This is a genomic window from Variovorax ginsengisoli, from assembly GCF_030486595.1.
Classification (GTDB): domain Bacteria; phylum Pseudomonadota; class Gammaproteobacteria; order Burkholderiales; family Burkholderiaceae_C; genus Variovorax; species Variovorax ginsengisoli_B.
Genome location: NZ_JAUJZH010000036.1, coordinates 1 through 56,347, shown reverse-complemented (window position 1 = coordinate 56,347; position 56,347 = coordinate 1). Strand labels below are relative to the sequence as shown.

General features: G+C 63.9%; 55 protein-coding genes, 1 pseudogene and 1 other annotated feature (1 of these 57 cut by a window edge). Of the genes and pseudogenes, 25 read left to right on the top strand and 31 right to left on the bottom strand.

Annotated elements, in window-relative coordinates; all coding sequences use genetic code 11:
- Positions 1-6,345: the start of an Ig-like domain repeat protein gene (locus tag QZH52_RS33515; RefSeq protein ID WP_301815488.1), read on the bottom strand. The gene continues 12,528 nt to the left of window position 1, outside the view; 6,345 of the gene's 18,873 nt are visible here — the first part of the coding sequence; the start codon lies at positions 6,343-6,345; its stop codon lies off the left edge, out of view.
- A 397-nt stretch (positions 6,346-6,742) separates the two neighbouring features.
- On the opposite strand from QZH52_RS33515, the gene QZH52_RS33510 reads away from it, so the two are divergent.
- On the top strand, positions 6,743-7,294 hold the full coding sequence (locus QZH52_RS33510) for a tetratricopeptide repeat protein (protein WP_301815486.1): 552 nt from the start codon (positions 6,743-6,745) through the stop codon (positions 7,292-7,294).
- Positions 7,295-7,333: 39 nt separating this feature from the next.
- Positions 7,334-7,747: a hypothetical protein gene (locus QZH52_RS33505; protein WP_301815485.1), complete on the top strand. Its 414-nt coding sequence runs from the start codon at positions 7,334-7,336 to the stop codon at positions 7,745-7,747.
- 31 nt (positions 7,748-7,778) lie between these two features.
- On the opposite strand, the gene QZH52_RS33500 is transcribed toward QZH52_RS33505, so the two are convergent.
- The 26 genes from QZH52_RS33500 to QZH52_RS33375 form a co-directional block, all read right to left on the bottom strand.
- Positions 7,779-9,002: a tetratricopeptide repeat protein gene (locus QZH52_RS33500; protein ID WP_301815484.1), complete on the bottom strand. Its 1,224-nt coding sequence runs from the start codon at positions 9,000-9,002 to the stop codon at positions 7,779-7,781.
- A gap of 36 nt (positions 9,003-9,038) precedes the next feature.
- Positions 9,039-9,887: a sigma-70 family RNA polymerase sigma factor gene (locus tag QZH52_RS33495; RefSeq protein ID WP_301815483.1), complete on the bottom strand. Its 849-nt coding sequence runs from the start codon at positions 9,885-9,887 to the stop codon at positions 9,039-9,041.
- A 55-nt stretch (positions 9,888-9,942) separates the two neighbouring features.
- Positions 9,943-10,854 (bottom strand): flagellar type III secretion system pore protein FliP, encoded by a 912-nt coding sequence (gene fliP, locus QZH52_RS33490; protein WP_301815481.1) that lies wholly within the window; start codon positions 10,852-10,854, stop codon positions 9,943-9,945.
- On the bottom strand, positions 10,755-11,270 hold the full coding sequence (locus QZH52_RS33485) for a flagellar biosynthetic protein FliO (RefSeq protein WP_301815480.1): 516 nt from the start codon (positions 11,268-11,270) through the stop codon (positions 10,755-10,757). Before QZH52_RS33485 ends, fliP begins: the two co-directional genes overlap by 100 nt.
- A 9-nt stretch (positions 11,271-11,279) precedes the next feature.
- Positions 11,280-11,714, bottom strand: coding sequence for a FliM/FliN family flagellar motor switch protein (locus QZH52_RS33480; RefSeq protein ID WP_301815479.1), 435 nt, complete (start codon positions 11,712-11,714; stop codon positions 11,280-11,282).
- Entirely contained in the window at positions 11,711-12,631 is a 921-nt protein-coding gene (locus QZH52_RS33475; RefSeq protein WP_301815478.1) for a FliM/FliN family flagellar motor C-terminal domain-containing protein, read from the bottom strand. Before QZH52_RS33475 ends, QZH52_RS33480 begins: the two co-directional genes overlap by 4 nt.
- Positions 12,628-13,818, bottom strand: a complete 1,191-nt coding sequence (gene flgF / locus QZH52_RS33470; protein WP_301815477.1) for a flagellar basal-body rod protein FlgF — start codon at positions 13,816-13,818, stop codon at positions 12,628-12,630. The genes QZH52_RS33475 and flgF overlap by 4 nt, the downstream gene beginning before the upstream one ends.
- A 36-nt stretch (positions 13,819-13,854) precedes the next feature.
- A complete protein-coding gene (locus QZH52_RS33465; protein ID WP_301815475.1) occupies positions 13,855-14,259 on the bottom strand; it encodes a flagellar hook capping FlgD N-terminal domain-containing protein in 405 nt (134 codons plus the stop codon).
- On the bottom strand, positions 14,259-15,065 hold the full coding sequence (locus QZH52_RS33460; RefSeq protein WP_301815473.1) for a hypothetical protein: 807 nt from the start codon (positions 15,063-15,065) through the stop codon (positions 14,259-14,261). Before QZH52_RS33460 ends, QZH52_RS33465 begins: the two co-directional genes overlap by 1 nt.
- Positions 15,062-15,571, bottom strand: coding sequence for a hypothetical protein (locus QZH52_RS33455; RefSeq protein ID WP_301815471.1), 510 nt, complete (start codon positions 15,569-15,571; stop codon positions 15,062-15,064). The genes QZH52_RS33460 and QZH52_RS33455 overlap by 4 nt, the downstream gene beginning before the upstream one ends.
- Entirely contained in the window at positions 15,568-16,926 is a 1,359-nt protein-coding gene (locus QZH52_RS33450) for a FliI/YscN family ATPase (protein WP_301815469.1), read from the bottom strand. Before QZH52_RS33450 ends, QZH52_RS33455 begins: the two co-directional genes overlap by 4 nt.
- The gene (locus tag QZH52_RS33445) at positions 16,923-17,630 is read right to left on the bottom strand and encodes a FliH/SctL family protein (protein ID WP_301815468.1); all 708 of its coding nucleotides are present in this window, start codon (positions 17,628-17,630) and stop codon (positions 16,923-16,925) included. Before QZH52_RS33445 ends, QZH52_RS33450 begins: the two co-directional genes overlap by 4 nt.
- Before the next feature lie 122 nt (positions 17,631-17,752).
- On the bottom strand, positions 17,753-18,319 hold the full coding sequence (locus tag QZH52_RS33440; protein ID WP_301815466.1) for a hypothetical protein: 567 nt from the start codon (positions 18,317-18,319) through the stop codon (positions 17,753-17,755).
- Between the two features lie 50 nt (positions 18,320-18,369).
- Entirely contained in the window at positions 18,370-19,875 is a 1,506-nt protein-coding gene (gene fliF, locus QZH52_RS33435; RefSeq protein ID WP_301815464.1) for a flagellar basal-body MS-ring/collar protein FliF, read from the bottom strand.
- On the bottom strand, positions 19,872-20,186 hold the full coding sequence (gene fliE / locus QZH52_RS33430; protein WP_301815462.1) for a flagellar hook-basal body complex protein FliE: 315 nt from the start codon (positions 20,184-20,186) through the stop codon (positions 19,872-19,874). Before fliE ends, fliF begins: the two co-directional genes overlap by 4 nt.
- Before the next feature lie 32 nt (positions 20,187-20,218).
- Complete coding sequence (gene flgC, locus QZH52_RS33425) at positions 20,219-20,686, bottom strand: flagellar basal body rod protein FlgC (RefSeq protein ID WP_301815461.1); 468 nt, start codon at positions 20,684-20,686, stop codon at positions 20,219-20,221.
- 2 nt (positions 20,687-20,688) lie between these two features.
- Positions 20,689-21,072 carry a flagellar basal body rod protein FlgB gene (locus QZH52_RS33420; protein ID WP_301815460.1) on the bottom strand — a complete coding sequence of 128 codons (384 nt, stop codon included), beginning with the start codon at positions 21,070-21,072 and terminating at the stop codon, positions 20,689-20,691.
- A 56-nt stretch (positions 21,073-21,128) separates the two neighbouring features.
- Positions 21,129-22,280 (bottom strand): flagellar basal body P-ring protein FlgI, encoded by a 1,152-nt coding sequence (locus QZH52_RS33415; protein WP_301815459.1) that lies wholly within the window; start codon positions 22,278-22,280, stop codon positions 21,129-21,131.
- A gap of 8 nt (positions 22,281-22,288) precedes the next feature.
- A complete protein-coding gene (locus QZH52_RS33410) occupies positions 22,289-22,918 on the bottom strand; it encodes a flagellar basal body L-ring protein FlgH (RefSeq protein ID WP_301815457.1) in 630 nt (209 codons plus the stop codon).
- Positions 22,915-23,874 (bottom strand): flagellar basal body P-ring formation chaperone FlgA, encoded by a 960-nt coding sequence (gene flgA, locus QZH52_RS33405; protein ID WP_301815456.1) that lies wholly within the window; start codon positions 23,872-23,874, stop codon positions 22,915-22,917. Before flgA ends, QZH52_RS33410 begins: the two co-directional genes overlap by 4 nt.
- A gap of 70 nt (positions 23,875-23,944) precedes the next feature.
- Complete coding sequence (gene flgG, locus QZH52_RS33400) at positions 23,945-24,733, bottom strand: flagellar basal-body rod protein FlgG (protein WP_301815455.1); 789 nt, start codon at positions 24,731-24,733, stop codon at positions 23,945-23,947.
- Between the two features lie 73 nt (positions 24,734-24,806).
- On the bottom strand, positions 24,807-25,604 hold the full coding sequence (locus QZH52_RS33395) for a flagellar hook-basal body protein (RefSeq protein ID WP_301815453.1): 798 nt from the start codon (positions 25,602-25,604) through the stop codon (positions 24,807-24,809).
- A 19-nt stretch (positions 25,605-25,623) separates the two neighbouring features.
- Positions 25,624-27,729: a flagellar biosynthesis protein FlhA gene (gene flhA / locus QZH52_RS33390; RefSeq protein ID WP_301815451.1), complete on the bottom strand. Its 2,106-nt coding sequence runs from the start codon at positions 27,727-27,729 to the stop codon at positions 25,624-25,626.
- Complete coding sequence (locus tag QZH52_RS33385) at positions 27,726-28,826, bottom strand: EscU/YscU/HrcU family type III secretion system export apparatus switch protein (RefSeq protein ID WP_301815450.1); 1,101 nt, start codon at positions 28,824-28,826, stop codon at positions 27,726-27,728. Before QZH52_RS33385 ends, flhA begins: the two co-directional genes overlap by 4 nt.
- Entirely contained in the window at positions 28,826-29,644 is an 819-nt protein-coding gene (locus QZH52_RS33380) for a flagellar biosynthetic protein FliR (protein ID WP_301815449.1), read from the bottom strand. Before QZH52_RS33380 ends, QZH52_RS33385 begins: the two co-directional genes overlap by 1 nt.
- 12 nt (positions 29,645-29,656) lie before the next feature.
- On the bottom strand, positions 29,657-29,923 hold the full coding sequence (locus QZH52_RS33375) for a flagellar biosynthetic protein FliQ (RefSeq protein ID WP_301815448.1): 267 nt from the start codon (positions 29,921-29,923) through the stop codon (positions 29,657-29,659).
- Positions 29,924-30,314: 391 nt separating this feature from the next.
- On the opposite strand from QZH52_RS33375, the gene QZH52_RS33370 reads away from it, so the two are divergent.
- The 8 genes from QZH52_RS33370 to QZH52_RS33335 all read left to right on the top strand — a co-directional run bounded on the left by QZH52_RS33370 (position 30,315) and on the right by QZH52_RS33335 (position 35,381).
- Positions 30,315-30,521, top strand: a complete 207-nt coding sequence (locus QZH52_RS33370) for a type II toxin-antitoxin system VapB family antitoxin (protein WP_301815446.1) — start codon at positions 30,315-30,317, stop codon at positions 30,519-30,521.
- Positions 30,518-30,892, top strand: a complete 375-nt coding sequence (locus tag QZH52_RS33365) for a type II toxin-antitoxin system VapC family toxin (RefSeq protein WP_301815445.1) — start codon at positions 30,518-30,520, stop codon at positions 30,890-30,892. Before QZH52_RS33370 ends, QZH52_RS33365 begins: the two co-directional genes overlap by 4 nt.
- Before the next feature lie 10 nt (positions 30,893-30,902).
- Positions 30,903-31,142 carry a hypothetical protein gene (locus tag QZH52_RS33360; RefSeq protein WP_301815444.1) on the top strand — a complete coding sequence of 80 codons (240 nt, stop codon included), beginning with the start codon at positions 30,903-30,905 and terminating at the stop codon, positions 31,140-31,142.
- Between the two features lie 23 nt (positions 31,143-31,165).
- On the top strand, positions 31,166-32,305 hold the full coding sequence (locus QZH52_RS33355) for a site-specific integrase (RefSeq protein WP_301815443.1): 1,140 nt from the start codon (positions 31,166-31,168) through the stop codon (positions 32,303-32,305).
- A 211-nt stretch (positions 32,306-32,516) separates the two neighbouring features.
- Positions 32,517-33,131 (top strand): peptide arginase family protein, encoded by a 615-nt coding sequence (locus QZH52_RS33350; protein WP_301815440.1) that lies wholly within the window; start codon positions 32,517-32,519, stop codon positions 33,129-33,131.
- A 152-nt stretch (positions 33,132-33,283) separates the two neighbouring features.
- Positions 33,284-33,949, top strand: coding sequence for a hypothetical protein (locus QZH52_RS33345; RefSeq protein WP_301815438.1), 666 nt, complete (start codon positions 33,284-33,286; stop codon positions 33,947-33,949).
- Between the two features lie 316 nt (positions 33,950-34,265).
- Positions 34,266-34,727, top strand: a complete 462-nt coding sequence (locus QZH52_RS33340; RefSeq protein ID WP_301815437.1) for a hypothetical protein — start codon at positions 34,266-34,268, stop codon at positions 34,725-34,727.
- Between the two features lie 507 nt (positions 34,728-35,234).
- A complete protein-coding gene (locus QZH52_RS33335; RefSeq protein WP_301815436.1) occupies positions 35,235-35,381 on the top strand; it encodes a hypothetical protein in 147 nt (48 codons plus the stop codon).
- Positions 35,382-35,419: 38 nt separating this feature from the next.
- Here QZH52_RS33335 and QZH52_RS33330 read toward each other — a convergent pair whose 3' ends face one another.
- Positions 35,420-35,734, bottom strand: a complete 315-nt coding sequence (locus QZH52_RS33330) for a hypothetical protein (protein WP_301815435.1) — start codon at positions 35,732-35,734, stop codon at positions 35,420-35,422.
- 265 nt (positions 35,735-35,999) lie between these two features.
- On the opposite strand from QZH52_RS33330, the gene QZH52_RS33325 reads away from it, so the two are divergent.
- On the top strand, positions 36,000-37,553 hold the full coding sequence (locus QZH52_RS33325) for a methyl-accepting chemotaxis protein (RefSeq protein ID WP_301815434.1): 1,554 nt from the start codon (positions 36,000-36,002) through the stop codon (positions 37,551-37,553).
- A gap of 762 nt (positions 37,554-38,315) precedes the next feature.
- Here the strand turns inward: QZH52_RS33325 and QZH52_RS33320 are convergent.
- Both QZH52_RS33320 and QZH52_RS33315 read right to left on the bottom strand, forming a co-directional pair.
- Positions 38,316-38,972, bottom strand: coding sequence for a nucleotidyl transferase AbiEii/AbiGii toxin family protein (locus tag QZH52_RS33320; protein ID WP_436411659.1), 657 nt, complete (start codon positions 38,970-38,972; stop codon positions 38,316-38,318).
- Positions 38,969-39,460, bottom strand: a complete 492-nt coding sequence (locus QZH52_RS33315; RefSeq protein ID WP_301815432.1) for a helix-turn-helix domain-containing protein — start codon at positions 39,458-39,460, stop codon at positions 38,969-38,971. The genes QZH52_RS33320 and QZH52_RS33315 overlap by 4 nt, the downstream gene beginning before the upstream one ends.
- A gap of 185 nt (positions 39,461-39,645) precedes the next feature.
- Between QZH52_RS33315 and QZH52_RS33310 the strand changes: the two genes are divergently transcribed.
- From QZH52_RS33310 to QZH52_RS33300, 3 genes are all read left to right on the top strand, one after another.
- Positions 39,646-40,779 (top strand): site-specific integrase, encoded by a 1,134-nt coding sequence (locus QZH52_RS33310; RefSeq protein WP_436411658.1) that lies wholly within the window; start codon positions 39,646-39,648, stop codon positions 40,777-40,779.
- Between the two features lie 159 nt (positions 40,780-40,938).
- Positions 40,939-41,262 carry a hypothetical protein gene (locus QZH52_RS33305; protein WP_301815431.1) on the top strand — a complete coding sequence of 108 codons (324 nt, stop codon included), beginning with the start codon at positions 40,939-40,941 and terminating at the stop codon, positions 41,260-41,262.
- A gap of 116 nt (positions 41,263-41,378) precedes the next feature.
- Positions 41,379-41,729 (top strand): hypothetical protein, encoded by a 351-nt coding sequence (locus QZH52_RS33300; RefSeq protein WP_301815430.1) that lies wholly within the window; start codon positions 41,379-41,381, stop codon positions 41,727-41,729.
- A gap of 312 nt (positions 41,730-42,041) precedes the next feature.
- Here QZH52_RS33300 and QZH52_RS33295 read toward each other — a convergent pair whose 3' ends face one another.
- Positions 42,042-42,527 carry a hypothetical protein gene (locus QZH52_RS33295; protein WP_301815429.1) on the bottom strand — a complete coding sequence of 162 codons (486 nt, stop codon included), beginning with the start codon at positions 42,525-42,527 and terminating at the stop codon, positions 42,042-42,044.
- A 505-nt stretch (positions 42,528-43,032) separates the two neighbouring features.
- Between QZH52_RS33295 and QZH52_RS33290 the strand changes: the two genes are divergently transcribed.
- The 11 genes and pseudogenes from QZH52_RS33290 to QZH52_RS33235 all read left to right on the top strand — a co-directional run.
- Complete coding sequence (locus tag QZH52_RS33290; protein WP_301815428.1) at positions 43,033-44,187, top strand: AAA family ATPase; 1,155 nt, start codon at positions 43,033-43,035, stop codon at positions 44,185-44,187.
- Positions 44,184-46,406 (top strand): S8 family peptidase, encoded by a 2,223-nt coding sequence (locus tag QZH52_RS33285; RefSeq protein ID WP_301815427.1) that lies wholly within the window; start codon positions 44,184-44,186, stop codon positions 46,404-46,406. The genes QZH52_RS33290 and QZH52_RS33285 overlap by 4 nt, the downstream gene beginning before the upstream one ends.
- A 396-nt stretch (positions 46,407-46,802) precedes the next feature.
- A complete protein-coding gene (locus tag QZH52_RS33280; RefSeq protein ID WP_301815426.1) occupies positions 46,803-47,534 on the top strand; it encodes an RNA polymerase sigma factor in 732 nt (243 codons plus the stop codon).
- The gene (locus QZH52_RS33275) at positions 47,531-48,169 is read left to right on the top strand and encodes a hypothetical protein (RefSeq protein ID WP_301815425.1); all 639 of its coding nucleotides are present in this window, start codon (positions 47,531-47,533) and stop codon (positions 48,167-48,169) included. The genes QZH52_RS33280 and QZH52_RS33275 overlap by 4 nt, the downstream gene beginning before the upstream one ends.
- Complete coding sequence (locus tag QZH52_RS33270; protein ID WP_301815424.1) at positions 48,166-51,489, top strand: UvrD-helicase domain-containing protein; 3,324 nt, start codon at positions 48,166-48,168, stop codon at positions 51,487-51,489. Before QZH52_RS33275 ends, QZH52_RS33270 begins: the two co-directional genes overlap by 4 nt.
- A gap of 101 nt (positions 51,490-51,590) precedes the next feature.
- Entirely contained in the window at positions 51,591-52,094 is a 504-nt protein-coding gene (locus QZH52_RS33265; RefSeq protein WP_301815422.1) for a hypothetical protein, read from the top strand.
- A gap of 10 nt (positions 52,095-52,104) precedes the next feature.
- Entirely contained in the window at positions 52,105-52,563 is a 459-nt protein-coding gene (locus tag QZH52_RS33260) for a DUF7665 family protein (protein WP_301815421.1), read from the top strand.
- Positions 52,520-53,035 carry a M67 family metallopeptidase gene (locus QZH52_RS33255; protein WP_301815420.1) on the top strand — a complete coding sequence of 172 codons (516 nt, stop codon included), beginning with the start codon at positions 52,520-52,522 and terminating at the stop codon, positions 53,033-53,035. The genes QZH52_RS33260 and QZH52_RS33255 overlap by 44 nt, the downstream gene beginning before the upstream one ends.
- Positions 53,032-54,489: a ubiquitin-activating E1 family protein gene (locus tag QZH52_RS33250; RefSeq protein ID WP_301815419.1), complete on the top strand. Its 1,458-nt coding sequence runs from the start codon at positions 53,032-53,034 to the stop codon at positions 54,487-54,489. Before QZH52_RS33255 ends, QZH52_RS33250 begins: the two co-directional genes overlap by 4 nt.
- Positions 54,490-54,818: 329 nt before the next feature.
- Positions 54,819-55,235 (top strand): type II toxin-antitoxin system HicB family antitoxin, encoded by a 417-nt coding sequence (locus QZH52_RS33240; RefSeq protein WP_301815417.1) that lies wholly within the window; start codon positions 54,819-54,821, stop codon positions 55,233-55,235.
- A gap of 72 nt (positions 55,236-55,307) precedes the next feature.
- Positions 55,308-56,236, top strand: a pseudogene (locus QZH52_RS33235) (IS3 family transposase); the annotation flags it as partial.
- Positions 55,586-55,702: a sequence feature (AL1L pseudoknot), on the top strand. Its footprint overlaps the pseudogene before it by 117 nt.
- Positions 56,237-56,347 lie beyond the last annotated feature (111 nt).

Sequence of the window (56,347 nt, the reverse complement as noted above, 5' to 3'; positions counted from 1 at the left end):
CTGCGACTCAGAATTCAACGGTCGCAGGCTCTCCACAGTCGCATTCCGGGGATCGGCGTTGACCGGCTTGGCGTACCGCGTAGTCTGGGTGACGTTTCCACGAAGGTCATAGACGGTCTCGGTAAGGTAGCCTTCCCCATCGACCTGACCGACGAGTCGTCCTCGCGCGTCATAGATGTTGAATGTGTGAACGTCCTCGCCCCACCGGAGAGGCCGGATGCTGGCCAAGTCGTAGTTGGATCGTGCAGCGTTGATAGCAACTGTGCGCAGGACCTCACTATCGAAGTTCACTCGGTCCGAGTACTGGATCGTTTCGACCACTTCCCCTGCAGCATTGCGAACAATCTCCGTCAGATAGCCCTCGGCATCCAAGATGCCTTGCACGTTCCCATTTCGGTCATAGAGCGTGGTCGCTTCCCTGTCATGTTCAGCATCTAGCGAAGCGAGCACGGTCGTCTTTGGTGCGCCTGCGACCTCAAGTTCGAACTCGAGAGTCGAGCTCCCATTGTTCTCGTCACCCGTGTAGGCCACAGAAATCGTTCTGTGGCCTGCCGGCAATCGAATACCCGATAGCGTCGCCATGCCATCGACGACGGCGACAGTACCGAGGATTCGAGTGCCATCGTAGAAGGTGACCATACCCTCGCCGCCCATCACTTGGACTGTGAGACTGTCATCTCGAGTGATGAGTCCCGGCGTCCTGTTTAGGATGACGGAGCCCTTCCTGTCAACATAAAGGTATAGAACGCCCTCAGAGGGCGCATTGTCGGAATCGCCTGGGTACACCGCTCGGATGTTCCAGTGCATGCCCGGTGTCAGGCCCGTTAGACTAAGCCGCGCCTTCCCATTGATGATCGGTGCCTCTGCAAGAAAGACCTGATCGTCGTAGAACTGGACGCTTCCGCTGACAGGTCCCCACGTAGCGACGCTTGCGAGCAACTCCAAGTTCTCCCCGAAAGCGGCGTCGCCGGAGGAGCTTACTTGCGTGGTGGTGTAGAAGGGCTCGGAATCGACATCCTGCTGCACCTCGTAGGAGAATGAGGCACTGTTGAAATCGTCGCCATCGTAGACGGCGTAGATTCTGGAAGAGCCGGCTGGCAGCGATATGGAAAGCACGGCCTTCCCATCCACGATCGGCGCCGTTCCGATCACCAGGTCATCGCTGTAGAAGGTGACCAGGCCGGTTGGCGCAGGTGTCAGTGCCGCCACGTTCGAGTCGTCGTGAGGCGGGCTTCTCAGGACGTTCGCCGTCAAAGTCGTAGGGGAACCGCCCTCGTAGCTGCGTCCCGACGACTCGAGGACCACCTTGGTCGTGGCGGCGCCCACGTTGACGTCCGACCGCTCAAGAACTTGCCCCGCGAAGTTGGCGTCCCCCGAATAGACGACCGTCAAATGTCTCGATCCCAGCGAGTCGAATCGCATGCTCAACCAGATCTCGGCGTCGAGATCTGTCTTCCAGTAGCTTCCAATGAGCCGGTCGCCGTCAAAAAACAAGAATGATCCCGTCAGGCTGGAAGCATTGCCGGCGGAACTGAGCCCGTAGTAGGTTTGTGTTCCGACCGTGGCGAAATAGCTCCACCCCCATGACAGCGCCGGATTCTGGCTTCCCGTGCTGTAGAGAGGCGCCACCGCCGCGCCGGGTGTGACGGTGATGGTCGCGGCCAGCGTTGTGGCGCTGGTGGCATTGGTGGCGTTTCCGGAATAGGTCGCCTGGATGGAATGGACCCCGACTTGCAGGTTGTTGACATCCAACGTCGCTACGCCGTTGATCACGGGCGCCATCCCAAGCACCGTCTTGCCGCTGGCGAACGTGACCATGCCATTGGCATCCACGTCCGCTCCACTGACCGCGGCGGTGAGCGTCACTGTGTCAGAGGTGCTGGCGGTGGATGCCGACGCCGTGAGCACGGTGGTCGATTCGCTCTTTGCAACGAACAGTGGCTCGGCAAGCACTTCCTGCATCGGCGTGAAACGACCTGCCCCGCTGTACACAGCGCTCACGGTCGTATCGCCTGGCGGGAGATCGGAGACCTCGATGGTCGCGGTACCGTCGACCATATCCGCAGCGCCAAGCAGCGCTCCGGTGTTGTAGGAATAGAACTTGACGGTCCCGCCTGTGACGCCTTCTGCGATCGTGGCGGTCAGCCGTATCGGCACGCCATAGTTCGAGAACGTGGCCGACGACTTGCTCACGCTCAGGAAGGTGGTGATGTCCTGTGAGTGTTCGCGCACGAGCGCGAACGCCCTTGCTTCGCTCGACTGGGCGTATGCATCTCCAGAGTAGACCGCCGTGATCATCTCTGCCCCGTTCGGCATCTCGTCGATCGACAGCGTCGCGACGCCGTCGATCACTTGCGAGGTTCCGACAATGGTGTCGCCCAGGTAGAACGTGACAACGCCGGTAGGAAGGGGACGGTCGGGCCATCCGTAGCCAGGATCGAAGCTCGCGGAAGGGTTGACGAACGCGGTCAGCTTGTACGGGGGCGCGTACGCGACGTAGGGGTAGGCTTGATCGACCCGGAGCTCCAGCGACGTGCGCGCCGGCGCGACCTCGAGGTCGACGATCGGACTTTCAACGCTCTGGAAATTGGCGTCGCCCGAGTAGACAACCTGGATGGTGTGCTGCCCCGGCGCAAGACCGGGCACGTACCCATAGGAATCCGACCACCATTCAACCGGCTTGCTGCCAATCAGCACACCGTCCACAAAATAGCTGAAGGTGCCTGTCAGATCGGCGTCCCACCCGATTCGAGGGTCGAATGGCTCTCCGGCCGTGGCGACCTGGCGGGAGATCCAGACGTTGGATGTCCCCGTACCGGTCGTATGAAGGGGCGCTGCGGTCCCCGATCCGGCCGCGACTGAGACGCCAATCGTCTGCGGCGTCGCGCTGCTGAGATTCTCGTCATCTCCCGCGTAGCTCGCCTGCAGGGCAGTAAGCCCCTGCGGAAGGTTGTTGACGGCAAGGGTTGCGTAGCCATCGACCACGGTGGCCGTGCCCAGAACGGTCGTGCCGTTCAGGAATGTCACGACGCCGTCCGGCATGCTACCGGCCACCTGGGCCACCAGCACGAAGGTGTCGTCTTGGGTTCCGGACGCCGGGGAGACACTCAAAGAAGTCGCGCTCGTCCACCGCGGCCTCATCCAGATGTAACCCGTGTCGCTTGCGCGGTTGTCAGTCTCGCCCAAATACTGAACACTCAGCAGCCCATCCAAGCTTCCGAACGGAACTTGAAGGACCGCATTGCCGCCACTCAGCTGGACGCTTCCGATGAGCGTATCCCCACTGTAGAACTCCACGGTCCCATTCGGCGGCGTCGAGGTGGTTCCCATCCGGGTGCGTACGTTGGCGGAAATGACAACGTCCGAACCTGAGTAGCTAACTTTCGCGGTGGTGTCGGTCCCATTGGGGGTGACCTGGATCGAGCCCCAGGCGCCCAACACCGGGCTGTACAGCTCATCGCCCACGTAGTCCACGAAGACCATGTTGAAGCCGAGAGGGAAGTCGATCCCCCTCAACACCGCGGCGCCATCGACAAGCGTTGCCTCGCCCAGGAAGGTGTCTCCGTTGTAAAACTTGACCTGTCCGGTGGGCCTCGGATAGCCGTCGCGTCCTTCGAACCGGACCCCGACAATTCCTTCCTCCCAAAGTTCCTTGTATCCGTTACCCTCAGTGACCGTGACTTCGGGCTGGACCTTGTGCACGATCTGCACCGACGAGGAGATACTGGCGGGTCGCACTCCATCACCTGAGTACGCCGCTCGCACCTGGTGCGTTCCCAAGGGCATGGCGGGCGCGACGAGTTCGGCCCTGCCATTCACCACGACAGCGCTTCCAATCGGGACGTCGCCCTCGAAGAAAGTGACCACACCACTGGCCCCTTCGCCATCGGCGAGCTCGGCGATCAGCGTGTCGGAACCGTCCTGGCTCGGCAGCATCGTGATGCCCCCGACCGACTCGGGGTCGATCAGCAGTTCGATGTTCGCGCCATTGCCCAGGGCCTCGACGTCCACGGGCCGGGCCTGCTGCTTGATCGAGAGGATGCGCGAGGCGCCGTCATACGTGGTCTTTGTGACGTAGCCCGCGCCGTCCACCTGCCAGGTAAGCCGGTTGGCGGTGTCATAGAAGCGCCAGACTTTCTGATCGTCCGGGCCGGACTCGGGGCGAAGCAACTCAAGCCCGACTCCCTGCCCGGAAGCCTTCCAGGCGGTCGTCGGCTGGCCCGAGCCATCGATCAGAAGGCTCGTGTCGATTCGAGCGGTATAGGCCACCGTCTGACGCAACTGGTCATTGGCGTTGTAGACGTACTCGGTCAATGCGCCGGTGGCATCGATGTCGGCCACTTTACGGCCGGCTTCGTCGTACAACTGCCAGGCGCGTGCTCCTGTGGGATCCTGGGTCATCAGCAGGTTGCCGTCGGCGTCGTAGAAGTACGACGTCGTCCCGAGGACGCCGGTACCGACACTGGTCTGAGTGACGCTGACCAGCCGCCCCGCATGATCGAACGCAGAGACTGTGCTCAGTCCGTTCGCCAGGGTGACCGTGGTGCGACCATTGACATCGTCGTAGGCGGTGATCGTGACACTGGCCGTGGTGCCGTCCAGTGATGGCCCGCTGGTCGATGTGAGGCGACCCAAACCATCGTAGACATACTGGGTCGTTCCGCCGTCCACGCCGGCTTCGATTCTCTGGACCAAGCGACCATGGGAATCGTAAACGTACTGCGTGACTGCCGCGCCCGCAGTGTTGCCAATGCCATTGCTGGCAACGGATGCATAGGAGGTGCTCGTGGCCAGTTCGCCGCGCCCATCGTAGGTGTAGTCGATGCGCTGGGTGAGCTTGAGGTCCTGCGCCGCGCTCCACGTCAGCATGTCCGAGACCGTCGGAACGGCCGACTGGGCGAGCGCCGTTGTATCGAACAGGGAGCCTTGGTACTCGATCGCGCTCGTGCGCAGCCCGTAGCTGTCGTAGCGATACTCCGTTACGTTGCCTTGCGCACCGACGGCGAAGCGCAGTTGTCGTGGGTTGGAGGCCGAATAGACGTATCTTGCGGTCTCGGGAAGTGCCGCGTCCTTGCTGAAAATGCCCGCGCTGACGGCGGCGTTGGCATAGATAGTGTCCGTCAGCAACTGATTCTGGAAGCCGTATGTCCGGACACGGGTGTTCCCGAAAGCATCGACTTCCGTCAAGAGGTTGCCCGAAGCGTCGTATTCGAACCGGACCTTGTTGTCCTCGCCGTCGACTATTTGAACAACATTGCCATCGCTGTCATAGGTGTAGTTGACCAGGGAAACGCCCAGCGCGTTCGTGTCGGTCACGCCGACGCGCATCTGCCCCAATCGGCCTTCTGCGTCGGAGTAGTAGACTGATTTCGCACCCAGCGCGTCCGTCACCGTCGTGATCGGGTTCCCATTTCTAGACTTGGTGTAGCCGAACCTCGTGACGGCTCCGAGCGCGTCCGTGACGCTTTGCACCTTGTAGACACCGTTGACCTGGACATACTCAAAACTCAGGTTCGTGCCGTCGGTCTGCGTCACACTGGCGACGCGCTTGCTTGCGCCGTCATAGGTGTAGGTTGTGACATAGGTCTTGCCGTCAGCAACGCTGTTGTCGGCCGGTGTCAGGTCGACCACCACGCTGGAGAGTCTGTTGCTCCCGTCGTAGGTATAGTGCACGGCCGTGAGCGTGTTGCCGCCCGCATCGACCGTACGGATCTTCGCAAGGTTGGTGCCGGTGTAGTCATACCACGTGACTTCGCCGTTGGCGCTGGTTGCGCTCTGGACAGTGCCATTCGCGTTGTACGCGTAGGTGACCGTGTTGCCGTTGGGGTCGCTCACGTTCAGCAGTCGACCTTGCCCGGTGGCCTGATAGCGCTCGACCAGTCCCGTGTCGCCGTCGGTCCAGACGAACTGAGAAGCGCCTTCGTCGTAGGCGATGGTGTCCATGGCACCGGCGCCTGCCAGGCTGGTATAGCGACTGGTGGCCGTGTCCCAGATGTACACGGCCTGGGCACCATCGCGATCGGTACGCGTCAGCGTGCTGCCAGGGGTGGCAGCCGTGCCACTCAGCTGCAGGCGCTGGCCGAAGGCGCCGACGGCCCAGTTGTCTCCGTTGTCGTCCGTCATCAGCCCTTGGCTGTTGTACGTCCGCACGTTCGCGATGTCCGGGCCCCGACCCTGGAGGCTGTCGTCAAAGTCCTGCAGCACGAGATTGCCGGTCGCGATGTTGACGAAGGACTGCTCGCCGCTGCGCCCCTGGCCGGCCGTTCCGATGACGCCGCGTTGACCCAGGGTGGTCAGGGAGGTCAAGCTCAGACCCAGGCTGTTGCCGCTGACGATTGCTACCATTTCGTGTCCGCCTCTTCGGTTGGTGCGAACCGCCAACGTTGGCTTTGCCCGGTATCCCCCCGCTCTCAGGGGACGTTCAGGACCCAGGGACGTCCCTGGAGTTCGCCGATCCGACTTCAATCGGGTACCGGCGCACGGTTCTGGTCAACATATCCAGCGATCTCCGAAAGTGTTTAGCCAATCCCTTCGACTCATGTGGGTATTTGCTAAACAATTCCCTCCCAGAGCGGATATGTTGGTCTGCCTTCGAGGCAATGCGTTCGCGCGACGCTGGGACAACGGCCCCGCCGCTCGGGCCTCGCGTTGTCCGCCTCCTGGGGCTTCAGCGCCCATCGAGGCCGGCACCTTCTGCGTTACCCTTCATCGCGAGGACAATGTGACAATTTCCGAAACGACCATGTTCGACAGCCTGATTTCCGAAGGGTTGGCAGCCAGCCAGGCCGACAACAGCCCCCGCGCGGTCGAGTGCTTTGAGCGTGCGATCGCGGTGGCGCCGAGTGCGGGGCTTCCTCGCTATCTGCTTGCGGCCGAATTCGCAGCCCTTGGGGACATGGACAAGGCCGAGTCCGCGTTTGCCAGTGCCGTGCGGCTGGCTCCGGAGTTCGCGATGGCACGCTTTCAGCTCGGCCTGCTGCAGTTCAGTTCCGGCCGAGCGGAACTCGCGCTGCTCACCTGGCAGCCTCTGCGCGCTCTGCCCGAGACGGATCCATTGCCCCATTTCGTGGCCGGGTTCGAGGTGCTCGCCATCGATCAGTTCGACGAGGCGCTGCGCCATTTTCAGCGCGGCCTTGCACTCAACCATGGCAATGACGCCCTTTCGGGCGACATCGAGAAGGTGATCGCCGGCATCCGAGCCCTGGCGCCTGCCGCGGGCGCCGATGCCGATGAGGGGCGCCCCGAAGCGCATGTATTGCTTGCAAACTACCAACAGCAGGGACGCCCGCATTGATCGAATCGCGAATGCGGTGTCCCGCCTTCAAAGACTGCCATGATTGACCCCACCGCCCAGCTTGCCGCGATGATCCGCGCGCAGTTCGGCGCTCAGTTTCGAGCTCAAGCGAAACGTCGCCCGAACGTGGGCAAGCCAGGCCCGCGCGAGCAGTTCGGATCCGCCCCCCTGGAGAGCTCAAGCCCCGTCGAAGGGGGCGCTGTCGATGTCCAGCAGTTGGTGGCCTTGCGCGTGGGTGCGCTCTCTGCCGACGATCCGCAGCGCCACCGCAAGGCCTTCCGGATCTTTCTCGAATCGGTACTGATGCAGACGTTTGGACCCGAGAGGATCGATGCGCTCGGTTTCAACCAATTGGTCGACACCGTGATGCAGCGCATGGAGGGGGAGCCAAGCCTCCAGGGAGCCATGCGCGAAGCCGCCGACCATCTGCTGGCGGAGTCAGCCCCGAAGTAGCCGGGGACTCGGCCCACGCGGGGCTGCCGGCCTACTCCCTCGGCGTCTCGTTGCCGACCCCCAGCGAGGCGATGTCGCCCATGTCCCCACCCAATGGTGCGGCCCGGCCCCGAAGCAGTCGCCGGGCCAGGCGCTGGAGATCGTCGGCGCTGCGCGCGCCCCCTTCCAACAAGGCACTCGCGTAGCGGCCCGACACATTTTGCGGATCCAGCTTGAGTGCCAAGGCAATGTGCGCCTCTGCGTCCGTTCGCTGCTCCTGCATCGCAAGGACCACCGCGAGCCCGCCGTGACTTTCCGCGAAGTTGCGGTCCAACGCCAGTGCCGTCTCGAAGCTTTGACGTGCGCCGGGAAGCTCGCCGCCCAGGATCTGCGCCCAGCCGAGGCCATGCCAGGTCCCGATGTGCTTCGGCATCGCAGACACCGCGCGCAAGAACGCCGCCCGCGCTGGCCCGAGTTCACCCGCCAGGAGTGCCGCGAATCCGCGTGTCGACCAGGCCCTGCCGTCGCCGGGGCTCAAAGCGAGCGCTGCTTCGGTGAACTGGGTCGCCCGCGCTGCATCCTGGCCGGCGAGCGCCAACGACGCTTGCGTCACGAAGGATTCGACGGGGATCTCGCGCGGGGCGCGCCCCTCCAAGCTCACCGCGCACCATCTCTGCGCCGCACCGAACTCGGAGGCGTCGATGGCGATCAGGCTTGCGACACCGGCGGCGCGCCAGTCCAATCGGCCCTCCCGCTCGGCGCCCTGGGCCCAGCGGATCGCACGGGTGAGCTCCCCTTCCTGATGCAGGGCACGCAACCACAGCTGCTGGAGCGCCCCGGTCGTTGTCAGTGGCGGTTCGTCTCCCCCCGGAGCTGGAGGCGAAGAGAGTTCCATCGAGCCGGCCAGCCTTGCGATGCATTCCCGGAAACGGCCGCGCCTCAAATCGACAAAGGCCAAGTTGTGAAGCAGAACCTCGCGAAGGCCCGCTGGCGGATGGGGGGTCTGACCCAAGGCCTCGAGCACGGCCACCGCCTCGTCGTAGCGCTGCTGCGCGAGCCACAGATCCGCTTCGCGCAGGTTCCACGCAAGTCTTTCCGCCTCAAGCGCCTGGCCTTGGGCCAGATAGATGCCCGCACGTCCCCAATCGCCGCAGGCCAGCGCAGTCTCGAACGCGTCGATCAGCAGCGCATTGTTTCCCGGATCGGCGCGCAGATAGCCATCAAGTCTCTCGAGGCGCTGGACGACAGCAGAGTTGGGAGCGTTGAGTTCGGTCATCGGAAGAATGGATCAGGGGTAATGGTTGTTGAAAAATCACCAGGAAACGTCGAAGCGTTCGCGCCCGGCCATGAACTCACGCAGTTGAAGCAATCCTTGCCGATGGAGCTGTGAAATGCGCCCGCGGCTGACGCCCATGATGCCCGCAATCTCTTCAAAGGAGATCTCCTGCAGGTAGTGATACCGGATCACCAGGCGCTGTTGGTCGCTCAACCGAAGCACGAGGTCATTCATGACCGCACGCAACCGGCGGATCTCGGTCTTCCGGAAATAGCTGACTTCCGGCGTGACGGCTTGGCCACTGCTTCCGAACGCCTCTGCGTCGACCATGCCCGTGTCTTCCAACAGGACACCGAGGGCGATCCCGATGCCGACTTCTGCCAGGTACCGGAACAGTCTATCCGTGCGTTGCGGTGGCACACCGCCCCTGGCATCGCCCCCGGCCGCCGCGGCGTCCTCGGCGGCCTCCATCACGACCGCCAGCCGCTCCTTCCGCAGGCTTCTCAGCGCGTTGATCTGCTGGTTTTTCTCTGTCAGCCGGATCAGCCCATTGAGGATCGCGCCCTCGAGGCGTTTCGACGCGAAGGTCTTGAACTGCGCGCCGTACGCTGGGTCGAAACGATCGACCGCCTCGATCAGGCCGACACGCGCCAATTGAAGGTAGTCGTCGAACTCGACGTCGTTGTGGGTCCGTCGGGCATAGAGGTCCGCCGCCACGATGCGGGCGTGGGTGAGGTAGTGGCCGATGAGTGCTTCGCGGGCCCCCGCATCGTGCTCCTGTCGCCATCGCATCCACAGCGCGCCGGTTTCGACGGCCGCCGCGCCTTTGCCAAGCTCCTGCGGCGCGGGACCACGATCCACCCCAGTCTTGGGCGCATCGGCCACAGGCTGTGACCAGGTCGGGGAGGTGGCCGGATCGCGAGACACCGCAGAGCTGGCCTCAATGAAAACTACCGACGAGGGACTTGAGCACCAGGCTCCAGCCGTCCACGAGGATGAACATCAGGATCTTCAGTGGCAACGCGATGGTCGTCGGCGGCATCATCATCATGCCCAACGCCATCAGGATGCTCGAGACGATCAGATCGATCAGCAGGAACGGCAGGAAGATGACGAAGCCGATCTGGAACGCCGCGCGCAGTTCCGACAGCATGAAGGCAGGAATGAGCTGGAGGTTCCCGATGTCGTCCATCGACGCCGGAACCGGCGCCTTGGACAACTCCACCATCAGGGCCAGGTCCGCCTCGCGGGTCTGTCGGACCATGAATTCGCGAAGCGGCGAGATGCCCTTGCCGTACCCCTCCTCCACCGACAGCTTGCCAGCCATGAAGGGCTCGAACGCGTCGGTGTTGAGCTTCTGCAACACCGGCGACATGGTGAACAGCGTGAGGAACAGCGCGAGCCCTATCAGCACGGTGTTGGGCGGCGTCTCGTTCATGCCGATGGCATGGCGGAGCATCGACAGCACCACGATGATTCGCAAGAAGCTCGTGAGGCAAACCAGCAAGGCCGGCAGAATGGCGAGCACCGTCAGGCCCAGCACCACGCGGATCGCCTGCGCCGTGGGTTCGCTCGACGCTTTCGCAGACGGCAGGCGAGGCGCCGATTGCGCGCTGGCCGAACCGGGCGCGCGCGAAGGGTCCCTTGTTTGCGCCTGCACGGGCGGCCATGTGAACAGGATGGCCGTCAGCAACAGGAAGAACGCGGCAAGGCGCCGTCGCTGCGCACTCGCGACGAATTCAGGCAAGGTGATCATGGCGCCACCTTGCTGTCGGCATCGCGGGCGGGTACCTCGGCCAGCAGTTGGATCGATTGGGTACTGCACCCCAGCAGGATCCGGCGGCCTTCCCATTCGACGACGTGCAAGCTGTGGCTTGGCGACAGGCGCGTGGTCGCCATGTGGTCGATACCCGCCGAGGGCTTTCCTCCCAGCAATCGCCGGAACCTGCCGTGCTGCAGCCCCTGCGTGCCGCGCTGGTTCGGCGTGCGCATGCGCGCACGCGCCAAGCTCAACGCGACGGTGAGGAATGCCGCGACGACTCCCAGGGTGATCCACGCCGCGCTGCCCGCGGACATCGAATCGGGATCGGTCGCCTCGCGCTGAACAGGAATGCTGGCGGGCAAGCCGCTCACGCGCGGGCGCGCCTGGGCTGTTTGAGCGTCTGTCTGCAGCTCGGCCATTGCCGGGTGTGGCGCGATGCCCCCGAGGAACAAGGCGGTCGCAAGACAGGCCACCTGCATGCCGACACGCGCCGAATTGACAACCATCCCCATCGTTCAGGCGCCGCCCGTCAAGCTCAACGCCACCGGCAGTTCGGTGATGCGAACGGCGAAGTGATCGTCCACCGCCACCAACTGACCGCGGGCGACGACCTTGCCTTCGATCGTCAGATCCACCGGCTGGTCGATCAATCGGTCGAGCCGCAGCACCTGGTGCTCCTTGGCGGCCAGCAGCTCGCCGACCGAAATCGTGGCTTCGCCCACGCATACCTGGAGGGTGGCCTTGATCTGATGCAGCGGGCTCCAGTTCGGCAGAATGGGCGCGTCCCCAGGGTCATCGGCCTGGTCTTGGAGGTCCGGCAGCGCGACCAGTTGGGCAACGGGCGCATGGCCGGTGTGCGCGTTCAGTCGCATCTCGCCGCGTCGTTCCGCCGGTCCGTGAGAGGCGCGGACACGGTTGTCCGCGACGATTCCTTCGATGGCGTTCGTCATCGGTCTTCTTTCTTTGCAAGGGGGTTGTTCGGTGGAATGGACGGCGATGACGCGAACTCGACAGCGATGCGACCATCGACCTGTCCCAGCCAGCCATCGCACAAGCGGGCGCCGTCGCCCACCGTGATGCGCGCTGGCGCGTCGAGGCGATGCGCCAACGGGATGACGTCGCCTACCTTCAATGATTGCAGCTGGCCCAGATCCAGTTGGGTCCCGGTCAGGGTGACGCGCAGACCCACCGCCTGCCGTTCGAGCGCCCGATCCAACGCCACCTTGGGTGGGGCTCCATTTCGGGAGGGCGATGCGGGCGACATCGCCTCGTGCGGGCCGAGCAAGGCCGCGACGGCGCGGTACGGCAATCCGATCTGCCAGGTGCCGCCGCACCAGGACCAACTCACGCACAGCGCACCGGACCATGGATCCGGTCTTCGGGAGGGGGCCTTGGTGAAAGACTGCGGCTCCGTCGCCAGGTCGACAGGCAGCGCCGCGATGCGCTGCATCCAGTCGTCCCACGCCACGCGCACAACGTGCCTGGCCAGGGGCGCCTCGGTGCGGTCGGGCCCGAACATCTCGCGGGCCAGGGCCAGCATTGCAGCGGAGGCCGCGCCAGTCGGCGGACGGGCCGCGGCCGATGTGGTTGGGGCGAAGGTCCAGCAGGCTTGATCCTCCGAGAGCGGTGTCATGGCCATGTCGGGTTCGCCGACTTCGACCGTCCCTTCCAAGGCCGCGCCATCACGCTGCGAGAGCCACGCCTCGCACCATGTACGGGACATCGACGCGAAGCGAGCCCGCACGGCTTCCCGCTGAGCAGCCGACCAGCGGCGCAGGGCGCGCACCTTGTGGATCGATTCCTCGGGACTGAGCAAAGGAGAGGGCCCCGCTGGCACGGGCTCGGCGTTCCGGATCACCGTGGTCATTTGCTCTTCATCGAGAACAGTTCCTGCAGCATGTCGTTGGCGGTCGAGATGACCTGCGAACTCGCCTGGTACCCGCGTTGCATCACCACCAGGTCGCTGAACTCCTGTGACAGGTCGACGTTGGAGATCTCAATCGAACCAGATTTCACCTTGCCGAATGCGCCCTCGCCTGCCGTTCCGACGTGCCATGCCTTCTCGTCGAGCATCTGGAACTGGTTGTCTCCAGTGGAGCCGACCGCGTCGGGCGTATCGAAGCGCGCCAGCGCCAGGCGTGCGCCCTTGACCGTCTGGCCATTCGCATAGGTCATGGTGAGCACGCCCTTGGCATCGAAGGCCGCGCCACTCAGGGCACCGGGGCCCACGCCGTCCTGCGAGGACATCGCGAGCGTCGACAGGTTCCCCGACGCAAACGAGGTGACGTTGGTACCGAAGTCCAAAGTCAGCGCCTGGGCCGCTTTCCCGGGCGGCGTGTACGAAACGTTTACGACAGTCGCGTCGGGCGTGGGCTTGCCGTCGGTGAACTTCACTTCCCCGGTTCCGACAACTGTCGTGCCGTCCATCAAGCTGACGGTCCAGGAACCTGGCGCACTGCTGCCGGCGTTTTTCAGTTTGAGACTGAGTGTATGGGCCTCACCCGACGCGTCGATCACCTGAACGTTGCTCACGGTCTGTTCCGCCGCCGTGCTCGACAGGTTGCCCCCGAATCGAATCCGCGCGGTCGGCGAACCCGGATGTGTCATCTGCCCGTCGAGGCTGATCTCGACAAAACTTCCCTCGCCGTCGAGCGCCATGACGGTCGAGCCATTGCTTCGACTCACCAGCACGCCATTCGGATCGAACTTGAATTGGCCGGCGCGGGTGTAGGTGAGCTGCCCATCCGCGTCCTTGAGCACGAAGAGGCCCTGGCCGTCGAGCGCCATATCCAGGTCATTCCCGGTCTGCCGCAGTTCTCCCTGCTTGAACGACAGGGTCGTCCCGGTGGTGTTGAGGCCGTGTCCCAACTGTTGGTAGTTCTGGCTGGCGATGCCACCGCCCAGATTTCCGCCGGTGTAGAACATGTCGGCAAACTGCAGGCTCGAGCTCTTGAAGCCCGGCGTGTTCATGTTGGCCGTGTTGTTGGCGATCACGCGCAGCCCGCGCGAATAGCCCAGGAGTCCCGTCATTCCGACATAGATGGATTCGAGCACGATAGGTCCCTTCAGATGGTCAGGTGGGTCGGCGGCTCATCGCACCGCGCTGATCTGGCTCAGCGAGATGTCGCTCAAGGTGGCGCCTGCGGTGGTCGTCACCGTCAGCAAGGGCGCAGCGCCTGTGAGCGAGAGCGCGCTCACCTTGCCGGTTTCGGTGCCGCCGCTGCTGGTCGTGACGTCTACCGTGCGGCCGATCAGACCCACCGACTGCAGCGCCGCCTGGTTGGTGATCAGCGTTTCGATCTTGTTGTTGAGCTGCTGAGTCTGCTCGAGGCTCGTGAACTGCGCCATCTGGGCCATGAACTGCTGGTTGTCCATCGGCTTCAATGGATCCTGGTAGGTCATCTGGGTCAGGAGGATCTTAAGAAAGTCCTCCATGCCCAGGCTGCTGGACTGCAGGTTCGCGGCCGCCGAGGCGCCTATTGAATCGATGGCCATCACGGCTCCTTTGGAGAATCTGGGTTGAAGTAAGAAACGCGGGGCTTTCCGCTCGATCCGGTCTCGTACGCCCCTATCGCGGCGCCGTCTTGCCAGACCAACTCGCCGTTGCAGACGACCTGGTAGAGGCGTTCGCCGCGGCCACGCATGTCACGCTGAAGATCAGCCACGATCCCGGGCAGCATGGCGCGCATCGCCTCATCATCGGCGCGCATCGCAATCCACACGGCCTGGCCCCGAGGGTGCGGCTCCGCATGCAGGCGCAGGGGGGCTGGCTCAGCGGTCTGCGCCATCGATGGGCGCGCACAGGCTGGCGCTTCAAGCGTTGGCTCAATGCCCATCTTCGCCAGGGATGCGCCCGGAGTCACCGGCCGCGCCAAGGGAGTGCTCTGGCTCGTTGGCAAATCCTGCAATCCCGCGTCTGCCTCGGCAACGCCGCTCGATCTCGCGACGGCAACGGCAACCGCCGCCGCCGTACGGCCGGAGAATGCCTCGGGGGCCTCCTGTGCTGCTGCCTGCGGCGCGACACCCGCCTCGGCACCTCTTGCCACTCGATGCATGGCTCCGACACGCTGGGTTTCCCCTGGAGCGCTTCCTGGCACGGTCCGGAGCTGAGGGGGGGACGCTGGCACCGCGCCACCCTTGACGGTCGAGGTGCTCACCTTGAACCATCCCGCCAGCTGAGCCCGTTCCATTTCGTGCTGCCACGCCTGCTGCTGACGCATCGGATCGACGGCGGTTCCGACCGGCGTGCGCCGATCTGGCGGCACCGTACCAGCCACTGTGACGGACGAAGACTTAGTCATCTTGAATCCTTCCGAACGCCCCGACTCGCGACGGCACGCGCGAGCCAATCGCGGTCCTGCTCGGTGCTGATGCGCTTGCGCACCTCGTCCGCATACTCGATCAAGGCTTCCTCCTTGTGCTGGGTCAGCCCTTCGATCCGCAGCTGTTGCGCCACGCACGCGGCTCTCAGGCGGTCACGCTCCAGGCTTTTTGCGCGATGTTCCTCGGCCAACAGCCGGGATTGGTTGCGTAACTGGGTGAGATAGTCCAATGCACGCCGATGGGCGTCAGGGTTCATGCGGCTGACCAGGGCCTGTCCGGCCGCATGGGCCTCGCGATCATGGCGCTGCGAAATCTCGGCCATCTGGCCTTCGAGCTTGGTCACCAACTGCTGGGTCCGCGCAAGATCGGCCATCAGCTTGTCGAGGCGCCACTGCAGCTTCTGGCGCACGGGTTCGAGCGCGTAGACGAAACCACGCACGTCGACATCCGAGCCCGCCGGGGAAGCGGCATGGGTCGCGCTCATGTGGCAACCCCTCCGAGGATGTTCCCAAGGCTCTGGACCGCTTCGGCGCGCGGTGCCCCACCCACGCTTTGCCGGAGCCAGGCCTGGAGCTCGGGCTCGATCGCGAGAGCCCGATCCAGATCGGCGTTCGAGCCTTTCTCGTAGGCGCCAATGTCGATCATCTGGCGGTTGCGCTCCAGCACCGCCAGCCGCTCGACGGCGGAAACGGCGAGCGCACGCTCATCCGCGGTGGCCAGTTCGGGCATCAGCCGACTCACGCTCTTGAGCACATCGATGGCCGGGTAGTGGCCGCGGTGCGCAAGGTGCCGCGACAGCACGATGTGGCCGTCAAGGATGGCACGCAGCGCATCGGACACCGGTTCGTTGAGGTCGTCGCCTTCCACCAGCACGGTGAGCAGCGCGGTGATGGAGCCTCCGCCGGGCGCCGTGCCGCAACGTTCGCAAAGCTCGGGTAACTCCGCAAAGACCGAGGGCGTGTACCCGCGCGCCGTTGGCGGCTCGCCCGCCGACAGGCCTACCTCGCGCCGCGCCATCGCGAAGCGTGTGATCGAGTCCATGGTGAGCAGGACGTTCTGCCCTCCGTCACGGAAATGCTCGGCGATCGCAAGCGCCGCATAGGCCGCACGCAGCCGCGCAAGCGCCGGCTGGTCGGCGGTGGCTACCACCACGACCGATCGGGCGAGGCCTTCTGGGCCAAGCTGCTTCTCGATGAACTCGCGCACCTCCCGCCCTCGTTCGCCAATGAGCGCGATCACGTTGACACGGCGGCGGTCATCGCCATCCGCACGTGCCTTCAAGTGACGCGCGAGCATTCCCAACAACGTGCTCTTGCCGACACCGCTGCCGGCGAAGATACCGATGCGCTGCCCTTCCCCCAGTGTGAGAAGGCCGTCGATGCATCGGATGCCGGTCTCGAGGATCCGATCGATCGGAGGACGCTGCATCGGGTTGATCGGCGGTGCCTTGAGGGGGCGGCGCAGATGCGTTACCGGCCGCGGCCTGCCGTCTAGTGGGTCGCCGAAGCCGTCGACGACGCGGCCGAGCAACGCCGCCCCGACCCCGATCTGCGATTGCGCACCGAGCGCCCGGACCTCGCAGCCGGACGCTATGCCTTCGAGCGAGCCGTAGGGCATCAACGTGACGCGGCCGGTCTTCAGGCCCACGACCTCGGCGAGCACGCTGCCAGCTTCACCGGTCTCCGATTTCGTGCGAACCATGATGCGGCACAGCTCCCCCACAGCCGCATCCGGGCCGAGCGCGTCGATCGCATGACCCTGCATCTCCCGCACCCAGCCAATGCGGCGATGCAGCTCGGCGTCGCGCAGGGCTTCACGGGCGGCCTTCAGGCTGTTCATCCGCGAGGCTCCATGGCAGGCGATTCGCCTTGCCCGGCGCGCAGGCGGGCACGGCTGTCTTGCAGCAGATCCCGCAATGCCTGAAGCTGCGTCTCGAACCGGGCATCGAGCCCCCCTTCCGGCGACTCCAGGATGCAGCCGCCGAGAACGACCGCGCTGCTGGCGACCCAGCGGATGCCCGGAGCGCCTGCGCACAGGTCCGACAGTCCGCCGTTCCGTTCCAACGCGGCCAGGTCCTCCGGATGCAGATGCACGGCCACCAACTGGCGATTGCGCAGGCCTTCGATGGCACGCGCGAATTGGGATCGCAGGCGGTCGGGCCGGACGGCTTCCTCGCCCAGCACGCGGCACACAACTTCGAACGCCAGTCCCAGCGTGTCGTCCTCGGCTTCGGCGAGCCGCGCCTCGATCTGAGGCGGCAGCGCCGCGATCAGGGCTTCCAGCGATCGGACTCTGGCCTGATAGGCGGCCTGCGCCTGCTCGTTCAGTTCCCGGGTCAGGCGCTCCGCCGTGGCTCTCAGGTCTCGGTCCGCTTGCTCCGCGGCCAGGCTTGCGATGCGCTGCGCCTCCTCGGCGCCACGGGCGCGGCCTTCGGCATAGCCCTCCTCGTAGCCTCGTTGGCGTGCCTCTTCGGCGATCTGTGCGGCGGGGGATCCGGCCGGCGTTGGGAGTCCCGTCAAGCCGGCGCCCGCGACCGGATTCATCAGGCCTGGCTCCGCCCGCAGCTCGCCATTGGGCGCCAAGGTCTCGCGCTGAGCCGGCCGGGCGAGCGTGTGCCGTCCTTTCAGGACCACTTGTCTCAGCACCTGCGACGATCCCCGCTCAGTCAAGACGTAGCACCTCGCAGCTTCCCGGCCGGAGGCCAGATCCGGTTCAACGCTGAACGCAGCAACGGCCGGCGGTGCGCCGATGTCGCGACCGGTGCATGCTTCCTGAGCTGGGCGACGACGACATCGATCAGCGCCGCGCGCTGTGCAGGCGGCACCGGACCTGAGGGTGCTGCGACGAGCGCGGCCTCCACTTGCCGGCGCTGCGCTGCGTCAAGCGCCTGAAGGATATCGTCGCGCCAGGGCCAGTCGTCGACTCGCAGCCATGCTGCGACCAGGTCAGCGGACTCGGCTTGCATCAAGCGAACAATCACCCGCCTGCCCGGTTCGTCCAGTGCGTGCAGCATGTCCTCGGCGGACTGGGGTGCGTGCGCCAATACCGGATCGTCCCTGCTCAGCGACGGCTCGTGACGGCCCTCTGGGGCGATCGCCTCCGCGATCATCGTCGGATCGCTCACGATGCCGAGCGATTCGAGTTCATCTAGGAGCTTGCGCAACGCGTCCCGCTGCACCGTTGGCAGCTCTTCGAGCGTCCACGCGCGGTCAGCCGGCGACATCGCGTGCAACAGGAGTGCCGCACGGCGCGCGCCGCCGGACTCTTCGGTCCCAGCCCCCGTCACACGGGCCTCCTGGCATCCGTCATGGTGCCCAGCGCTGCCCCGGCCCGTGGGGGTACACGACGTCGAGACACGTCGTCAGCCCCCATCCAGTCCTGCACTCGACGCAGCGCCACGGCGCGCTCGGCCTCGGACAGGCTGGTCGCTGTGTATCGCGACGCTCGCATCGGGGACCTTCGGAGGGCGGCGCGGGCGACAAGTGCCAGTAGCAGCATCGCCATGACACACCCGATCACCCACTGGGTCAGCGATAAGTCACCGCTGCGTCGCAACGCACTTGGCCGTTCCGCACCACCCGTGGAACTTGCATCCGCCTGGGCTGGGCCCACGTCACCAGCGGTCGAAGCATCAAACCCAGGCACCGCCGCTCCTGCCAGGGATTGAATCACCACGGTGTCGCCGCGCTCGGGCGAAGCACCGACCGCCGCGGCGATGACCTTGCGCAGCCGCTCTTCCTGCGCGGCATCGAGTGCCTGGCGCACCACGGCGACCACCTGGATTCGACGGATCGACCCGGGCTGGCTCACCACTTGTTCGATCCGACGACCAACCGCGTACTCCAGGTCCCGTTGCGAACTCCCGCTCGCGTCGGTCGCTCTGCGGTCCGCCGAGGCCCCCGGATCGCGCAGCGTCTCACGCTCGCGCACCACGACGCCGGCCGCCTGCAGACCCGCGCGGGAGGGGGCGGGCAGGACGTCCTCGGTGGTCGTACGGATCTGATCCATGTTGAGCGTCACGTCGACGCTGGCCAGCGCCTGCCCTGCCCCGAAGGTTCGGTCGAGGACTGTCGCCGCCTTGCGCGCGAGATAGCCTTCGGTGTCGCGCTTGAGATCAAGACGCGCAGATTGGAGACCGGCCTCACCGTCGTCAGCGTCAGAACGTGTCAGCGCCACGCCGTGGCTGTCGACGATGGTCACGCCCTGAATGGTCATGCCGGGCACGGCCGCGGCCACAAGGCGCTGGATGCCCGTGACCTGCTCCCCCCGCAGCGCCTGCCCCTGCCGCAGCGTCACGGTGATCGAGGCCTTGGCCTTGGATGTCGCCTGCTTGAAGAGGCCCTGCTCCGGCAAGGCGAGGAGCACGCGCACCTCCTTCACTTCGGTAAGCGATTGGATCGTGCGAGTCAGTTCCCCCTGAAGGGCACGCTGGTAGTTGATCTTCTGCGCGAACTCGGTCATTCCGAAGTCCGTGTTGTTGAAGAGTTCCAGGCCCACGGCGCCGTGTAGCGGCAAGTCCTTGCCCATCAGCTTGATGCGCGTCGCGTGCACCGTGGCCTTGTCAACCAGGATGGACGTCCCGCTGTCACCGAGGTGGTACGGGATCTTGAGGCGCTCCAGCTCGGTGGTCATCGCCTGTGCGTCCTGCGGCTTCAGTTCGGTGAAAAGCGCCTGGTACTCGGTGTGCAACAGCCACCAGCCCGACACGGCTGTCGCCAGCACGATCGCAATTGCGCCACCGACCAGCCCGATCCGGCCACGCTGCGTCATTCCTTGCCAGAAACTCATATCGGCATCTTCATGATGTCCTGGTAGGCCTCCAGCAGGCGGCTTCGGACTTGCATCATCAGCTGAAACGACAGGCGGCTTTCCTCCAGATTGATCATGATCTGATGCAGGTTCTGCGCATCACCCACCGCCAGTTTCTGCAGGTCGCCCTGGCCGCCGATCAGCTGGCTGTTCACCCGGGCCACGCCATCGGTCACGAGCTGGCCGAATGAACCCGGGACCGCGTCGCTGCCCATCGCCGGCGCGGGCAGGCTCGGGCTTGTGGCGGTCGGGCCTACAAGGTCATCCATCTGGGGCAGGATTGCGGACATCGAGGACAAGGCCTCCACAGGAAGGAACCCGGTCACGCGGTGCCCCCGATGTCCAGCGCCCGCAGGGCGAGCGTCCGCGAGGTGTTCATGGCTGCGACGTTCGCCTCGTAGGCACGGGTCGCACTCATCAGACTGACCATTTCGGTCGCCGCGTCGACCGCGGCGTAGCTGACGTAGCCGCGCTCGTCGGCCGAGGGATGCCCCGGCTCGTACACGAGACGAGGCGCCGCGCCCGTGGGGACAATCTGGACCACTTGTCGAGTCGACGCGGCAACGTCAGAGCCCTCACGCATCATGGCGGCGAAGGTCCCCGACGTTCCTGCCGCGAGTCGGGCGGTCACGGCGCGTGCGTCCACCACTACGCGCAGCGGCTGATAGGTCGCGCCGCCCACCCCTTGCACGGTATTGGCGTTGGCCAGGTTGAGCGATGCAACTTCCACGCGCGCCCGCTCGATGTTCATTCCGAGGGCGCTGATCGCGAAGGATTGGGCGTAGTCCATGTCTATTTCCTGCCGTCGCTGGCAGCCATTGAGAGAATCGAGAAGTGGCGCGACAGCCCCTTGAGGAGCGCCTGGTACTGCACGGCGTTGCGCGCCATCTCGGCGGCTTCCACGTCCAACTGGACGGGACTGCCCGAACCAGCACCACCGGCGACCGTTTCGACCCGGGGGCTCACCTGGCTGAGCGCGAAGGGATCCACGAATCCCGTCGTCCCGAGGCTGCGGCGCGCATCGGCGAGCTGGGACTCGAAGCTCACCTGCACGGGCGCATAGCCGATGGTGTTGACATTTGCGATGTTGGTCGCAATCGCCTGCTGCCGCAGGCTGGCAGCGTCGAGCGCGAGGGCAAGCGCCGACCGGGTAACGGCTTCAATTCCATCTGTCATGTGTGTCGGTCTTCAGTGGAGTGGTGAGAGGTGGCTACGGATGGGGATTGACTGGCTCACTGCACGACGAGCTCGCCGTGCAACGCCCCTGCGGCCTTGACGGCGCGCAGGATCGAGATGACGTCTCGGGTGCTGGTCTTCAGGCGTGAGAGCGACTGCACAAGGTCGGACACCGTGCGAGAGCCTGTGACAAAACCGGTGCCGGCCTGTTCTTCCACGTCGATACGGGTGTTGGTCACGATCTCCGTGCGGATGCCGGGCCCTCCGCCCCAGACCCCGTAGGGCTGGGAGGCGGTGTTCTCGGTGGAGATGGCGATCTTGATGCCCCCGTGCGAGATTGCGACATTGGAGATCCGGACGTCGCCGCCCGAGACCACCGTGCCGGTGCGCTCGTTGATGACCACCCGCGCCCGGCGATCGGGCTCGACCATTACATTCTCGATTCGGGTGAGAAGCCCCACCAAGTCGTCGCGCTGCGCCGGTGGAACGGCGATCTGGATGCCGGACGCATCCTTGGCCTTCGCCAGCGGCGCCCCGAGCTGTCGGTTGATCGCCGCCGCGACGCGATTGGCCGTCGTGTAGTCTGGCTCGGCGAGGACGAAGGTCACGCTCTCCTGAGCATCGACCATCTGTGCGCTCACGCCGACTTCCACCGTCGCGCCGTTCGGAATCGACCCCGTCGTTGGATGATTCTTTTGGACCACGTTGCCGTTGGCGTCGTAGCGATAGCCGCCCACCGACAGAGGCCCCTGCGCCAACGCGTAGACGCGGCCGTTGGCGGCCTTCAACGACGTCAGCAACAGGGTGCCGCCGACCAGGCTGCGTGCGTCGCCGGCCGAACTCACGGTCAAGTCCAGCGTATCGCCTTCACGCGCGAAAGTGGGAAGGGATGCGCTCACCATCACGACGGCCACGTTCCGGCTCTGGACCTGCTCAGGTGCAACCGTCAGGTTGAACTGCGACAGCACGTTGGCCAGCGACTGGCGCGTGGTCCGATTGACCGGCGAGTCGCCGGTACCGGCCAGGCCGGTGACGATCCCGGTGCCGTACAAGGCGTTCTCACGCCATCCCTTCACCTTGCCGAGGTCCTTGACGCGCATGGCGTCGGCCGATGAAACCGGCAGCGCGATGCACAGCAAGAGGGCGACTATGAGTGCATGGGTCGCCAGGCGCGGCGCCCGCGCTGCACGAGAGAGTTTGAGGATCATCGCGCCGCTCACAGTCCGAGCCAATCGAGGATCCGACGCCAGGCGCCGCGCCGAGCCCGATCGGAGACATCCCCTTCGCCGAGGTAGGTGATGCGCGCGTCCGCCAGGCGGGTCGACAGCACCACGTTGCCGCTCGAAATGTCCTGGGGACGCACCCGCCCTTCCAGATTGACCTTCTGCAGTTCCTCGTTGACCGTCAGGTATTGTTCGCCGGCCACACGCAGTTCGCGATTGGGTAGCACTTCCATCACGGTCACGGTGAGCGTGGCCAGCAGCTTGTTGGTGCGCTGCGTTCGCCCCCCTCCGTCGAACTCACCGGTGATGCCGATGCCGTACTGCCCGACCAGCTTCCCTCCGTTGTGGGTGACAGAGCCGGACAAGTCGTTGGAGCGACGGGTCCCGGTGTCGGCGCTGCTGGTGGCCGACGAATTCTCGAACACCTGGACGGTGAGCGAATCGCCGACACGGAAGGCCTTGGTGTCGGCGGTCAACGGCTGGAAACTGCCCTCCAGGTAGAGGCTTTCGGCTGCGGCAGGCAGTGCCACGAACAACATCGCAAACATCGCCATGGACGTCAGCGAAACCCGCACGCGCCGCCGCCAAGCGTTCAGGCCAGGAAATGGAGTCTGGCGCGTCACGGCTGGACCTCGACCTGCCCGCGGCCAGTCACCCGCGCGAGCACTTCGCCGCTCGAGCCGGGCACCTTGACACGAACCACGTCGCCGGGCCGGCCATCTTGGAGCACCTCTACGCGACTCTCGATGGACACATCGCCGCTGCGCGCCAGCAGAGCCGCCCAGTGGCCGCGCGCGACCGCCGGCGCCGTCTCCAAATGTTCCTGAGTGAGCACCTCCCCGGCCCGCAGGGTCCGGCGCAGGCGCTGAGGGGCAGTCGCCTCCTTGGCCGGGTCCTGGACTTCGGCGCTGATCGGTCGGCCGTGGCGAACCGTTGTGAGATCAACTTCGCGCTGCTGCACCGAACCGTTCGACACGACGGCGGCAACCGGCGTGCCTCGATCCACTTGGGTTGCGGCGACCGCCAAGGGGCCCCATGCCTCGACCTCGAAGCTGACTGCCGCGGAGCGCACGAAGCGATCGTCGACCCAGGCATCGACCCAGACCAGCATGCGCCGCGAGGGCATCCCCTCGCTGGCAAGCGGTCGCACACGCAGCGTCGTCGTCCCTACGGGGAGCACGAGGTCCCGGGCCGTCGAGACGGGATGAACCTCGGCGCGGACGCTGCGTTCCGACAGCCAGCGTTCCAGTGCCGATCGTGCAGCCTGCTCGACGACGTCGCCAGTCACCTGCTGCGCGGCACTGGCAACCTCGGCCTCGCTCGCCCCCGCCCATTGAATGTCGAGCCCACCGCTGCGAGCCGACACCCAGCGCTTGATCGTGTCACGATCGACCAGGACCGGCGAGCCGACCCGCGGTGCCGCCCCGATGGGCATCGCCATCAGCTGCCGAAGCAGGGGCAGGTCCCGGGTGGTGAGGTAGGCGATGTCGCCCAGGCGAACCTGGCCGGCGCCGACGCTGACCTTGGGACGCAGCTCGATCGAGGCCGCCACATCGGGCGCGAGCGCAGCCGAGGCCAAGGCACTACCGGCCGTTGCGCCCGCGCAAAGCGTGAAGACGGCGGCGCGCAGACCCGGTGTGGACGGTTTCCTACCTGCGCAGGCCATTGACCATTCCCAACATCTCGTCCGAGGCTTGCATGACCTTGACGTTGGCTTCATACACGCGCTGAGCCACCATCAAACCGATCATCTCTTCGTTCAGCTTGACGTTCGATCCTTCGAGAAATCCCTGCGCGAGGCTTCCCATGCCGTCCGCCGCGGGTTTCGCAGAGATGGCTTCACCGGATTCCGAGCTCGACCGGTAGAGTCCGTTGCCCTGCGCCAGCAGGCCGGAGGGGTTGGTGAAGCGCACCAAATCGAACTGTCCGAGCTCGACCGCCTTGGCCTCCCCCGCGACCTGGACGGACACCTGCCCGTCGGCATCGATCACCAGGCTTTGGGCGTTGTCAGGGATCGCGAGATTGGGCTTGAGCGGATAGCCGCTGGCGGTCGCCAACAAGCCGTCGCGGTTGATCTTGAAGGTTCCCCCGCGCGTGAAGGCGCTCGACCCGTCAGGCATCGTCACCTCGAGGAAGCCCTGGCCCTGGATCGCGATGTCATAGGCCGACTCGGTCTTCTTGAGTTCACCCATGTCGAACAGCTTCGACACGCCGGAGACGCCGACGCCGGCGCCCAGTCGCTTCTCGGCACCGAGAACGCCCGCGCTCTCCTGGGTCGGCAGCTGGCGTGCAGCTTCACGCACCATCAGGTCGCTGAAGCCGACTTTGCTCTTCTTGAACCCGGACGTGTTGACGTTGGCCAGGTTGTTGGCAATCGTGTCCACGTTGAGCTGCTGGGCCTGCATGCCTGTGGCACTGATATAGAGGGCATCAAACATGGGTCGTCGTCCTTGAGGGGTGGTGTGCTGTGGCTGTGGGTGCTGCGGGCGCTACGCTTGCGAGCAAGGTCATCTACGTTTGCTCCCCGAGCTTGCGCACGGCGGAGCCGATCATTTCGTCGTAGCCGAGGGTCACCTTCTGCATCGACTCGAAATGCCGCATCGCCACAATGAGCTGCGCCATCTCCTGCATCGAGTTCACGTTGGAGTTCTCGAGAAAGCCCTGACGCACCTCGGCTTCACCGTCCGGCACCTGGGCCGGCGGCAGCGACGTTCGCAGCAGGCCGTCACCCAGGCGCTGCAGATCCTTCGTGTCGTCGAAGGCCACAACCTTGAGCTGAGCGACGGGCACCGGATCGGGCCGTCCATCGACCGTCGGCTCGAACACCTGGCCCGTGGCGTCGATGCGCGGATTCGGATGGGTCAAGACGATCTCTCCGCCCTGCCCCATCACCGGCTGCCCCTGCGCCGTGACCAGGCGGCCCCGCGCGTCCAACTGGAAGTTGCCCTGGCGCGTATAAGCCAGCCCGGCCTCTGTGCTGACTTCGAAGAACCCGGTGCCGGACAACGCGATGTCCAGGCTCTGGCCCGTGGACTTGAGGGTCCCCGGGCGCGCATCGGTCTGGATCATGAGCAGGCCCGCAGCATTGGACGCGTCCGAAGCGCTGGCAGGCCCGGCCTGAAGGCCCATCTGTGCACCCTCGATCGAGCTCATTGCCGCCGCGAAACCGCCGACGGCCGAAGGCAGTGCTGTCGCGACCTCGCGCTTGTAGCCCGGCGTCACGGCGTTGGCCATGTTCATGCTGATGCGCTCGAGGCGTGCCATGTCTTGCTGCATGCTGCGCAGGCCGATGGCGAGGACGTCCGTCATGGATAGGTTCTCTCTGGTTTCAAAGTTGGACCACGCCGAAGGACTTCAGCTCGACGGTGTGCGGCACTTCGGTCATGGACAGCACGCGCAGGTGCGGCATCACGCGTTCAGACAAAGCGCGCACGTGGCGACGCAGTTCGGGCGCGCACAGCAACACCGGCAGCAGGTTGCTCTTCATCATGCGTTCGGCCTGCTGCACGAGCCGTTTCATCAGTTGCTCGGACAGCTGGGGATCGAGCACGAACCCTTGTGCGCCGCCTGCCTCGGTCGCGCCCATGGCAGTCTTGACGCTTTGCAAGAACTCGCTTTCCACCGCCGGATCGAGGGTCAGCACCTGCAGCGAGGACGTGTCGCCCAACAGGCCCTGGCAAATCGCATGGCCCAGTCGCTGGCGAACGAACTCCGTGAGTTGGCTCGCGTCGCGGGTCGCTCGGCCGGCGTCCGCCAGGCTCTCGAGGATTGCCTCGATGTGGCGGATCGACACCTTTTCGCGCAGGAGGTTCTGCAGCACCTTCTGGACGTCGCTCGAGGCGAGCACCGTCGGGATCAACTCTTCGACCAGGCCCGGCTGCGACTGCCTCACGCGGGCCAGCAGTCGATCGACTTCGGCGCGTGTGAGCAGGGTCGCGGACTCACGCCGTAGCATTTCAGTCAGGTGCGTCATGAAGACCGTGGGCGCATCGACCAGCGTGAAACCCGCCTGCCCGGCCGCTTCGCGCTGGCTTTCCTCGATCCATAGCGCTGGCAAGCCATAGGTCGGGTCGCGTGTCGGGTCGCCAGGGATCGAGCGGATGTCTCCCCCCGGATGGATGGCCAGCACCTTGTCTGCGCGCGCCTCTCCCTTGCCAACCATCACGCCGTCGATATGGATCTCGTAGCGATCCGCGGACAGCCGCGTCGCGTCCTTGAATCGCACGCGTGGCAGCACCAGACCGAGTTCCTGGGCATGCTTCGTCCTGAAGGCCGAGATCCGTTCCATGAAGGCGCTCCCCGGCTGGTTCACCAATGGCAACCACCGGCTGCCGAGATGGACCTCGATGGGCTCGACCTGAAGCAGCGCATAGGGATCATCAGCTGCCGGCGCAGGCTGGCCGTCGGCGCCGGCAGCCGTGGTATCGCCCATCAGGGTCGCCGCGGGATCGGATGCCGTGCCGCCTGCGGCCTTGCCTTTCGAGGCCCGATAGAGCAAGGTTGCAGCCATCAGCAGGAAGGCCGTCAGCGCGAGTGTCGGCACCGCAGGGATTCCGGGCAGCAGCAGCAAGCCGCCGAGCGCGACGGCGACCAGCAGCAGCGTCTTCGGAAAGGAGCCGATCTGCCTCAGCGCTTCCCGGCTCAGGTTGGTATCGGACGACGAGCGGGTCACGATGATGCCGGTGCCCACCGCGATGACGAGCGCGGGCACCTGCGTCACGATGCCGTCGCCGATAGTCAGGAGTGTGTAGGTCTGCAGCGCCTGCGCCCACGGCATGCCGTGCTGCATCACGCCGATGATGAGGCCGCCGACGATGTTGATGAGCAGGATGATGATGCCCGCGATCGCATCACCCTTGACGAACTTGCTTGCGCCGTCCATTGCACCGTAGAAGCCAGCCTCCTTCTCGAGGTTCTTGCGCCGGCGCTGCGCTTCGGCCTGGTCGATGAAGCCCATGTTGAGGTCGGCGTCGATGCTCATCTGCTGGCCCGGCATGCTGTCGAGCGTGAAGCGTGCCGCCACCTCCGAAACCCGTTGAGCACCGCTGGTCACCACGACGTACTGCACCACGATCAGAATCAGGAAGACGATCAACCCGATGACGTAGTTGCCTCCCACGACGAAGGCGCCGATTGCGCCGATCACACGGCCCGCGTCCCCATCCGACAAGATCAGACGCGTGGCGGCCACGTTCAGCGACAGGCGAAAAAGCGTCGCGATCAGCAGCAGCGATGGGAACGTGGAGAACTCCACCGGCCGCGCCATATAGAAGGTCAGCAGCAACACCAGGAAGGCGAAGCTGAAGTTGCTCAGGATCAGGAAATCGAGCAGGCCGCTGGGGATGGGCGCGAAGAGGACGACCAGTACGCCAAGAACAAACAGGACCAGCGCGACATCCATGTGCTTTCCCAGGGTGCGGGTCAAGGCGTTCATGGGCGCCCCACTGCCGCCGGCGCTGCGCTGGCGTACTGTTGCCGCTCGCGCATCGCGAACACCCACACGATGATGCGCGCCACCTGCGCGTAGAGCTCCGGCGGCACTGGATGGTCGACCGGAAGCTCTCGGAAGATTCTTCGGGCCAACGGCGGGTTCTGCACAACGGGAATCCGGTGGCGCGCTGCGACCTCGCGCATGGCCGCCGCTAGTTTTCCGGAGCCTTTGGCCAGCAACTGGGGCGACACCATGCGGCCGTGCTCGTACTTGAGCGCCACCGCAAGATGGGTCGGGTTGGTAATCAACACATCCGCGTTGCGGGTCTGGCGCAGCGCCTGGCTGCGTTTCATCATCTCCCGGCGCAGCTCGCGCATGCGGGCTCGGATTCTCGGGTCGCCCTCCCGCTGCTTGTGCTCGTCCTTGAGCTCGCGCTGGCTCATGCGCATCTGCTTGGCGAATGCGCGCCGGGTGTACATCAGGTCGATCAAGGCGATCAGCCCGAGGACCAGTGCCATCTTGAGGCCGAGGCCGCCGAGGTCGTCCAGCAGCATACGTAGGGAACCCATGGGAGACAGCGACGCAAGCGCATAGAACTGGCCTGTCATCGCCTTGAGCCCAAGGAAGGCGACCAGGCCGAGCAAGCCGAGCTTGACCAGCGCGCGGGCGGCGTCAAACAGGACGCGCATGGAGAACAGCTTCTTCAGCCCGTTCACCGGGTTGATCCGGTTGAAGTCGGCCTTGACAGGATCGAACGAGAGGATCGGACCCGTCTGCATCATGTTGCCAACGACCGCGGCCACCATAACAGCGCCGAAGAACGGTGCTATGAGCCCGAGGGTCATGCGCAACGCTCTGTCAATCAGAGGCCACAAGGAAGCCTCGGCATCCATGCGCCCGGCCTGGATCAACAGCGCCAAGTCGAAACGAAATTGCTTCGTGACCGCCTCCATGTCTTGCCACGAAAGGTAGATCACTGCAACGGCGAACACGAGCGCCCCTACGACGTCGGTGCTCTTGGCGGTCTGGCCACGCTCGCGGGCGCGCTGGAGTTTGTATGGCGTGGCCGCCTGGTTTCGATCAAGGTCCTGCTCGGCCATCAGCGCCCCTGCTCCGCGGCGACAAAGATCGCGCTCCATGTGGTGGATATGCTGGAGTAAACCCTTGTCATCACGCCGCCGATGCCCGCAAACCAGAGCGAGAGCGCGATGAGTCCGACGACGATCTTGACCGGAATGCCCATGGTGAACATGTTCATCTGGGGCAGATTTCGACCGATGACGCTCAGGGCGAACTCGACCAGCAGGATGCAGAACACCACGGGCGCAGCCAGCGCAAAGCCAAGGCTGAACAAGCCGGCTGCCTGCTTCAGCAAGGGTGCGGCCGCGTGGGCCACCGACCAAGGTGCGCCAACCGGGAAGCGCTCGACGCTGTAGCTGATCCCCCGAAGCAATGCGTGATGCCCGTTGACGAGGAAGAACACCAAGACGCCCAGGTGCTCGAAGGCCGAGGTCAGGATGGGAACAGGTCTTCGGGTCACGGGGTCGATGAGCTGCGCCATTCCGAAGCCCAGTTGGACGTCGAGAATCTGACCGGCCACGGAGAACGCCCCGAATGCGAGCAGGATTCCGAGGCCCAGCGTCGCCCCCAATGCGACTTCACGGGTTGCGGCGAGGAAGAAAGGCCCCCACCCGTTCCAAACATCGGCCGGCAGAGCGAGTCCCGACGCCAGTGCAAGCGACAGGCTGACGATCAGCAGCATGCGCACCGATGTCGGCAGGGGCAGTCCATACAGCACTGGCGTCATCATGAAGACGGCGGCGACGCGCAACGCGAAAAGGCCGACGAACGCAAGCCATTCGACCACTCCGGGCAGGAGAACCTCGGGCGACAACGTCGCCAACGGAAAAGCATCCACGTACAGCTCGAACTAGAACATGCCTGGGATGCCGGTCCAGAGCTGCACCGTGTACTGAGTCAACTTGCGCAGCATCCAGGGGCCCGCGAGGATCAGCACCAAGGCGGCAGTGACGAGTTTGGGAACGAACGTGAGCGACATCTCCTGGACCTGGGTGACCACCTGGATCACGCTGATCACGACGCCCACCAGCATCGTCAGGCCGAGCAACGGGAGACTCAGAAGCAGGCCGGTCCAGAACAGGTCCGACATCATCTTCAACGCCAGGTCAGCATGCATGGCTGATCAGCAGCAAAAGGCAAATTCGCGAAGACGCCGATGGACATGGCGGGCAGCGCCCCGCTGATTCGATTCCGGATTCAAATGCTCTCCCTCGTAGCTTTATTTAAGTATCGTAACAATTGGTGTCAACCGCAAGCGCGATTAGCCCTCAATAGTGGCGTTGACAACCCGGCTCAGATGTGCTTGGGCTGGGACGTGCGCGAAACCTGCCACGACTCGCTCAAGGGACGGCGAGATGGCGCCATGCTTCTCATTTCCCTGGCGTCGGGGGCGCCCGAACGCGGAGGTCTGAGACGGTGCTCGAGACCCCGTGCTGACGCGACGCCGCTCGACGCGGAAGATGCGCAATCTGATGCAAAATGGAATCACAAGTGATTCAGGACTAGCCATGCGTACCACCGTTACCATCGAAGACTCCCTTTTCGAAAAGGCCCTTGAATTGGCCGATCCCGAAATGGACAAGGCGGAGATCTTTCGAGAAGCGATCCGCACGTTCGTGCGTGTTCAGGCGGGCAAGCGCCTCATTGCGCTCGGAGGGAAGGCCCCCGACATCAAGGACGTCCCGCGGCGTCGAGGCGAGTTGGTCTCGCCATGAGCGTGCTCGTCGACACCTCCGTTTGGATCGACCATTTCCGCAGCGGCAACGCCGCCCTCGCAAACCTGGTCGGCTTGGACCTCGCCTTGACCCATCCAATGGTGATCGTTGAACTGGCGTGTGGCACCCCGCCCTCTCCGCGAGAGCAAACACTTGGCAGCCTGAGCCTGCTGAGGACGTGCAATCAGGCCACGTTGGACGAAGTGCTCGAATTGATCGAGCGCGAAAAGCTGTACGGACTCGGGTGCGGCTTGGTCGACATGGTGCTGCTTGCGTCGACCCTCATCACCCCAGGCGCACGGCTATGGACCCTTGACCGGCGCCTGTTGGAACTGGCGCAGCGATTCGACGTCGCACATGGCCTCCACTGAAAGCCCACTCATGGCAAATGAATTGCTAGAGCCGCATCCCTCGCAGAATCCATCGCCGCTCGACCTGCTGGTGGCGCGGTACGCTGGCGGGACCATGACCTCGCGGGAGCTCTCGAGCGCGACAGGGCTCACCTTTGGGGAGATCCTGGTGGAACTGGGCAAGCGCAACTTGGCACTGCCGCGTGTGAGCGCGGAACGCACGCCCGCGCAGGATTCATTGCTGGAACGTGCGCTGCGAGGTGGCGAATGAGTTCCCACGACGAAGGAAACGAAATGGGCCAACTAACAGTGCGACCCGGCCACCCCGGCTCACCGCAACTCAATCTGACGCCGCTGAAGCGCAGCCACGCGCTCCTCGATCCGGCGCAGCTGTCCGACATGGCTGAGGAAGCCGCCCACGATCTGATGGCCGAGGGCGAGTCCAGCAACACACGGGTGTCGTACCGCACGGCGATGCGGTACTGGGCTGCCTGGTTCGGCGCGCGCTACGGCCGCCAGATGGATCTGCCCATGCCGGTCCCGGTGGTCGTCCAGTTCATCGTCGACCACGCCGAGCGCTCGACAAAGGCCGGGCTGGTGCACCAGCTGCCGCCCGAGATCGATGCCGCCCTGGTCGAGGCCGGCTTCAAGGGCAAGGCCGGCGCGCCGGCGCTGAACACGCTGATGCACCGGATCTCGGTCCTGTCGATGGCCCACCACTTGGCCAAGCAGCCCAACCCGTGCACCGATTCGGCGGTGAAGGCCCTCCTGAGCAAGACGCGCAAGGCCTACGCCAAGCGCAACGCCACGCCCCACAAGCAGCGGGCGCTGACCGAAGAGCCGTTCGAGGCGGTGCTAGAGACCTGCGACGACTCGCTCAAGGGGAAGCGTGACCGCGCCCTCCTCCTTTTCGCCTGGTCGTCTGGCGGCCGTCGGCGATCTGAGGTTTCGGAGGCGGTGTTCGAGAACCTGCGCGGCGCCGATGAAGGCGGCTACCACTACACGCTGGCCAACTCCAAGACGAACCACAACGGCAAGGTGAAGCCCGAGGATGTGAAGCCCGTGGTGGGCACCGCGGCCCAGGCGCTGGAAGCCTGGCTGGAGGCCAGCGGGATCACGACAGGCCCCCTCTTCCGCCGGATCAACAAGGCCGGGCGGCTGGGCGAAGGCGCGCTCACTGGCACGGCCATCCGGGACATCGTGAAGGCGCGATGTTCGCTCGCCGGCGTTGGCGAAGACTTCTCGGCCCACTCGCTGCGGTCGGGCTTCGTCACCGAGGCGGGTCGCCAGAACATGCCACTGCAGGAAACCATGGCCATGACCGGCCACCGCAGCATGGACGTCGTGACGGGCTACTTCCGCGCCGGCGCGGCGCAGGTGAGCGCGGTGGCGCGGATGATGGATTCGGGGAGCCGCCCGACCCCGGAAGAATAGACCAGAGCCGGGAGGCTTTCAGATAACTGGCAGCTAGGTTTTGATGAAACCAGGAGCTAGGTTTCTTTGCTCAGAAAGGGCAGCCCCCGCCACCTGCCCTGCCTTTTCCGCAACCCTGGACACTTGCCCAATGCCCTCTCATAACGTCGACTACCAAACCCTGCAGCGCGACGACGGGTACTTGATCGATTTGGGCCACGACGTATGGCTCATGGACAACCACAAATGGGCGCTCTGGGTCTGGGAGCGACAAGTTCAAATTGCGGGCATTGCGAAATTCACTCTCGTGCATGCCGATCATCACTGGGATGGCGGCTACGACGCCTACTACGATCAGGAGAAGTCGAGCGAGATCGTGGCCGCCGACCTGGAGCAGCTGCGAGCGATCATCGACGAGGAGGAATGGATTCGCTATGACTCCTTCATCGCTCCCGCCGTGCTGAGAGGCAGGTTCGATTGCCTGCACTTCTTCTGCAAACAGGATGATGACTTCGACGTGGCCATTGGTCACGATCTGCTCGATAGCGCTGGCGCCACGCAGGTACTCCACCCCTCCACGGACTCGCTCGCGGCAATCACGCCCGAGCATCCTCTCATCTTCGATCTCTGCCTCGATCTCTTCAACCGCGAGTCGAAGATGGAATACGGCAGCGACCTTTGGGCCGATGCCGAGATCAACGAATTCTTGCTGGCAATGCGACCGCTGATCGAATCGGCCAACCTGGTCACCATCTCGCTTTCCTTTGGATGCTCAGGTAGCGAACCCGACACGCGGCATCTGGCGCAGCTCGTGGTGCCGCAGATTGCTGCTTGGCGAGGGTCCTAGCGACCGGATCGGGTGAGCATCGAGAGCAGTGCCAGAGCGAGCACCGGGGAAGTGGCGGCCAAGATGGCGCCGGTGCCGCCCCGGGAGATTTCCAGGACGAAGAGAAGAGTGATGCTGTAGTTGACGAGGTGGTGCGCCCGTCGAGGGCGTTCTTGTTCTTGAAGATCGGATTATTTGAGCAGCTCCGATCGGAAGTGAATCCTCCACCAGATAAGCAGCCCCAGGGCGCGACGGTCCTGCCGATCCGGGGCAATACTCGTAGCTTGACTACGGCCTCCGAACCAGAACCTCGCCCCCGAATTCGTCCGATCGCGGTGGTGGGCGGCGAGCCCACTGCCCGGATGGCCCACCACGGATACACCCGCCCCGGCCACGGCTGGCAGACCGCCAGCTGCCCGGGCACCAAGTTCATGCCGCTGGACACCACTGACGACGGACCGCGCTACATGCTCGCCATGCGGATCGACCAGCGGCGGCGTACAGAGGCCGCGCTGGCTCAGTGCCCGGACCTGACCGAGCTTTCCGTTCTCGTGCGCGAGCGCGGCGTTGAGACTCTCAAGAAGATCACGCGCGATATGCCGGAGTGGAAGCGCGCCTACGACGCTCACGTTTGGGACATCGAGAGCGACCTCCGGGGCCTGAAGAGCGAGATCAACAGGCTCAGACGGATCGTTCTGGACTGGCGGCCTGAGACGGATGTGCAGCTCGACCCGAACCTCGCTGATGCGCACTTCAATGCGGGCAGGCTCCACGACGAGCTCGGGAACAGCCAGGGTGCGATCCGGCACTACAGTGCGTACCGGCGGTTGTCGAGGTAGGAGCGGTCGCGAGTAGACACGGCGCTCGATCCTTCGGCCGTGTCAGTCGAGAGACTAGCGGCCGCTTTCCGGCGGCGAGAGCGTCTGCTGTAGGTCAGCTTCCCCACTCCAGTCGTAGGTGCGTTCAGTGTCGCCTGCTTGGCGAGGTCTGCGGCTGGACTTTTATCACGTATTGGCGGCTATCCGCTTTGCAGGCAGATCACGTCTCTACCCGCAAGCGACCATCGTCTTTTGTCTATAGTGTTTCGCTTGTCGATAATCATTTTTGTACGTACTATTCTCTTATCTATCTACCGAACTCGACCAAAGTACGCACATGCCTTCAATGCAACTCGGGGACTTCACCTCGCGCTTCCTGACCTTCAACAAGCTCGACGGATTCACCCTTGTCTTTGAGCCCTCCCGAAAAGGTCGGTCACGCCGTGCCAAGCGAAGCTCTGCAGTGATCGATGCGCAAATCCCCGAATCCGGCAGCCCAGTCCCGAACACAAAGACCGTTGGAGATCTCATCTCCAGATTTCATAAGCTGACCCAGGAGACGGAGGCGTGGGTCCAGGGCCCGCGCTCCTATACGGCAAAGGTCTACGACCTGCGCGGAGAGCCCGTTTCGAACAACACTTCGCTTTCGGATCTGAGGTCTCGTGAAGATGCCCGCAAGGCCAAGGCGCTCGATAAGGCTCGAAGCATCTTGAACAAGGCGCTGTGGCAATGCGAAAAGGAGCTTGAACTTGACGAGATTGAGGAGGTGTTCAACCTTCTACTCAAGGAGCGCGCATGATGCGGCCCCTTCTGAGCGCGCCGTCGCGGGGGCGTGAACAGTACCTCTGGCCCGCTCGCTCCACACTGAGGTTCTCCTTCAACCGCGGCGCCGAGGAGTTTGTTGTCTCGGACCGGGAGTTCGACATCAGCGATTCCTTCTTGGAGGGCTATCCAACCGTCACCAGAACCGTGTACTTTGAACTTTCGACGATGTCTTCAAAATGGAAAGTGTGGGACGAGGAGACCGTCTCGGCAATCGAAGACCGAATTCGCTACCAGTTCGAATTCGAAGGCTTCCGGGTCAAGCCCGTGCGGCTCTCGGCTCTACAACGCACGCCTTCACCGTGCACGACGCCGTTCGCTTCGATGACGTCGAACCCGTCATCCCGTCGTTCAATCTCCGTCGCCCCTGCGCTTTTCGTTGACTTACCGGCGCTCGATTTGCGCGTCACTCCGAACCCTCCACCTGTGGGAATCCCGCGCCTGGCTTGCAGCCGCGCTGGCCGGGCCAGCCGGACGCAGCGCTATGGGCGCGTACCAGGATGTGGCCGCCAACGACAACGCCGCGATTCAAACGCTGTATTCGCTGCGACGCCGCCTGGAACTGCTGGTCAATTTGCCCTGGCGCGGGCTCGACAGGGCGGCGGTGCGGGATCTCGCGCACTTGGACTGAACGCCCCTTTCCGGCATCAGCGGCACGGCGCAAGCGCGCTACCGCAGCGCCTGCATCGCGCGCTCTGCCGCAGCTCGAAGGAACCCCATGGCGCTGGGGCTGCCCGGAACAATCAAGTGCTGTTCATCGGGCAATCGGCTTCGCGCCAGTTCTTCCTGCCCCTTTTCGGTGATGGCGAGGACTTGCGCTGCTCTCTCCGGGCCGCCGAGGGTGAAAGGGTCTCCCGGACCACGAACGCAGGCAATCACCAGTCCGGCGGTTCGAAGGATCCGCACCTTGTCGATTTCTTCAGGCAGCCTGAACGACATGGGCATACGAGACGAAGCAATGACGGCGAGAAGATTCATCGGCATGGGAGTCTCCAGGGGCGGGCCATGCAGGGAGTATTCATCCGGTGTGTGACACGCCAGGGAAAGACATCGTTGCCTCAAGCCGCAAGCCGTCGCTGACCTGAATAAGCAGTCCCGAGGAGCCGCACATTCGGCCGCACGTCGCTTAAGTTTCACGCGGTCGAGCCGATAACCCCATGGTGAAGGGAGTTGAGTGCGCGACGTCGGCGAAGGGCCGCAGGATGCGACCGCTTCCGGCCGCCGATCACCCTCCCGAACAGAATCCTCGATGAAACTCAGCACCAAACTCCCCCTGGCCTTCGCATGCGGCGTCGCGTTGCTTCTGACAGCAGCGCTCTTCGGCATGTTTTCCCTCCACCGTTCGCTCGACACGTACGAAACGACGGTGCAAGCGAGGGCCGCGGACGAACGCGCGGTCATGCAGATGCTTCTGACCTTCAAGGTCCAGGTGCAGGAATGGAAGAACACCCTGCTGCGCGGCAAGAACCCGGCGAAGCTGGCAGCGCACTGGGCGGCCTTCGAAGAGAAGGAAGGCGCGGTGACGAGCGCCGCCAAGGCCCTGCAGGCAGCACTGCCGTCGGGTGAGAGCCTCGAGTTGGTGCAGAAATTCGCCGTCGCCCACGTCGCCATGGGTTCGGCCTATCGGAAGGGGCTCGAGGCGTTCAAGGCCAGCGGCTTCGAGCCCGGCGCGGGCGATGCAGCCGTCGCCGGTGTCGATCGGGAACCGACCAAGCTGCTGGACGAAGTGGCGCACCGCATCCAGGCCGACAGTGCGGCAGTGGCCGCACGAGCGGCAGACGACGCGAGGCGGGCCACGTGGTTCAGCCTGTCGCTCATGCTCGGCGTGTGCGCGATCGGCGGCATGGCCAGCATCCTTTTCAGCCGCACGATCACTCGGCCCATCCGCGAGGCGGTGAGGGTTGCACAGTTGGTCGCCGGCGGCGACCTCACGAGCCAGATCGAAGTGAGGTCCAGAGACGAGACGGGCCAACTGATGCAGGCGCTCAAGGCCATGAACGACAGTCTCGGCACCGTCGTCGGCGAGGTGCGGCGGAGCACGAGCACCATCGCAGGCGCATCGACGCAGATCGCCGTCGGCAACCAGGACTTGTCCTCGCGCACCGAAGAGCAGGCCAGTTCACTGGAGCAAACCGCCGCGTCGATGGAAGAACTGACCACCACGGTCAAACAGAACGCCGAGAACGCGCGACAGGCCAACCAGCTTGCGGTGCAGGCCTCCGAGGTGGCAGTCATGGGAGGGGACGTCGTCAGCCAGGTGATCGATACCATGGCCTCGATCAACGCCTCGTCAAAGAAGGTCGTCGACATCATCGGCGTGATCGATGGCATCGCGTTTCAGACCAATATCCTGGCGCTCAACGCCGCGGTGGAAGCGGCACGCGCCGGCGAGCAGGGTCGTGGCTTCGCCGTCGTGGCATCGGAAGTGCGCGGCCTCGCACAGCGCTCAGCGGCAGCCGCCAAGGAGATCAAGGCGCTGATCGGCGATTCCGTCGACAAGGTCGATGCCGGCAGTTCCCTGGTGAACGAAGCCGGCCGCACCATGGAAAAGATCGTGGCCAGCGTGCGCCGCGTGACCGACATCATGGGCGAGATCAGTGCGGCCAGCCAGGAGCAGACCTCGGGCATCGAGCAGATCAACCAGGCTGTGACCCAGATGGATGAAGTGACCCAGCAGAACGCTGCCTTGGTCGAAGAGGCTTCGGCGGCGGCGCAGTCCCTTCAGATGCAAGCTGGCAGCCTGGTGCGCGCCGTGAGCATCTTCACCCTGGCGACGGCGCAAGAAATGCAAGCTCGATCCTGAGACGCCCCGAGTTTGCAGTTGCAAACTTGGGGCGCGATCTTCGAGGCGGGTGACTGGCCCTGCCGTGCGATCCGTCCGCCCTATCGATGTCTGGCCACTTCCAGCGACTTCGCGGCCTGATCGATCCCGGCCCGATCGCAGACGTCCTCGAGTTCCGAGATGACGTCATCCACTCGATCCATGAACTCCTCACGGTTGCGAGCGAGTCCTTCGTTGACGAACGTGCACGACAGATGCGCAAGTCGCTCTTCGCCCGCCCGGTGCGCCCAGTGTCGGATTTCGCAGCAGCACAGCAACGCCAGCCTCCCGAGATCGGAAGTCCTCCGAGCCTAGGCCATCTCGCCCGTCAGGTCTTCCAACCGGGTGCGCAAATCCGGCGACATGTGTTTTGATCCCATCCTGGGGAGCCGCATGTTCCATGCCGCTTCGTCGTTGTTAGAGCGTTGCCTCTAAGGTCCGGGAAGCAGCCATTCGCCTGTTTTTAGCGTACGACGCCTGGTGGCCGCATTCTGGCGTAGCCGCGAGGGTCCCGTCCTTGGCCGAGTCCTGCTCGGAAGTTCGGTCCGGCGTCGAGAACCGTCGTGCGCAGAGACTGTCAGGGTCTCGCCATAGTGCCACCACCACTGCCTCGGCCCATTCACGCCCTGAGCATGAAGTGTGAACACCATTGAAACGCTCCCATGGTCGCTTTCGCAGGGTTGGACTGACGGTTCAGCGAACTGCTTGTGCTCTTCCGCCGCAGATACCGAACCGCCCAGACAACTACAGGCTGTCTAGGAACTCTCGGACGATGGCCACGCAATGGTCGAAGCCGGGCGTGTAGTCCAGCGTAGCGATGGCATCGAACGCGGCGCGCAAGCCGGCATGCGGCTCCCGGATCTGGGCCAGAAATGCAGGCCGATGGCGCAGCAAGAACGGTGTCGCAGCCAGAAGGGGCTCTGGCTCCCGCTCGATCACGAGCGCCAAGTCGAACAGATCGCGCGCCGTGACCCGATCGCCACGGTGGTACATCTTCTTGGCAATGATTTCAGCGGCCGTCTCCACTCTCACGGAGCGGCCGCCGATGTCCCAGGTTTCCCAAGCATCGGCCAGCAAGTTGGGAGCGGCCACGAAGTCGACCTCGCCTTCCTCGAACTGCAGCTTGACGAAGGCGCCGGGCTGCTCGGTGTAGTCCTGTGTCAGGTCAGCCGCTGTGTCGCTCAACCGAGGCGTGACGAAGCCGAGATATTGCGGATCAGGCACGAAGATGTCGATGTCCTTGCTCGACCGATGGCGGTGACGGAACATCAGTACGGTCCCACCGCCAAAGGTCCAGAACGGATCCGCGATGCCGCCGTACCGGCTGATCTCGTCGATCAGCGCCAGCGCCCGCGGGAACAGTTTCTCCCAGGGGCCGCCGGGCAGCGACCCGGACTTCACGCCCACAGCCCCCGCCGGTGCACGGACAAGGATTCGGCCAGTTTCGCCACGTTTCGCCAGACCTGCCGGGGAGGCAGATGTGCGCGTGAAGCCGCCTCCTCCACAGCCATCACGACGATGGGCACGGGCGCTTCATCGAGCAAATGGGTCAAGTGCGGGGCAAAAGAGGGCGGCACGTCACCGCTCGCCAGAGCCTGCTCCAGCGCCTCGGGGGCCAGTTCGCGCGCATAGCTGACGCTGGCCGTCTTGGCCGCCATCCATAGGCCGCGCTTCTTGCTCCGCGCCTGCGTATCCGGTTTGGGGCTGTCCAGTCCCAGCACCGCCATCACCTGCCCCACGCGGTTGACTCCCAGATCGCTCAGCGCGCCGTTTTCCAGGCCAACCAAGGTCTGACGAGACAGGCCGGTCAGGTGCGCCAACTGCGCCTGGGACAGGCCCAGCTCAGCGCGCCGCGCTCGCACCGCATGGCCAATGTCGACAAGGTTCATGGCAGATCGGACCAAGGATTGTCCAAAATATTGGACATATTACGCCTCCCCCTTCCTTCCTGCAAGGGAGGCTGCCTCGGCCCCTCTCCTGACTGCTAGCAGAGGTGGCGAAGTGCCCTCGCCGGGACGAATATTTACGCTAACGGCGTGTTCGTCCGTGAATCCAATGCTGCTGGAGGTCGTCCATGAAATCTGCTGAGAAAGTGTCGCCATCCAAGGCGTCCAAGGCGTTGATTCCTCTGAAACGCGACCACGCGCTCCTCGATCCCAGTCAGCTGTCCGGCATGGCCGAGGAAGCCGCGCACGACCTGATGGCCGAAGGCGAGTCGGACAACACCCGTCTGGCGTACCGGGCCGCCATGCGCTACTGGGCCGCCTGGTTCGGCGCGCGCTACGGCCGGCAGATGTCGCTTCCGGTGCCCGTGCCCGTGGTGGTCCAGTTCATCGTCGACCACGCCGAGCGCTCGACCAAGGCGGGTCTTGAGCACCAACTGCCGCCCGCGATCGACGAAGCCCTGGTCGAGGCCGGTTTCAAGGGCAAGCTCGGGGCGCCGGCGCTGAACACCCTGATGCATCGGATCTCCGTGCTCTCGATGGCCCACCACCTTTCCAAGCAGGCCAATCCATGTGTGGATCCTGCCGTGAAGGCGCTGTTGAGCAAGACCAGAAAAGCCTATGCGAAGCGCAACGCCCTGCCCCACAAACAGCGTGCGCTGACGAAAGAGCCGCTGGAGGCGGTGCTGGAGACTTGCAACGACTCGCTGAAGGGAAAGCGCGACCGCGCCCTCCTCCTCTTCGCCTGGGCCTCGGGCGGGCGCCGGCGCTCGGAGGTGTCAGAAGCGGTCTTCGAGAACCTGCACCGCGGTGATGAGGGCGCCTATCTGTACACGCTGGCGAGTTCGAAGACGAACCACAACGGGAAAATCCGCCCAGAGGATGTGAAGCCGGTGGTCGGGTCGGCCGCCGTGGCCCTGGAGGCCTGGCTCAAAGCCAGCGGCATCGCCTCAGGGCCACTCTTCCGACGGATCCTCAAGAACGGGAAATTGGGCACCGACGGGCTCTCGGGGACAGCGGTGCGCGACATCGTGAAGGCGCGGTGTGCGCTCGCGGGCGTGGGGGATGATTTCTCGGCGCATTCGCTGCGGTCGGGGTTCGTCACAGAGGCGGGCAGACAAAACATGCCGCTGCAGGAGACGATGGCGATGACCGGGCATCGCAGCACGGACACTGTTGCGGGATACTTCCGCGCAGGTGCCGCTCAGGTCAGTGAGGTGGCTCGGATGATGGACTTGGGGAAGCAGAGTTCCAATAAGGCCTGAAGGGGCCGTTCGCCTGTCGCTTGCCTGTTTTCACATTGGAAGTCGCTGTCGGGCTTCGACGAGTTCGACATGGGCACGCTCGCTGGACGACGCCCTACTCGACGCCGTACCATGAACATCGCAAAAGCTCGTGGACCTGCGAGCAGCTCGTGGGGATGAATGCGAACCTTTTTTTGTTCAATCGTCGGCGCGTTTGTCATCTGGGTGCTGGCGGCATGCCAACATCCGACGCCAAGTCCTTCGATCGGCGTCGGCAATCCATATCCAGTCAGCAGCTACCTCTGCGACGGGACACGCTTGGCCGTGCGCTTGATGGGAGAGAGCGCCTCGGTCTCCGTTGACGGGTCGGCTGCCGTCGATCTTCCGGCGATCGGACAGTCGGGGACCACGTTCTCCAACGGACGCCAAACGCTGATCGTCGAGCATGGCCGCACGTCGTGGGCCGTGGGGCGCGCCATGCCGGTTGCGTGCACCGGCGGCTGACGCGGGAGAACACATCCGAGGACCTTCGTGAAGGGCATGGGCCTGAACGTCCCCCTGCAATCGAAGCGTACGCCTCGGCGCTGCTGCGACTGAGAGTTTCGAGATGCTCGCCAGGTTTGAAACCGGCTTCACACGAACCAGGCTGGCAACCGATCGCCCTGGAAAGCCAAAGCGCGTCAAATCGGCATGAAAAGGCCAACCTTGCGCAGAACCGCGATTGCCAAGTCGTTGTCAGGGTTAGGTTTTTTGAGGCGATCACCCCAATGCCCACTAACTACGAGTTGCTCGAACACGACCGGGAGTGGTGTGAAGACCTCGAACGAAGGATCGCGGCCGGCGAGCTGCCGACGGCCCATCAGCTTGACGAGGCGGCCGTCGTCCTGGCCAGGTCGGACCAAGGCAAGTTTGCGCTGCTCAGACGCGTGCATGCCTTTTGGAAGTTGACCGGCCTGATCTCCATTCGCTGATGGCAGTTTGCGAAATTGGGCCGACGCGCGTCGGCGCCGGGTTCGCCCCGAGACGATAGGCTTCTCAACTCAAAGAAGCTGCTCATGGCCCCTCGTCGACATCGTCCGCCTTCTTCGTCGCGTCCAGGCTTCGTCCAGCAAGCTTTACGAAGTGCCGGCGCCCGAAGTCACCCTCGCTGAGAACGCCGAGGTGCTGGGCTTGGTCAAGTTGCTCCGGCTCCCCAGCAAAGGAAAGCACGATCTCGGCGATGAATATTTCGGGGCGCTGCTCAAGCCCGCGGGCTGGCGCTTACTGACGGCGCAGATATCCCTTTAGCGCACCAACTGGAGACTCCGGGCCACCTCGACCTCTAGGGCCCTGAAGTGTTGATGTCTCCAGTCATCCAAGTCACGAAGCGCAGAATGAAAATCCTTATAGTCTGAGACTGCGTTGGTCGGAGCCAATACGATCGCCGCCTCGTTGACGTTCAGTAGTTCCGTGATCGGGCCCGCAATGCGGCTGCCGAACAGATAGGGCGCTTCGGCTGCTTTGCGAAGGTCTTGCCGCCGCTTGGTCAGCCAAGCTCCTCGCATCATGAGATCCGCTTCATCACCCGCATCGGAGAGTGCACGCACCGCCTCCCAAGCTTCCATGCGGCGATCAAACAGATCGAAAGCGAGCTTATCTTTGCCAAGGCGCCACTGTCGGTACTGAATCACTCCGGTGACGACGACCGCCATTGCCGAAGCGACGACCGTCGCCACGGTTCGCCAGAAATCGAGCTGTTTGGGGTCTATCGAGCTGATCCAGTCGTGCATGGCCGCGAGCATATCTGCCAGCGGGGGTAATTACCGGATTGCCGAAGGCGACGCCGCCCGCGCTCTGGCCGGCTGCAGTGCGCTATTCGGCCAGAATCCCGTCCCGGGTTCGAAGACGACCGCAAGGCCGCCAGCGTGCGTAGCACGTGCCGACCTTGATCCGCGAGAACCGAGTGCAAGAATGAAGGGAACCGGCAAGTCAGCCCCACACCAGACCTGCCTTCACGGCAAGCGCAGCGTGCAAACCGGGCGCAGCCCAGTCCGGAGGCGTCAGCCGAGCGCAGCGAGGGAACGCCGGAAGCCGGGATGGGCGAGACGCCATAGGCGGCTTGATGCGAAGCCCGACAGTGCGGCCCGCCTCGGCGGGCGATGCCCAGGAATCCACGACTGTCCTCCGACGGCTTGCGCTCCCACTTCCTGTTGAACTGTGAGACAATACAATTAGTCCAACATGATTGTTGGAAATATATATACAAATCAATATCTTACAGGAATGTTGGGCGAAATGCAGGAAGAGCAATCAGATTTAGCCCAGATGGTTCGCTTGGCCCTGGCCGAGCAGACTGAAGACGTGCGCCTGTTCGCGGCGCGGCTGGTCCGCAAGTACCGAGGCAAGGCGCCCGACCTGGCCGAGCAGCTCGAGTTGTTCCTGAAGTCGAAACCGGCTCGCAGCGTCTCTCCCATGCGCAAGCTGCCGCCTACGCCGTCGCCAACCCAAGCCCTGCCGGTCGACGACGAATCCCGCCTTTCGCTTCTGAAGGTGTTCAAAGACGAGCCGACGAAGGACGCGCCGCTGCTGTCCAGCGATATCGAGGCAGTCTTGGGGCAACTCATCGCCGAGCGCCGGCAGAGTGATCGGCTGCGGGCGCTGGGGCTGACGCCGACCCGCTCGGCTATCTTTGTGGGGCCGCCGGGGGTTGGCAAGACACTCACGGCCCGCTGGCTCGCCGCGCAATTGAAGGTGCCGCTGTACGTGCTAGATCTGACCGCTGTGATGAGCAGCCTGCTGGGCAAGAGCGGCGCCAACCTACGGGCGGCCATCGACTTCGCCAAGCGCGATCCCTGCGTGCTGCTGCTGGACGAAATCGACGCCATCGCCAAGCGGCGCAGCGACGACAGCGACGTGGGCGAACTCAAGCGCTTGGTCACCGTGATCTTGCAGGAAGTCGACGAATGGCCCACTAGCAGCGTATTGCTTGCGGCCACCAATCACCCGGAGCTGATCGACCCGGCGCTTTGGCGCCGCTTCGACTTGGAGGTCCAATTCAAGACGCCCGATGAGCAGGCCGTCAAGGAAGCCATCAAGCGCTTCCTGGGGCCGGACTACGCCCTTTTTGCCCGTTGGATCGACATCCTGGTGTTTGCATTCGCCGGGCACTCGTTCAGCGACATCGAGCGCGATGTGCAGCGCTTCCGGCGCGCCGTGGCCCTGGGCACGACCACCGATGCCGACCTGGTCGAGGACTTCATGAAGGCACGCGCTCTGGCGCTCGACAGGCAAGGCCGCATTGACCTGGCAGTGATGCTGGCCAAGCAAACCCGCCTGTCCCAACACGCCGTCTCCGACATCACAGGCGTGAGCCGGGACACGATTCGCAAGTACACCAACGATACGCCTGCGGCACGAAAGACCGCGCTCCGGAGAAAGGCTGACGCATGAGCCAAACCAATTTCCTGATCGGTCGCGGCGAGTTGCTGACCCACGACATCGTGGGTCCGAGGCGCATACCTGGCAAGGCTGAGGTCTACACCTTCGCGCAGGCGCAGGAACGATTGGCTCCCCAATTCCGCAGTGCTGCGAAGGCGCTGGACGAACTGCCGACTGACGCCTGTCCGGGCGACTTCGCGGTGGCCAGGTTGATGATGAATCCCAGCTTCATTGCTCGCTCCTACTTCCCGACCGGCCTGTTGCGCAGCACGGGGCTGGAGTCCATCGGCAGCCGGACCGTGAAGGTCAGGCCGCAGGCCTGGACTCGCAAAGGGCCGCCGCAGGAGACCACGACGACCGAGTTATTCGTAGCCGGCAAGCGCCAGGCTTTCCGCAGCCTTTCGCAATGGACGGAAATCATTGATGCGGAATCCGACGAGGGCGATGACCTGGCCCACATTGAACAGTTCGCTGCCTTCGCGCCGGCCGACCGCATCGTGAGCCTGGGCAGCCCGAAGGATCGCTTCTTCGAGGTGGGCCTGCATCTGTTGCCGGATGAAGATCCTGGCTTGATCCAGAAGGCTTTCGTGAAGTTCGCCCAGCGAGAGGGCGTGAAGGTTCACAGTGAAGTCGATTTCGTCGCAGGCAACCTGTGGTTCGTGCCGGTCGAGGGCAAGCCGCGCGAAGTCGAGAAGCTGGCCAGTTTCGCCTTCGTCCGGGTGATCCGGCCGGTGCCCAAGCTGCGCGGCATCCGCCCGTTACAACGCAGCGGTGGGCCCTCTGTGGGCTGCAGCCTCCCTACCGAGCAAGCCCTGTCGTCCGAGCCTCGTGTCGCCATCCTGGACGGTGGCCTGCCCAAGCACCACCCAATCGGTCCCTGGCTGCGCTCGTATCGCAAGCTTGACGAAGATGCTGAGGATGACCCGCATGGCCCGGAGCACGGTCTGGGCGTGACATCGGCCGTGCTGTTCGGCCCGATCCAGCCCAACGGAACGGCCGGTAGGCCTTTTGCTCCGGTGGACCATTTGCGCGTGCTTGACCAGGAATCGGCCGGTGAGGAACCGTTGGAGTTGTATCGCACGCTCGGTCTCATCGAACAGGTTCTGCTGTCCCGCTCCTACGAGTTCATCAACCTGAGCCTGGGGCCGGACCTTGAAGTGGAGGATCAGGAAGTTCATGCCTGGACATCCGTCATCGACGAACTGCTCAGCGATGGCGACACGCTGATGACCGTGGCCGTGGGCAACAACGGGGAACGCGACCGCGAACTCGGCTACAGCCGAGTGCAAGTTCCGTCGGACTGCGTGAATGCACTCTCTGTCGGCGCGGCCGACGATACCGGTGCGGGCTGGGCCCGCGCACCCTACAGTGCGATCGGGCCGGGCCGCAGCCCCGGCGTCGTCAAGCCTGACCTGATGGCCTTCGGCGGTAACCCGGCGGCCAAATACTTTCACGTCCTGGCGCCGAACGCGAAACCGGTGCTGACGCCACAACTGGGCACCAGTTTCGCGGCGCCGTACCTGCTGCGTAGCGCGGTCGGCATCCGTGCCATCCTGGGCGGCAACCTAACGCCTCTCGCCATCAAGGCCTTGCTGGTCCATGCGGCAGATCCTGGCGAGCATGACCCGATCGAAGTGGGCTGGGGCAAGATCCCTGAGGACACCCTCGACATCATCACGTGCCCGGATGGCGTGGCTCGGGTGGTCTACCAAGGGGAGCTCAAACCCAGCAAATACCTGCGCGCCAGCCTGCCGCTGCCAAAGGAAGCGTTGACGGGCAACGTCCGCCTGAAGGCCACGTTCTGCTATGCATCACCCACCGATCCGCAGGATGCTGCAGCCTACACCAAGGCCGGCCTCGAAGTTGTCTTCCGTCCCAACGACGAGAAGATCAAGGACGGCAAGAGCAACGCGGACACCAAGGGCTTTTTTGACTTGAAGAAATTCGCCACCGAACAGGAACGCCGCTCGGATCAGGGCAAGTGGGAAACCGTGCTGCACGGGGCTAAAAGCTTTCGTGGTTCCAGCCTCAAGAACCCCGTGTTCGACATCCACTACAACGCCCGTGACGGTGGCGGTCGGGCTACCGGCGCCGAGAAGATCCGCTACGCGCTGATCCTTTCGGTCGAGGCGCCGAAGCACGCCGATCTCTACAACGACATCCTGCGAGCCTATGCCAAGACGTTGGTGCCGATCCAGCCGCAAGTTTCGCTGCCCATTAGGGTCAAGTAATTCATCCATTTTCATATGGGCGTTACCAAGATATGGCGAACGACCGTTCCAGACTTATTCCGGTCGGTCATGGGCAGACGGTCGATGAGCCTTTCGGCTCTCTCTGCGGCCTTCGGGGGGACAGATTGCAACAATAAGTGACCAATTCAAAGGGGAAGTGGTCACTCCAGCGGACCTGCGAATTGAAAGGCAACACCCTGTGTGCCTGCAACAGACGGCGATCCGATACAGCAGCGACCGGAAGAGCGCGCTGGCCGTCATGGGCTCTTCAACAGCAGATCCTCAGCACGAAGCCAGACGATTTCCGATTTCCGGCTTCTCTTGCGACTTAGTCATGCGGGGGGCATCCCTCGAAACAGAAATGTGGGGTGTTCGCATGACCAATGGAAAAGAACGATGTATACACGAGAACCTGACTCGGCCGTAGAGGCCCTCGATGATCGCTCTCTGCTGGCCAGGCTGGCGCGCACGGACTGGGAACACGACCCGCGGTTCATTCCCGATGAGCAGGTCTTTCTCATGTTCCGCCGTGCCCGCGATGTTGGAAACGAAAGCCGGCTAGGAGTGCTTTCAAGGGTGCTGTCACGGCGCTTACTCAGCCTCGCTAAGGGCTTCGCAGTGCGCAGCGGCATCTACCCCGGAAGCATCGGCAACCTGGACCAAGCCGCGGAAGAGTTGTCCCAGTACGTCTGGGAGTGCCTGGTCACACGGCCGGGTGACGCAGCTCATGCCGAAAAGCTTTTTGGGCAGTTGTTCAAGCGTCGCGCACTCGACTTCCAGCGGCGTTTGCTGGCCAAAAAGCGGAATCTCCAGGACAGCCTGGATGCCATGGACCGCTCCGACGAGGATGACGATCCCGACAAGACCATTCGCAAGGTGTCCGCGCTTCGGCAACCCGCAACGCCAGCCGACGCCCTGGCTACAAAAGAAGAGCACGCGCAAGTTGTGGCCCGCCTGCAGGCCCTCCTGACCAAGCAAGAACTCTTTGTATACACGATGCTCTACGTCGAAGAGATGCTGGTCAAGGACATCGCTACCGCGCTCGGAGTCACGCCTCGAACCGTCAACACATACAAGAACAGTGCCCTCGACAAGGTCGAAGAGATGCGGAAGGAGTTCAAGCAATGACATCGCCCACTCGTAAGCTGTCACTCGAAGAAGTTCTGGACGAGTTCTTCTTCTCCGCTGACAAGCCATCACCCGCTATGGTTCTTCGCGCCTGTGAAGCCCACCCGGAATATCGCGAGGACTTCCTCGAGTTCGCAGCACTCTGGTCGTCATACGAGGCCTCACCCGATGTCGCAGCTGCCGACGTGCAGGAAGTCTCTGAAGAGTCCGTATCGCGCTTGCAGAGCTTCGTGCTCAATCGGCTTCACGAACTGGACCAGGGGTCTGCCTCCAGTTCGAAAGTTGAAGCTGCACGCAAGGCCGTCGAATCGCTTGCAGGGAAAAGTCTGAGGCAAGCTGCCGCAGCAGCTGGTCTTGGTGCTTCAGCACTGCTTCTGACGAAGGTTCTTACCAAGAGCGTCGTCAACGTTCCCACCAAGGTCCTTAGCGACTTGGCAGCGCATCTCAATGTTGCGCTTGCCGGACTCCAACAGTGCCTGGGACCTTCTTTGGCGGGTGCCAAGAGCTTTAGAGCCAAAGGAATCCCAAACGCCTCTACTCAGGAAACTTGGGAAGCTGCAGTACGTTCATTGTCGGTCAGCGACGAAGAGAAACAGCGCCTGCTGGCTCTACAGACCAGAGAGGGTGACTCGTGACCCCGTTTCACAGAGCCCGGGAGGCTGCGACGCAGTTGAGGCGCCAGCTGTTCGGCGACGGGGCGTCATCGGGCGTTCCATCGAACCAGGTTATCGACGCCGTAGCGGCCGAAGACGCCGAGGACTTCGACATCTCTGACGCGGCACCTGATGACGAAGCCCTCGGGAGCGCTGATGCTGTTCTGCTCCGCAAGTTCCGACAAATCGTCGTACGCAACGACGTGCCGAGCGGCGAACGCGCGTTCCTCATCGCACACGAGTTCGGCCACTGGAAGCTTCATCACGAAGGCCACGAGGGTTGCCACAAGGTCGTTGATTCGACCTTGAAGCCTGAAGACGGTGACACTTTCGGCGCCCAGAAAATTGAAGCCTATGGCGCTCGCGAGCGATCCGAACTCCAGGCAAACATCTTCGCCAGAGAGCTTCTCCTTCCACGCGCGGTGGCCCGTGGGCTCTTCCTCGCCGGAAAGACTGCGACACAACTCGCGCAAGACCTAGACGTCCCCCTGGAGTTGGTTCGGCAACAGTTGCTCGATGGTTTGCTTCTTCCCGAGCCGCCAGCGAACAGTGATGAGCCGCCCCAGCCCATCACGCCAACCCAGGACCAGATGGCGGCAGCCACGTCGTCTGCCAAGACCTCCCTGGTGGTAGCCGGACCTGGCACCGGCAAGACGGCCACGCTCCTCATGAGGGTTCAGCATCTACTCGCCGAGGGGGCCAAGCCCGAGAGTTTGCTGCTGCTGACGTTTTCAAATCGGGCAGCGCGAGAGCTGGTTGACAGGCTGCAAGAACTTGGTGTCTCGAACGCCCATGACATCTGGGTTGGCACGTTTCACGCCTTCGGCCTGGAGTTCCTTCGCAAGAACCACGAGCAGTTCGGCCTGCGGCCGCGCTTCGGTGTCGCCGACAAGATGGCGCAGATTGCGGTTCTCGAGCCCCACATCTACGCCCTTGGCCTGAGGGCGTTCAATCCGCTTGGCGACCCCCTCGATTGGCTGAAGGACGTCGTCTCGACCATCCAGCGAGCAAAGGACGAACTCGCCGATGCCAACGAGTTTGCCGACGCAGTTGAGCAATCGGCACCGGACACCCCCGCTGAGGTGCTGGCCAAGCAGCACGATGTCGTCAAGCTATACAGGTGCTATGAATCTAAGATGCATGCGAATGGCAGCCTCGTCGACATGGGCGACCTCGTCATGCTCCCGGCCCTTGCGCTGACCAAAGAGTTCGCCAAGTACGCCGCGAGTGTCGGCCGCTTCAAGCACATCCTCGTCGACGAATACCAAGATGTGAACCGGGCAAGTGCCCAACTTGTGAAGGCATTGGCCGCTCACGCCAGGAGCCTCTGGGTCGTGGGAGATGCACGGCAAGCCATTTACCGATTCCGCGGCGCGTCCATGCGCAACATCGTCCGCTTCGGCGACGACTTTCCAACCCACGCGACGTTCCCGCTGAACGAGAACCGGCGCAGTTTCGAAGAGGTCATTCGCGTCTTCGAGCACACGGGCCGCGAGGGCAATCCTCTACAGATGGTGCTCCCACTCGATGACGTGGGGTCAGCGCGCGGACACAGCGGCATCAAGCCTCGTCATGTTCAGTGCGCGAATGACGACGTGGTCCATGGAGAACTCGCGGCCAATGTTCGTCGCATCTATGGGCTGGGTGTGGCTTACCGTGACCAGGTCATTCTTGCAAGCACCCACGACACCTGCAGCGCCGCGGCAGATTCACTGAACGCGGCAGGGGTGCCTGCTCTGCACCTCGGCGACATCTTCCAGCGGCCCGAGGTCAAAGACCTGTTGGCATTGCTGCAGCTGTTCATCGACCGGTCAGGAAGCGGCATGCTTCGAGTCTCACAACTCCCAGGCCTCCAGTTGCCGCCCACGGATGTCGAGAAGCTGCTTGCCTGGTGTAAAGCGAAACGACCGATGCCGCTATCCTGGGTTGTCGCGCCGCCTCCTGGTCTATCCAGCAAGGGCGTGGCTGCACTGCAGCGCTGGGCCGCCACTTTCGATGGCCTCGAGTCAGCAGACTCCCCGTGGGAAGTAGCATGTCAGCTTCTCCTGGACCGGACAGACGTTCTTCGTACCCACCTGGCCGGCAGCAGCATTCTCGAGATCGCCCGCCGCATCGCACTCTGGCAGTTCATTTACTTCCTACGGGTGCCAGACGGTGGGCGGGCGTACCAGACCGTCGGCAGCTTCATCACTCGCTTGCGCCGCCGGCTGCGCGTCGGCGATGACCGTGAGCTCCGCATCCCGCCTCCGGAGGCGGACAGTCTCGATGCGGTAGCCGTAATGACAATTCATGGGAGCAAGGGGCTGGAGTTTGAGGCGGTCCATCTTGTAGACATCGACGCCAGGCATTTCCGCATGGGCACGGACTCCGACCTAGTCCCGCAGGCCTTGTTGCAGTCCATCGCTCCCATCGAAGACTTCGAGGGGCAGAGCGAAGCGTCGAACAAGCTGTACGTGGCACTATCCCGAGCACGAGAACATTTGGTCCTCTACGAGACCAACGCGATGTACAACGCTGAGTGCGTTGCGGCTATCACCGGCGCTGCACATCTACTCGAACGAGTTCAAGGAAAGGCCGCCGTTTCCAAATTGCCGGCGCTGCCATCTGGCAGAAGCTCTGCGCCCGTGCCTGCGACATACGACCTAGCAGGCTTCTTGTCGTATCGGGTGTGCCCACGGCGCTATTTCTACGACTGTATCAAGGAACTGAGCCCTGCAGCAGGACTGCATCCGGCGGCCTTGATTGAAGGGGCCGTCATGCGCGAGCTTTTCGCCCCCTACGGCGGAGAGCCGGGGCCGCCATCTGCAGAAGTCGAAAAGGTGCTGGCCTCGCTTGGGCCAGCCTTCAACGATTCCGTGCCACATCTCAGGGACTACGCAGACCAGCTCCTAGCTTCCGGTCGTGCATGGCTTGGCATGCAGCGCGCAGCAAGGGCCAAGCCGTTTGACATCGAATGCGCAGGCATCCCTCTTCACGTATCGCCCCACCGCATCACGAAGTCCGGGTCTGTGATCAAGATTGAATTCGTGCGCGTCAAGCCATCTGGCAAGCTGTCGCGTCAACACAAGACTCTTAGGTGGGTGTTGAAGTACCTGGCCGAGTCTTCGCCCAAGTTCTCGTTCCAGGGCAGCATCTTCGTGCTAAGCACAGGCACCGAGGAGCCCGTCTTCCCATACGGCCGACTGCCGGCCGACTTCTTCCTCGTCCCAATTGCGCAGGCTCTGATGGCCGGCAACTTTGAGGCCAAGCCCAATCCTTGGGAGTGCCCGAAGTGCAGGCACTTCCTGCATTGCCCAGCCTAGATCGATCTGGTGCACGCACTTCCGATTTCTCGGGCTATCTGCGACTTACCCAGCATGAGCAGCGCATCCCGTGCGGCTCGCCAAGCTGAAAGAAAGCAGAAATGCCAACTCGCGTCTACATCCAGTCGGAGTTCTTCTCTGACACCAAGTTCGTCGAAGTCGACGACGAGGCCACAGTCGAAGAGCTGAAGCGCGTCGTCCTGGCGTTGCTGCAGGCCGGCGCGGATGCGTCCGACCTGAAGCTCTCGGTCGAGGACGATGACGACGACGCCCACGGCGACGGCCACGCGACCCACGTCAAGCACCTCAAGAAGGAGCACGGCGTGCGCGTCCACCTCCACCGCTGCAAGCATGTGGAAGTGCAGGTGCGCTTCGGCGCTGAGGTCGTGCACCACAAGTTCCGCCCGGCGACCACCGTGGGCCGCGTGCGCCTCTGGGCCGGGAAGAAGCTCGGCATGGCGCCAGGCGACATCGCCGAACACGTGCTGCAGATCGCCGGCACCACCGAGCAGCCCGATGTCGACATCCACATCGGCACTCTGACTAAGTGCCCGCAGTGCTCGGTGACCTTCGACCTGGTGCCCGCGCACCGCATCAACGGCTAAGGGGCGAGGCATGGCACCGGATGAGCAATCTCTGCGTGCCGACCTCGCGTCGGCGCGCTTTCTCTCGGGCGAGGACCGCAACCGCTGGCAGTTCAAGAAGCTGGAGTGGCCCTACCTCTACGTCAACGTCATCGCCCGCGATCGTCGCGAGTACACGCTGCGCCTGGACTGCAGCGGCTTCCCGATGTCCCCCCCCACGGGCACGTTTTGGGACCTGTCGACGAACAGCAAGCTGTCGTTCGACAAGTGGCCCCAAGGCGGCGAGCGCCTGCAGCTGGCCTTCAAGCCCGGCTGGAAGGCAGGGGACGCGCTTTACATCCCCTGCGACCGCGAAAGCATCGCCGGCCATGAGTGCTGGTTCGCCCAGTACCCGCAGCTCATCTGGAAGCCCACCAAGGGCATCAGCCACTACCTGGAGGTGGTCCATGACCTTCTTCAAAGCCGCGACTATGTCTGCGCCCCTGCTTGAGGTGCCTGCCGCGCTCTGGGCGGAGCTGATGGCGCACCTGCGTGTGCAAGGCGGTGGCGTTCGCGAAAGCGGCGCCTTCCTCCTTGGGCACAAAACCGACGCTGGCCGTGTGGTGCTGCGGTTCGTGCCGTACGAGCAGCTGCAACCCGACGCGCTCCGCAACGACTACGTTTCCCTGAAGGCCGCGAGTTTCGCGAAGCTGTGGGAGGTCTGTCGCGCTGAAGGCATGACCGTCGTAGCGGACGTGCATACGCATCCCTTCGGCCCGGGCCAGAGCCGGTCGGACCGGGCGAACCCAATGGTCGCCTTGAAGGAGCACATCGCGCTCATCGTGCCCCGGTTCGCCAAGGGCAACCCGCGCCCCCGCGACCTTGGGTTGTACGTCTACGAAGGCAACCACCAGTGGGCGTCGTACTCGGGTTCCGATGTCGACCATCTCCTGCGACTCACCAATGCTGGAGTTTATCAATGACCGAATTCAACGCCGACTCCATGCACCGCCTGGCCAAGATGGCTCTGGACTCCGGCGAGGCCACCTCGCCCGAGGAGGCGGTGGCGCTTTTCTCTCGCTACCGGCTGCGCATCCATCTCGGTCAAGGCTGGGCCACCACGCTCGCCGGCCAGGCGTGCTTCTTGACCGTGCTGAACACGGCCGTACGCGCCTTCCTGGGCGGCGTCGAGGTCTACGGCGACCTGAGCTATGAGCTCAACGTCCCGCTGTACCAAGGGCGCAGCGCCCAGGTCGTCGCTGAAGAGCTTGGCGCAGAAGTTTCCAACAGCGCGGCCTCGGGCTTGCCGACCCTCGTTCTTGGCGCCGCCCCCGAAGGCACGCCCCCCGCGTTCTGTGTTCAGCTCAGCTGGGACCACTGGCGCTTTGAGATTGCACCCGCTGTTGCGGGCGGTGGACTGGCATGCGTGGACGACAACCCTCTCGCGGGCATCGGCGCCGCGGCGCTGGGGGTCAACGAGGCGTTCATGCACGTCCGTGGCGACCTGGCTGAGGCCGGCCACCGAAGCGTCGGCATGTCGCTCTGGAACCCGCTCGCGCTCGCCGACTGGCGCAACGATGCACACAAGGGCCCCGAGCTCGCCTACTTGCCGAAGTCCCTGTGGCTCGTCGGCCTGGGCCATCTGGGCCAGGCCTACGCATGGACGCTGGGACTGCTGCCCTATCCGGCCAATGGTCGCCCGCACCTGGTACTCCAAGATTTTGACAAGGCCGCCAAGTCCAACCTCAGCACCTGCTTGCTGCTGTGGGCGGCGGACCTGCTCAAGCCCAAGGTCAGGGCGTTGGCGAGCCGGCTCGAGGCCGCGGGCTTCACCACCGCGCTGGTCGAGCGCCGTTTTGGCCTCGGGCATCGTGTCATGGTCGAAGAGCCGACCACGGCCCTCTTCGGCGTCGACAACGTGGTCGCGCGCCGCGACCTCGATACCGCCGAGTTCTCGCTGGTCGTCGAGACCGGGCTTGGCAGCGGGTATCGCGATTTCCGGAGCATCCGGCTGCACACGTTCCCGGGCCCGCGTCGACCGTCGGAAATCTGGACGGCGGAATCTGCCGCGCAAGCCTCCGTTGAGTTGAATGACACCTACAAGAAGTTGGCCGACGAGCGCCAGGACATCTGCGGGATGACGCTGCTGGCCTCTCGCGCCGTAGCCACGCCGTTCGTCGGGGCGCTAGCGGCGGTGCTGGCACTGTCCGAGGTCATGCGCCCGCTCCACGGCGGCCTGGTTCACGCCGCCCTGGACGTGCAGATGAAGAGCCTGCGCCATCGCACTGGCGCAGCGCCAACCGCGCACCAAGGGCTGCAGACGGCCTTTGTTCAAGCCGAGAAGCGGTTGTCCGGCCCCGTGCCAACGCGATCCAGTCGTTCCGTGTTGCGCGCGCAACACGCCGCCCAAGACACGCGTAACCATTTTTGTTTATAATCCGTTTCGGACGTGTGTGGCTTGGTCATCCAACAGGACACGTTCCGCTTCGAGGGTTGAAGCGACTCAAGTGCAATTTCGCACTGTTTTTATGAGAGGTGGGTACATGGTTGAAGCAATTCTTTTGAAGTGGAAGGTCTATGAAGACATCGGAATTCAGGCGGTTTCTCGCCTCTCTGGGCGCAACCTTCGTTGAAGGCAAGAAGCACACAAAGGCCTACTTGAACGGCAAACAAACTACGCTCCCACGACATGCGACGGAAGAGTTGGGCCTCGGGCTCCGCATGCTCATCCTCCGCCAGCTAGGTGTGAAGCAAAAGGGGAAATGAATGTTTAGTTATCCCGCAAAAATTGCGCGGGACGGTGACGGATACGTGGTGTCCTTTCCGGACATCCCGGAGGCTTTGACGGGTGCGAAGAGCCGGTCGAAAGCCCTTGATCTCGCAGCGGATGCATTGACTACCGCGATGGACTTCTATTTTGAAGATAGGCGGCCTGTGCCGTACCCCTCTCCATTGAAGCGTGGACAGGTTGCAGTTGACCTTCCCGCCAGCGTCTCGGCGAAGGTTCTATTGCTGAACGAGATGATCGCGCAGGGCACGCGACCTGCGGATCTTGCACGGCGAATGGCCGCTCGCCCTCAAGAGGTCACGCGGCTGATGGACCTGCATCATCCGACCAAGATTGATACTGTGGCCGCGGCGCTCCGCGCGCTGGGCAAGCGACTGGAGCTCTGCGTGGTCTGACGACGCCAGAGAGTGGCCCATGTGAATCGCCCCGGATTTTGAGGAGGCTCAACACTCTGAGAGGACTGAGCCATGAAGAAGTCGAACAAGTTCTCACCCGAGGTCCGTGAGCGGGCGATGAGGATGGTGCAGGAGCACCGTGGGGAGTACCCGTCGCTGTGGGCGGCAATCGAGTCCATCGCGCCGAAGATTGGCTGCGTGCCGCAGACGCTGCACGAATGGGTCAAGCGCGTCGAGGTCGACACGGGCGTGCGCGAAGGCGTTACGACCAGCGAGGCCCAGCGGATGAAGGAGCTGGAGCGCGAGGTCAAGGAGCTGCGCCGGGCCAACGAGATATTGAAGCTGGCCAGCGCGTTTTTCGCCCAGGCGGAGCTCGACCGCCGGCTCAAGTCCTGAAGGATTTCATCGACAAGCATCGCGATACCTTCGGGGTCGAGCCGGTCTGCAAGGTTTTGCAGGTCGCCCCGTCGGCGTATCGACGACATGCTGCGCTGCTGCGTGAGCCTCACAAACGCTGCGCCCGGGCTCAGCGCGATGATGTGCTGGCCCCGGAGATTCAGCGTTTCTGGCAGGCCAACATGCAGGTCTACGGCGCCGACAAGGTGTGGCGGCAACTGACTCGTGAAGGCGTGACCGTGGCCCGCTGCACGGTCGAGCGATTGATGCGGCGGCTGGGACTGCGAGGCGTGATGCGCGGCAAGGTTGTGCGCACCACTGTCGGTGATGCCAGGGCGCCATGCGCTCTGGACCTGGTCAATCGGCAGTTCCGTGCCGAGCGGCCGAACCAGCTGTGGGTCAGCGACTTCACCTACGTCTCGACTTGGCAGGGCTGGCTCTACGTGGCCTTCGTCGTTGACGTGTTTGCCAGGCGCATCGTGGGCTGGCGGGTGAGCAGTTCAATGCGAACCGACTTCGTGCTCGACGCGCTGGAGCAGGCCCTGTATGCCCGGCAGCCGGAGCGCGATGGAAGCCTGGTCTGCCACTCGGACCGCGGGTCGCAAGGCGGATTCAACCGGTCGTCGCAACACTTTCAATCATGGAGGTGTTTATGGGACGACCCGCGGGGTGGATGCAAAAGTTAACGGGGCGAGGTGCAATGCGCTCACCCGGTG

What these genes read in the sequence shown, in the direction of transcription:
- QZH52_RS33510 (WP_301815486.1), top strand. Translation starts at nt 6,743, where the DNA reads ATGTTCGACAGCCTGATTTCCGAAGGGTTGGCAGCCAGCCAGGCCGAC.
- QZH52_RS33505 (WP_301815485.1), top strand. Translation starts at nt 7,334, where the DNA reads ATGATTGACCCCACCGCCCAGCTTGCCGCGATGATCCGCGCGCAGTTC.
- QZH52_RS33500 (WP_301815484.1), bottom strand. Translation starts at nt 9,002, where the DNA reads ATGACCGAACTCAACGCTCCCAACTCTGCTGTCGTCCAGCGCCTCGAG.
- fliP (WP_301815481.1), bottom strand. Translation starts at nt 10,854, where the DNA reads ATGGGAAGGCCGCCGGATCCTGCTGGGGTGCAGTACCCAATCGATCCA.
- QZH52_RS33485 (WP_301815480.1), bottom strand. Translation starts at nt 11,270, where the DNA reads ATGGTTGTCAATTCGGCGCGTGTCGGCATGCAGGTGGCCTGTCTTGCG.
- QZH52_RS33480 (WP_301815479.1), bottom strand. Translation starts at nt 11,714, where the DNA reads ATGACGAACGCCATCGAAGGAATCGTCGCGGACAACCGTGTCCGCGCC.
- QZH52_RS33475 (WP_301815478.1), bottom strand. Translation starts at nt 12,631, where the DNA reads ATGACCACGGTGATCCGGAACGCCGAGCCCGTGCCAGCGGGGCCCTCT.
- QZH52_RS33465 (WP_301815475.1), bottom strand. Translation starts at nt 14,259, where the DNA reads ATGGCCATCGATTCAATAGGCGCCTCGGCGGCCGCGAACCTGCAGTCC.
- QZH52_RS33460 (WP_301815473.1), bottom strand. Translation starts at nt 15,065, where the DNA reads ATGACTAAGTCTTCGTCCGTCACAGTGGCTGGTACGGTGCCGCCAGAT.
- QZH52_RS33455 (WP_301815471.1), bottom strand. Translation starts at nt 15,571, where the DNA reads ATGAGCGCGACCCATGCCGCTTCCCCGGCGGGCTCGGATGTCGACGTG.
- QZH52_RS33450 (WP_301815469.1), bottom strand. Translation starts at nt 16,926, where the DNA reads ATGAACAGCCTGAAGGCCGCCCGTGAAGCCCTGCGCGACGCCGAGCTG.
- QZH52_RS33445 (WP_301815468.1), bottom strand. Translation starts at nt 17,630, where the DNA reads ATGAATCCGGTCGCGGGCGCCGGCTTGACGGGACTCCCAACGCCGGCC.
- fliF (WP_301815464.1), bottom strand. Translation starts at nt 19,875, where the DNA reads ATGAGTTTCTGGCAAGGAATGACGCAGCGTGGCCGGATCGGGCTGGTC.
- fliE (WP_301815462.1), bottom strand. Translation starts at nt 20,186, where the DNA reads ATGTCCGCAATCCTGCCCCAGATGGATGACCTTGTAGGCCCGACCGCC.
- flgC (WP_301815461.1), bottom strand. Translation starts at nt 20,686, where the DNA reads ATGGACTACGCCCAATCCTTCGCGATCAGCGCCCTCGGAATGAACATC.
- QZH52_RS33420 (WP_301815460.1), bottom strand. Translation starts at nt 21,072, where the DNA reads ATGACAGATGGAATTGAAGCCGTTACCCGGTCGGCGCTTGCCCTCGCG.
- QZH52_RS33415 (WP_301815459.1), bottom strand. Translation starts at nt 22,280, where the DNA reads ATGATCCTCAAACTCTCTCGTGCAGCGCGGGCGCCGCGCCTGGCGACC.
- flgG (WP_301815455.1), bottom strand. Translation starts at nt 24,733, where the DNA reads ATGTTTGATGCCCTCTATATCAGTGCCACAGGCATGCAGGCCCAGCAG.
- QZH52_RS33395 (WP_301815453.1), bottom strand. Translation starts at nt 25,604, where the DNA reads ATGACGGACGTCCTCGCCATCGGCCTGCGCAGCATGCAGCAAGACATG.
- flhA (WP_301815451.1), bottom strand. Translation starts at nt 27,729, where the DNA reads ATGAACGCCTTGACCCGCACCCTGGGAAAGCACATGGATGTCGCGCTG.
- QZH52_RS33385 (WP_301815450.1), bottom strand. Translation starts at nt 28,826, where the DNA reads ATGGCCGAGCAGGACCTTGATCGAAACCAGGCGGCCACGCCATACAAA.
- QZH52_RS33375 (WP_301815448.1), bottom strand. Translation starts at nt 29,923, where the DNA reads ATGCATGCTGACCTGGCGTTGAAGATGATGTCGGACCTGTTCTGGACC.
- QZH52_RS33370 (WP_301815446.1), top strand. Translation starts at nt 30,315, where the DNA reads ATGCGTACCACCGTTACCATCGAAGACTCCCTTTTCGAAAAGGCCCTT.
- QZH52_RS33365 (WP_301815445.1), top strand. Translation starts at nt 30,518, where the DNA reads ATGAGCGTGCTCGTCGACACCTCCGTTTGGATCGACCATTTCCGCAGC.
- QZH52_RS33360 (WP_301815444.1), top strand. Translation starts at nt 30,903, where the DNA reads ATGGCAAATGAATTGCTAGAGCCGCATCCCTCGCAGAATCCATCGCCG.
- QZH52_RS33355 (WP_301815443.1), top strand. Translation starts at nt 31,166, where the DNA reads ATGGGCCAACTAACAGTGCGACCCGGCCACCCCGGCTCACCGCAACTC.
- QZH52_RS33350 (WP_301815440.1), top strand. Translation starts at nt 32,517, where the DNA reads ATGGACAACCACAAATGGGCGCTCTGGGTCTGGGAGCGACAAGTTCAA.
- QZH52_RS33340 (WP_301815437.1), top strand. Translation starts at nt 34,266, where the DNA reads ATGCCTTCAATGCAACTCGGGGACTTCACCTCGCGCTTCCTGACCTTC.
- QZH52_RS33335 (WP_301815436.1), top strand. Translation starts at nt 35,235, where the DNA reads ATGGGCGCGTACCAGGATGTGGCCGCCAACGACAACGCCGCGATTCAA.
- QZH52_RS33330 (WP_301815435.1), bottom strand. Translation starts at nt 35,734, where the DNA reads ATGCCGATGAATCTTCTCGCCGTCATTGCTTCGTCTCGTATGCCCATG.
- QZH52_RS33325 (WP_301815434.1), top strand. Translation starts at nt 36,000, where the DNA reads ATGAAACTCAGCACCAAACTCCCCCTGGCCTTCGCATGCGGCGTCGCG.
- QZH52_RS33315 (WP_301815432.1), bottom strand. Translation starts at nt 39,460, where the DNA reads ATGAACCTTGTCGACATTGGCCATGCGGTGCGAGCGCGGCGCGCTGAG.
- QZH52_RS33310 (WP_436411658.1), top strand. Translation starts at nt 39,646, where the DNA reads ATGAAATCTGCTGAGAAAGTGTCGCCATCCAAGGCGTCCAAGGCGTTG.
- QZH52_RS33305 (WP_301815431.1), top strand. Translation starts at nt 40,939, where the DNA reads ATGCGAACCTTTTTTTGTTCAATCGTCGGCGCGTTTGTCATCTGGGTG.
- QZH52_RS33295 (WP_301815429.1), bottom strand. Translation starts at nt 42,527, where the DNA reads ATGCACGACTGGATCAGCTCGATAGACCCCAAACAGCTCGATTTCTGG.
- QZH52_RS33290 (WP_301815428.1), top strand. Translation starts at nt 43,033, where the DNA reads ATGCAGGAAGAGCAATCAGATTTAGCCCAGATGGTTCGCTTGGCCCTG.
- QZH52_RS33285 (WP_301815427.1), top strand. Translation starts at nt 44,184, where the DNA reads ATGAGCCAAACCAATTTCCTGATCGGTCGCGGCGAGTTGCTGACCCAC.
- QZH52_RS33280 (WP_301815426.1), top strand. Translation starts at nt 46,803, where the DNA reads ATGTATACACGAGAACCTGACTCGGCCGTAGAGGCCCTCGATGATCGC.
- QZH52_RS33275 (WP_301815425.1), top strand. Translation starts at nt 47,531, where the DNA reads ATGACATCGCCCACTCGTAAGCTGTCACTCGAAGAAGTTCTGGACGAG.
- QZH52_RS33265 (WP_301815422.1), top strand. Translation starts at nt 51,591, where the DNA reads ATGCCAACTCGCGTCTACATCCAGTCGGAGTTCTTCTCTGACACCAAG.
- QZH52_RS33260 (WP_301815421.1), top strand. Translation starts at nt 52,105, where the DNA reads ATGGCACCGGATGAGCAATCTCTGCGTGCCGACCTCGCGTCGGCGCGC.
- QZH52_RS33255 (WP_301815420.1), top strand. Translation starts at nt 52,520, where the DNA reads ATGACCTTCTTCAAAGCCGCGACTATGTCTGCGCCCCTGCTTGAGGTG.
- QZH52_RS33250 (WP_301815419.1), top strand. Translation starts at nt 53,032, where the DNA reads ATGACCGAATTCAACGCCGACTCCATGCACCGCCTGGCCAAGATGGCT.
- QZH52_RS33240 (WP_301815417.1), top strand. Translation starts at nt 54,819, where the DNA reads ATGTTTAGTTATCCCGCAAAAATTGCGCGGGACGGTGACGGATACGTG.